Here is a 57,671-nt window from a genome sequence, read left to right as displayed (position 1 = left end):
CGCATCCGACGTCAACAACCTGGCCTATGCCACGCGCCTTGGGCTCTGGGGTCCGGAGACCGCGTTTGCCAATCGTGAGGCCTTCGTTGCCGATATTCGCGATGGCGGAATTGCAGCCATGGAACTGGTCGCGCGCGATCTCAAATCGCTCGGCCTCTACACGGCCCGGGCCCTTTCGTTCGCCGGTGTCGAGTATGAAATCCTCGAGCATTGCCTGACCGAGGATCAGATCGCGGTCTACGATGCCTATGCCGAGGCCTGGGCCATCATCCACGCTAACCTGCGCGAAGCGCTGGAGGCCACGCGCATCGTCGACGGCGAAACCGGCGGGACGCTCAACTCGGGTGCCAAGTCCGCAGCGCTGTCGATCTTCGAGGGGACCAAGCAGCGCTTCTTCGCGCAGCTGCTTCTGTCGATGAAGCTCCCCAGCTTGCTGCCCGCGATCGATACGGCGATCGCCGATGGGCATGCCGTTGTCGTGCAACTCGTCTCGACGGCAGAGGCCATGCTCGACCGGCGACTGGCCGACCTGTCTGACGAGGAACGCGAAGCTCTCGAGATCGACCTCTCCCCGCGGGAATACGTGATCGACTATCTCGCCAAGAGCTTCCCCGTTCGCCTGATGGCCGTGTTTACCGACGAAAATGGCAATCCTCGCTCCGAGCCGATGAGCGACGAACTCGGCGCGCCCGTGCTGTGCCGATCAGCACTCGCTGCGCGCGACCGGATGATCGAGCAGCTCTGCGCCTTGCCGCCGATCGCCACTGCGCTTGATGCCATCATCGAACGCTTCGGCGTCGACCAGGTTGCGGAAGTGACCGGCCGGACGCGCCGGCTCATCGTCGACCGCAGTGGTTGCCAGAAACTCCAATCCCGGTCGCCCCGCGCCAATGTCGCCGAGACCCAGGCCTTCATGGACGGCGCCAAGCGCATCCTGGTTTTCTCCGATGCCGGGGGAACCGGGCGCAGCTACCATGCCGATCTCGCAGCCAAGAACCAGGCCCGCCGCGTTCACTTGCTGCTCGAGCCGGGCTGGCGGGCTGACGCCGCAATCCAGGGGCTCGGGCGGACCAATCGCACCAATCAGGCATCGGCTCCGTTGTTCCGGCCCGTGACCACCGATGTGCGCGGCGAGCGGCGGTTTATTTCGACCATCGCCCGCCGCCTCGACAGCTTGGGCGCTCTGACGCGCGGGCAGCGCCAGACCGGTGGCCAGAACCTCTTCGATCCGGCCGACAATCTCGAAAGCATCTACGCCAAGGAGGCTCTCCACCGCTGGTTCGGCCTCTTGTTCACAGGCAAGCTCGAAGCCGTCAGCCTCGGGCGCTTTCAGGAACTGACGGGGCTGCGGATCGAAGCGCCTGATGGTTCGATGGTCGATGACCTGCCGTCGATCCAACGCTGGCTCAACCGCATCCTGGCGCTTCCCATTGCCCTGCAGAACGCGATCTTCGATGAGTTCATGGGACTGGTCGAAGCGCGCATCGATGCCGCCCGGCAGGCCGGCACACTCGATCTCGGCCTGGAGACCATCGCGGTTGAGGACTTCACGGTCCTGTCCGACACGCTGCTGCGCACCGATCCGGCATCGGGCGCGACTACCCATCTGCTGGAGCTGGAAATCGCCAGAGCCTTGAAGCCGCTTACGTTGAAGCGGCTCGAGGAGATCCACGGTCTCACCGGGCAGCGGCAGCGACCGGTTCGGAACGCCCGCTCTGGTCGGGTCGCCCTGCTGGTCCCCGCTCGCAGTATTCTTGCCGATGACGGCACGCGCGTGACTCGCTTCGAATTGCTGCGTCCGCTCAAGCGCAGCCACATCACCGAAGATCAGCTGGCGGAGAGCAGCTGGGACGATGTTTCCCTCGACGATTTTCAAAATTCCTGGGTGACCGAGGTCGAAGAAGCCCGTTCCAGCCACAAGCGGGAGCGCCTCTATCTCGCGACGGGCCTCCTGCTGCCGGTCTGGGACAAGCTCCCTTCGGATTTCGTGAGGGTGAGCCGCATCTCGGCAGCTGATGGCCGTTCGCTCCTCGGCCGCGAGGTTCCCGCCCATTGTGTGCCCGCACTGTGCCGAGCGCTGGGTCTGGAACGCGAGCAAACTCTTTCCGCCGATGAAATCGTGCAGACCGTTCTTGCTACTGGCCGGGCTATGGAATTTGCGGGACGCGAGCAGCTCATGGTCAAACGCAGCTTGGTCAATGGCTCACAGCGAATTGAGCTCACCGGTTGGAGCGTAGCCCGCCTCGACTGGTACAAGGCCCAAGGCTGCTTCACCGAGGTCATCCGCTACCAGACCCGGCTCTTCGTGCCGATCGAAGGCGCCGCAAGCGTGATTGCCAGACTGGCATCATCGGTATAGATCCTTGCCAAATGGCATTATCTGGAATATATGATGCCATATGGAGAACTGCCATGTTGGCTCTGCAACCCGTTGATACTGCCGTTACCGCCTTCCGGCCCGATCCGATTACGCAGGACGAGGCAGCTGCCATGTTCCGGGCAGTCCTCAATCTGTTCGGCAAATGGGAACTGACCGACGAGCAGGCGGCAACGCTGCTCGACATGCCGGTGCGCTCCTATCGCCGATGGAAGGCGGAAGGCCCCGGGCGCGTTTCGCGCGATGGGCGTGCGCGTCTGTCCAACCTCATGGGCATCCATAAGGCGCTCCGGATCATCTTCACGGAGGCTGCCCGCGGGTATGCCTGGATTAGGGCGGCCAATGATGCGTTCGGGGGCTCCAGCGCCCTCGATATGATGCTCGGAGGTGAACTCACTGACATCATGCGGGTGCGTCGCTACCTCGACGCTGAGCGCGGCGGCTGGTGAGCGAAGCAGCAGAAATCCCCGTTTCTAGAGTTGAGTGGAAGGGCGCTGTCAGGATCATCCGCAGCGCCTTTCCGCCGATCGACCTGTTCGAGGACATCGCCGATCCCGCGGACTGGCCGCTGCTGATTTCGGCCGAGCAGAAGACCAATCCTCGCATCATGGCGACGATTGGTAATATCGACCTCGTTCCGGTTGATCGACGCGTTGGCGGCAACGGCGCCTCCTATCTCATGGCGCCATTCACCCACATCAGCACCGACCGGCCAAGCCGCTTTACCGATGGCAGTTACGGTGTTCTCTACGTCGGGGATCGGTTCGAAACTGCGCTGTTCGAGACAATCCACCATCATGCCCGTTTCATGGCGCGAACCCGGGAAGCGCCGGGATGGACCTCGCAGTTCCGCGAAATCATCATGTCGGTCGATGCAGATCTGCATGATCTCCGAGCTCTGGCGGGTGAGCTGGTTCCGGAGCTCGATCCCGATAGCTATGCCGCATCTCAATCGCTAGCGCACCAACTAAGGGGCGCGGGATCGGACGGGATCGCCTTCCCAAGCGTCCGGCATCCGGGTGGAGAATGCGTTGCGCTCTTATACCCGGACTGCGCGTCAAATCCCCTGCAGGGGCGACACCTCGACTATCACTGGGACGGCGCGCGCGTTGATCTTGTGCGTGATGCCGGATCAGGAGCCGTTTTCCGAGTTGTCGATTTGCCCAGCATTGGCTGAGTGGCGATTGAATGATGAACCTTGGCGGCTCTCGACCAAAGGCGGCCGTTCAGATCAGCTAGGGCGAACCACTGCTCCTAACATTAGCTGCCTATGGAACGTTCCGACACGGACCGACAGTTATGCGCACTTATTCCGTTGCAAAGACAGCTGGGGCATCGTTGCGGCGGAAACTACGATGAAGACGAGTGATTACCTTTGCTGATCAGGCCAGCGCTTGCGTGGTCATCGGGAAGATCTTGGCCCTCTTGCGGAGGTTCAAGCCGCCTCGGCCTGCTGACTACCAAGATAGTCCTGCGGCGCTGCGCAGAAATCAGCATTGCTTGAGAGTGCGCGAAGCAATGCGACGCGCCAGTCATTCCGGCCGAACCGCGCGGCCAGATCGCCGGCGCACTTCACGAGATATTGACTGAAGAGTGCGGCTTCGAGCTCCCTAAACATGAGCATCGCGGTGCGCTGTTCGGAGAGAAATATGTTGATCTGACCGCGATAGCGCGCGTTGAGCTTCAGGCGGTCAAGCTGGAATTGAAGCTTTGCCGCCAGTCCGGCATCCAACTGCGTCGCGTCGATTTCGAAGCAAACCTCCAATGCGCCCGCCACGAAAGCTACGTCGGCTTTCAGGAAGTCGGCGTCCGGCAAGGCCTGAAAATAGGCGTGGATTAGTCCGGGGCCTTCGGCGGGGCCAAGGCCAGGCACGACGGTGCGCTTGGCATTGTTGCATGGGCTGCAGCTAGGCACGAGATTGCGCGGATAGATTGCGAGATCGCCGTAGACGCTGCGCGGAAGATAGTGATCGAGATCGCGCGGTTCCCCAAAGCCGCAATAGGGACACTGGTCGGTGGAAGCCAAAAGTCGCTCGCGCAGCCTTGCTAGCCGCCCTCCGATCTGGACCTGATCGTAGGCGGCCTGAAGGTATGGTCGCGCAGCATTCAGATCCGCGGGTGTCAGGGCCGCGTCCGGCTGGCCGAGCAACGCATCATAGAGCTCGTATACCGCGAGGATCGCCGCCCGCTCGACCGCAGAGAGGGGGTACACGGCATTGCCGTTCGCCAGCGTCAACGCGCTCGTCAGGGATTGGTCGAGATCACCCAAATCCTGGGGTGGCATAACCCACATATCAGCCCTTCCGCTCGGCTATGCGCGTCATCACGAATGCACGTGCCTGGAGACTCAGCCCGCGATCGAACAGTCTTTCGATCGTCTCTAGCGATAGGTTTGCATCAACCAGTCTCGATAAGGCGTGATGAAAGTCGGTCGCGTCTGCGGTCAGTCCGAAAACCTCGTTCGTAATCTCGCCGATGCTCTCGCCATAGGTTTCGATCCGCGAGGGAAAGATGCGGGTCTCGGCGCCGGAACGTCGGATTACTGAGATATGCCGTGCCAGCGTCTCCTGCACCACCACAGGCGAATGCGTGGCGATGACGGCAAACGCGTCATTGTGCCGCAGGATCAGCCGAACAGCGTGCATCAATGCCGCGAGCAGTGGGGGGTGAAGGTGGCTTTCCGGTTCATCGATCAGGACGATGGACTTAGGCTCGGTATGAGCCACGAGCGACGCGACGGCGTGCATCACGATCTTATGGCCTGTGCTCCATACCTTGAACCACGCTATGGCATGTTCGAGAACTGACGCAGCCGGGTCGGCGCCAAGGTCGAATAGCGATGTGTCCGATGCCAGGAGGCGGCAGACCTTCCCGAAGAGTTCCTGTTTCCCGCTATCTTTGATGCGGGTGACAATTCCCCCGAATTCATTCGCCAGCTTCTCGCTTGACTTGAGGATGATCATTTCCTGGCGATCGAGGTCGCGTTGCTCGATTGGTCCACCATCGACGTCACCAACACCCTCGGCCCGCCGCACCTCCGCCGGAATGTCGCGAAGGCCGCAATAGTGGTAGCGGCCAGTGCCACGCTCGAGATCCTCAACGATCTGGAGGCGCTCGCGGTGATCCACGCCCGGAATCTGGAATTCGTCGAAGGCGCTGTAGGCAATATTGATGATGCGGGTGAAGCCGATGCCAGGCGGGGCAATCGATCCTAACGTCGTCAGCTCCTCTCTCGCTCGCTCACGCTGGGATGCGTGCAGGACACGAGCCAGCCGAAACAGCAGTGTGCTCTTGCCGGAACCGTTGCGGCCAATGAGAACCGCAATTCGGTCTGGCAGGACATTGTCAGGCGCACCCCAGAAGGCCGCATCGTTTGGCGCCTTGAAATCTAACTGGAACGGATCGACCCAACCCTTCACATGGAACGACGCTTCAAGGCCGAGGCGCGCTACGCGATCATAGTCCCGCTGCAACAAGACACCGGCATCGCGCTGGAACGTCTTCCATTCGATATAGCGCAGGACAGAGGTGCCCCAACCTTTCTCACCGAAGAATGTCTCCGCATGGTCGGGAAAGGCCAGCGCGTCGCGCAAAAACGTCAGAATCTCTGACCTGAGTCCTTCAGGCAATCCAGCCAAGCGCTCGTAATAGTCGAGATCCTGCCCAAGAGAGACGAAGTCCTCACTGAGCGCAGCGAGCGGCCCGACCTCTAGCTGCAGACCATCTTTTTCCGTCTGACCACGCTTCAGAATTTTTAGCGTGCCGATCAGGCCGCTGAACTCCGGTATCGTAACAAAGAGGTGGTACTGCGTCATAAAGTTGAAGTCGTTCCAGCGATCCTGCTGCAGAGCTACGCCGCGAAACGAGGGCGGCGCGTCTTTGCTAGGGGGAAAGACTGAGAAATTCGTCATGACCGCGGCATCCTAGGGAACATCTATCTTTGAGCAAAGCGGTCTTCTGACGTTGTGTGTCAGCACCGGTTGGCCGTGCAGGCGAATTTCGGCCTGAGCGCTTCAGGCATAGCATTCGAGGCACGACGCACAGAACTGAGCGGATAAAGAAGGTCAGATGCGCCGGATTGCTCACCGACAGCCGACGGTCGGCAATCGCCCCAAAATGCGTCGCTCGGCGAACGAGCCTTGAACAGCAACTTACGCCAGAACCAGCCCTTCGCCTGCGCGAAACCGTCTGGCAGCAACGTGCCCTCATTACAGTCCTTAGGTGCTTCCGTTTCCAATCCTGAAAGCGGTCATTCGTTCGTGCCACATTCGCGCCTCATTGACGGGCGCAAGTTTGGCAGCAGATCGCGCCAAGTCTGCGGCGGCACCGGATAGCGATAGGCGCGGCATGCCATCAGCACGAGCGGCCAATGGCCGAGTCTAACGGCGGAAAGTTGATTGTAGTGCGTGTTGGTAGTCGCTTCGGTGATGACGAAATCGAGCGCATCTTGCGTGCCTTTTGTAACCGGTATGCCGGTCAACGCGGCGCCGTGATTATCACGGCCTAAATAGAGATTGTCCTCGCTGTCCTCGTCAGGGAGCCAGGTCTGGAAGGTGCAGTGGCCCAGCTGCTCCGCCTTGAATGCGGCTAGTTCGTCGTAGATGCTTTGCCGCCCGCGCGCCGCAGCGAAAATCGCAAGCAGCGGATAGAGGATGCTGCCCTCTGTCGCGCCCCTGCGATACTCATCGCTCTGCTCGGACGGATGGTCGACCAGGTCCCAATAGGAATGGCTAGTGGTCGGATAGCGGTCCTGTACGGTGAATGCGAACATTGTGCGCTTCGCCAGTTCTTCGACCCAGTTATCAATCGCACCCTGCGCACCAGGACGGCAGGCAAGCAGCGTGAAGGCAAGCGCGATGTCAATTCCCTGCCAGTCTCCGATCGGCGACAGCAGCGCGCGGTTGTTACCTACGATCGCCATCAACTTCTGGCACAGCCGATCGATGCGGTTAACAGTAGCCTCGGTCGTAACAGACAGTTCGGCGGGAAGGGTTTGGAGATATGCGCTGCTCAACACCACTGGGCCAGTCGTCGGACTAAGCTGCCATACCAGCCACAGCCCACGCAGCGCCAGCCGGCCGATGAGATCGAACAGCTTGAGGTTCACATCGATAGCGGCGTGCGAGCCTACTGCACTCGACACCGCATGGCGGGTGTCGGCATGGGGCAACACTTTGCCTTCGAAAAGCGTGTCCCAGATAGTGAATTGCAGCTCGACAAGCTCGTTGATGACGAGGCCTGCCGCGTCGGCTCCTCTACCGCCGCGCTGGATATCGGCCTTCAGCAAATGCCAAATCTCGAGCAGCGCGCGTTCGCTTGCCCGATAGGGCGCTTCGATATTGTCGGCTTCGCGCGCCCAGACGAACATGATCCACAGGCAGATGTTGATCAGCCGTGCCTGGCTTAGCCTCTGCGCAGGGGTTGTCCCAGGCGTATCCGCGAGTGCGCGGAGCAGACGCTGGAAATGATCGAGCGCGATATCCGGCTCCTCGACCATCGCCACGCTCTTGCGGAAATGGCTGCGCAAGGGCGCGGGGAGCAGGTCTTCGCGCAAAATGCCGTCGAAAATGACCTCCGCCAGCCGGTCGCCGTTCCACTCCTCGAAGCTGATCTTCTCGGTAGTGTAGCGGTTCATGTAGCCGGTCACTTCGGCGCGAACCTGCTCGTCGATCGCCCCGCCAAAGGTCAGGCAGATCGCGATCGGCAATGACGCATATTCGGGCGGGATGCGGCTGGTGATGTAATGGTCGAGGATTTCATCGAGTGAGGGGCGCAAGCTCTGCGGGCTTCCTGTATTCCAGTCGTTGCGGTCGAGATCACCCGATTTGACCGAAAAGAGATGCACCCGCTGGACATTGTCCCGGCCCATCCCAACCGCAGCGATATCGACGCCATATTGCCGCGTGCCACGTCCCGGCCGCGAATAGACAGTGAAACCAAGCTCGGTCAGCAGGTCGGGCAGCACCGCGTCGAGCTCACCGCGCTCCTTCAGCGACGCGAGATATTCGCGGATGACGAGCTTCATGGCACGGCCTTGCGCATGGCGCGGAAGACCCTCAATGTGTAATCGAGGTCGAACGGCTCAAGAATATCAAGACGTGGCGACTCGATGCTGTGGCTGAACGTTTGCAGCTTCATCTCGTTGCGCTGCGTTCTTCCGTCAGGGCCCTTGAAATAGCTGATCGAGCGGTTGCCGTAGAGCAGTACTGAACGGCTGACGATTGATAGGAACACCGACTTCTTTTCGGCCGCATTGTGCGCCTCCTGCATCGAGCGATGGTGGCGGTGCTGCTCGATCAGCCGCTCGCGTTCCGACGGACGCAGCTCCTTAATCCGGCCCGCTTTGCGAAGACCTTCGATATAGGCCTCTAGCCGCGTCAGCAGGTTGGCGATCGCCGCCTGTTCCGGTTCGGCCGCGGTCTTGGCCCGTTCGGTCAGACACTCGGCGAGCTCGCCGGAATAGTTGATCAGCAGCGGGTCGAATAGAATATCCAAAATCGCGTGTGTCGCCACCTCGCTCGCCCCTTTGAGGAGCCCGAGCAGCAGCGATGCGGCCGTGATTGAGTGGATGAACAGCCAGCCGACGGCGCGGTGCGCGAGTAGGATGCGGTCGGCATCGTCGAGCGCAAGCGCTGTATCACCGATGTCGACGATGAGCGGGGCGCCGCCATGATGGTCGCCTGCCAGCGCCAACGTGGCCGCACCGAGATTGCGCTCAGCTGACAGCAGCCAGCCCATCACCACTTGCGCCAGCTGGCCGGGGGGAAGCTGGCGCAGCGCAAAGGATGTGCCGTCCAGGGTCTCCATTGAAGTCAGCGCATCATGTGCGGCGATCAGCGGCGAAACAAGGGCAAGTGCCTCGTCGAGCCGCTTGTGGTTGATGAGCTTACTGGCGGCGGCATCGATGTTGGTAAGCGTGCCTTGGCTGGCCATCTGCACTTTGTGCATGATCGCGGTCAGACTCTCGACGATCTCCGGTCCCAGTTCCTCGCCATGGAACATCAGCTCGAGCGAAAGTTGGTGGATCGCCTGGTCGCCGACCTGCGCAATACTGGCATTGATTAGCGAGGCGGCCTGCGGCGCTATTTCTGGATGGGCCCGGGTGATCTCACAGATCGCGGTCAGGATGTGGCCGAGACTATTGTCGTCGGCGGTTGGTGCCGCAGCAGTCAGCGCGGCCACGGCGGTGTCGCGGGCTTCGGACGTGGCAAGCGCGAATGTACCGATTGCCTTGCCGGCGGCCGAGCGCGACGGCGCGTGCGGCCCCTCCAGATACGCGAGCGAGCGCGTCAGGGCGTCAGTCGGATCGCTCTTTGCAAGGGCCTGCAGCCCAATAAAGACATAGGCGCTGTCCTCGGGGGCGGCCGGGTCGACGGCGGCGAGCATCGCTTTCGCACGATCGCCCTGTTCTGCCCAGGTTCGGAACGCGCCATTTGGCATACCTGACGCTCCATCGTCGCCAGCGCGGGCGGTCAGTGCTTTCACCGCCGCCAACATCGTCGGCACCTCGGCTTCGAGACTGGGGATCAGGTCGGAATAGATGTGCATTACGGTGAAAAATTGATGCTGGTCGATCGGTGAACTGGCAATGTTTTTCGCGGGTTCGAGCACATCGATCGTGCCGTTATTGTGCAGTTCGGTTAGCGTCGCTCGAAACGCATCGCCGAGCTCGTCACGGCGGTGACGTCGCAGTCGCTCCACGAACAGCACGGGTAGCGTGCCCGTCTGGGCGTGCGCGACAATATCGTCCCGGTCGCTCAATCCGCCTCCAAGTTACCGGCGCAGTAGTGCTGACGCGCGCCAGTCCGCACCTTAGCAGAGATTACCGCTTGAATCTTAGCAGATTGCTTAGTTAACGATAGCTTGATCAGAGGTTTGCCCGAAAGCGTCCAGCCCCGCTACCGGCCCAGTTGCGGCCGAAGTGCAATTTCATCGAGGCAAATGCTGATCGTCGGCTATCGTCGGAACCTGCCGCTTGACCCGTCGCCGGGGAATGACCGGTGGGTCCCAAGAGCTCCCGGCTGCTGTCAACCGAGACTAAGTCATTCATCGCTTGGCGTGCAAGCGGCTCCTCATGATGAAAGCTGCCGCTTCCTCTTTGGCGAGTTACCAGTCAGCTTCGCCGTGTGCCTGATAGTTCTTGAAGGATAAACATTGCGTTGCGCGCCCGGTGGACGGCCCTCGGTTCTGTTGGTACGATGTGTCTGGGGGAGCAAATGTCCGACGACGCCGGGTTGTTTTTCGATAACCGATTCTTGGAACGCCATGCCGGGTCGATCATTCAAGATCCCGCCATCGCGATCGTCGAACTCGTCGCTAACGCATGGGACGCTTGGGCCACCCGGGTCGATATTGTTTGGCCCGAAGCTGGCAACGACCGCTTTTTCGAGATTGAAGACAACGGGAAGGGTATGTCGGAGGCTCAGTTCCGCTTGCGATGGCGGACGCTCGACTATGACCGTGTTCGCACACAGGGCAAGCAATCGCTGCCACCTCCCGAATTGGGCGAGCTCCAGCCACGCGAACCATATGGTCGCAACGGCAAGGGCCGTCATGCAGCGTTCCGGTTCGGCGAGGCATACAGGGTGCGCACGTGGCGCGACGGCATCGAAGTAACCTTCGAGGTTCGACGCAGTGCTACCCAGCCGTTTCTAATCGAGCGCATCTCTGTGCGGGAGGAAGTACCAGGCCACGGCACGGTTATCTCGTCGATCAACCCCACGCCGATGGGAATGAGCGCGGAGGCTGCTCGCGAAGTGATCGGAACGCGCTTCCTCGCAGATCCCAATTTCAATGTCACAATCAATGGCACGCGGATTACCTTCGATGACGTGCCCGAGCATCAGCTCAGTACGATTGATATCGACGTCCACGGCCACGGCGTCGCCCATCTCGTCATCATCGACACCCAAAAGGCCGATCGAACGACGCGGCATCACGGTATAGCGTGGCGGGTCAACAATCGCCTTGTTGGCAAGCCCGGCTGGACTGGGTTCGATCAAGAGCGACTGCTCGACGGTCGCAGCAGCGAAGCAAAACGCTTCATCTTCATCGCCCGGGCCGACTTCCTCGGAGACGATGTGCTGCCCGACTGGTCGGGCTTCTGGCCAAACAATGCTGGCTGGCGAGCGACACAAGCTGCGGTCCATACCAAAATCCGGGAGTATCTAAACGATGTGAATGCCGACCGGCGGCGCGACGCCAAGGAAACCGTCCGTGAAAATCTCGGCGCGAAGGTTTCGAAACTCCCCCCGGTCAGCCGCGATCGGTGGAATGAGTTCGTTGACCAAGTGGTCGATACCTGCCCAGGCATGAACCTTGAAACAATCGAGCAGGTTGCCGGCGTGCTCGCCAACCTCGAGCTCTCGACCTCCAAGTATGCACTGATTGCTAAGCTCCATGACATGAAGCCGGGCGACCTTGACGAGCTCTATGCAATCCTCGCCGACTGGACCGTGCGCACCGCTAAGCTCGCTCTCGATGAAATACAGACTCGGCTGAAGCTCATCGCTGAACTGGATGCAAAGCTCCAAGACGAAACGATGGACGAGGTTGCAGATTTGCAGCCGCTGTTCGAGCGCAGCTTGTGGGTGTTCGGGCCAGAGTTCGAAAGCCTCGAGTTCACCAGTAATCGCGGCATGACCACGGTCATCAACAAGATCTTCGGCAAGAAGCAGAAGGGATCGCTGCAGCGCCCAGATTTCGTCATGCTACCGGATGGCAGTGTCGGCTTCTACAGCCGCGACTCTCACGATCTCGGCGGCGAGGTCGACGGCATCGCGCGGTTGGTGATCACAGAGATCAAAAAGCCGGGTGTGGTCATAGGCGGCAAAGAAAAGAGTCAGCCATGGCGCTATGTGGAGGAGTTGCTCGATAAAGGACTCTTGACCGACGCCGCTACCGTCACGTGCTATGTTCTTGGCTCGCAGATCAAGAGCACTGAGGCAGGCATCGACACAAAATACGACGGACGCGTCACGATCATCCCGATGACCTATGCGACCTTCGTCAAACGCGCCGAGAAGCGGATGCTAGGCTTGCGCGAGAAACTGAAAGATGCGCCCTTCCTCCAGAGCCAAGGCATCGATCCTGATGCCTACCTGACGCCTCAACATCCGCGCCAAAGGGGCCTCTCGTTCGACGATCCCGTGTCGGCGGTACGCTGAAAGCGCGTCGGGGCACCGTCAGTCCGCCGCTAAACGCACGCAGATCACTGCCAACGAGCACCCCCCCGGTAACAGCAAATTTCGAGGCAGCCTGACGTTCATTAATTCATTCCGTAACGGCTGTTTTGTCCTAACAATCGTCATCCCTCGTTGCCGACCGGGCTGTGAAACTCGCAGCAATCAACCAAGAGGGGAGGGGGGCTTGCCCTGATTGAGCCATTTGGGCGTCGATAGTCGGCGTGCCGGGCTCACAATCAGGAGTGTGTCCCATGATCAAGTCGATCCCGCTGAACAAGCTCGTTCAGTCGCCCCGCAATGTACGCCGTCACAGCGATCCGGCAGCAGATGCTGAGCTGAAGGCTAGCATTGCCGCCCGCGGCCTGCTGCAGAACCTCATCGTCCGGCCCACTGCGAAGGGCAAGTTCGAGGTCGAAGCCGGGGAGCGTCGCCGGCGCGCAATGCTCGCGCTGGCCGAAGAGAAGCTGCTCGCCCGCGATTATGAAGTCACGTGCCTCGTGCTCGAGGACAGCGCTGAAGCGGCCGTCGAGACCAGCCTCGCGCAGAACTTCCACCGCCTCGCCATGAACCCCGCTGACGAAGCCCAGGCCTTCGCCGCGCTTGTGTCTGGGGGTGCGACTGTCGAAGAGGTTGCCCGCCGCTTCGGCCTGACTGTCCGTTTCGTCGAGGGACGTCTGCGTCTTGCGACGCTTGCGCCCGTCGTGTTCGAGGCGCTCGCGTCCGGGGAGATCACCCTCGATATTGCCAAAGCCTTCGGCGCCACCTCGGATCAGGACATCCAAACCCGCGTGTTCGAGCAGGTGTCATCGGGCTATTATGCGCCCAACCCTGATAGTGTCCGGCGTATGGTCCTGTCCGGGACAGTACGGGGCAGCGATCCGCGCGCGCGTCTCGTTGGTAGCGACGCCTACATTGCCGCGGGCGGCCGGATCGAGCGTGAGCTGTTCGACAACGACGACAGCGAATCCTGGGTCGATGTCGCACTGCTCGAGAGCCTCGCGGCGGCAAAGATGGAAGAGCAGGCCAAAGCCCTCGCCGCCGAGCAGGGTCTCGCCTGGGTCAAGCCGACGCTCGATCCCTATGCCAGCCACGATCTGGTCGAAGGGCTAGTCCGGCTTCCGGCCGAACCGGCGCCGATGACCGAAGCCGAATTGACGCGGCTCGACGAACTCGATGCCTCTTATGATGAACATGCGGCGATCCTCGAAGACGAGGACAGCGCCGAGGAGGCTGTGGCAGCCGCCGTAGCGGCGATCGAGGCGATCGAACGCGAGTGTCAGGACATTCGCGCTCGCCCTCCCGTCATCGCGCCCGAGCTCAGGGCCGAGGCAGGGATGATCCTGGTGCTCTCGCGCGATGGTACGCCGGTTCTCCAGCCGGTGTTTTACGGCGAGCGTCAGGCTGAACCTTCCGAAGGCGACAACGGGATCGAAGTAGTTGCAGGCGAAGATGGTTCGGAAAGGCGCCGGACCACCTTGTCGAAACGTCTGGTCGACGAACTCGCGATGCAGCGCCGCGATGTTCTGGCACTTCACATTGCATCCGATCCCGGGCTGGCGCTCGACATCATGGTCTTCACTCTGGCCGATTCCGATACCCACGACTGGCGGGCACGCCCTTCGACCACGCTACGCGCGCCTGTTCCGACAGGCCCGATCATCGGCTTCGAAGCCAAGGATGCTCCGGCGAGCAGCGGGCTGGCCGAGTTCCGCTCCAGTCTTGACGAAAGCTGGCGCGCTGGTGACGATGCGATCTCCCGCTTCGATCTGTTTCGGGCGCTGCCCGATGAAAGCCGAGCCGCATGGCTTGGCTTTGTCGTTGCCCGGTCGCTCGAGGCAAGCCTCAACATGTCCGGTGAGCGCCAGCTTCCGTTCCAGGACCATCTCGGCAGCCTGATCGGCATCGACATGGCGCAGTGGTGGCGCCCGACAGCAGCCAACTACTTCGACCGGGTATCGAAGCAGGTGATCCTCGACGCGCTGACCGATGTTGGCGGTCTCGAACTCTCTTCGCGCTTCGCCTCGGTCAAGAAGGGTGACCTCGCGATGAGCGCCGAGCGCGTCTTCGCCGGCACCTACATCACTGAGGTCGAAGTTCGTGAAAAGGCCCTGGCCTGGGTGCCTGAGGTCATGCGCTTCGGCTCCGCTGCGCCGGAGGCGGGCGAAGCCTACATCGACGCAAGCGACGCTGAGCTCGGTGTCGACGAGGAAACTCATACCCCCCGCGAGCTGGCCGCCTGACTTCCTCCTGACAGGCAAGGCCACTCGTACCTCGAGAAGCGGTCCTTCGGCTTACGCCGGAGGGCCGCTTCCTTCTTGGAAGCAGAGCAGAGGGGGCCCGTGAGCCTGTGGCACTGACCGGCGAACCTGTCGCCGACTGTCCAGATGCCTCAATCAGGAGAACCATCATGGCCTATCGCAAGGAGCAGGGCGGCGGCCTGTCGCCCGCCGCCCGTATCACCCAGGAAATCATCGCCCGTCTGGAAGCAGGCACGAAGCCGTGGATCAAGCCGTGGCGCGGTGTCCCGGTCTCCCGGCCCTTGCGGGCCTGCGGGATCCCGTACCGCGGGATGAACGTGTTCTGGCTCTGGATGGTCGCCGACATGTGCGGCTACGCCTCGCCATTCTGGATGACCTACAACCAGGCAAAATCGCTCGGAGCCCAGGTCCGCAAGGGCGAGAAGTCGACCATCGCAATCTTCTACAAGAGCTACACCAAGGAGGTGGAAGCCCCCGATACCGGCGAAAAGACCGACGAAGCCCGCCGGGTGCTGAAAGCCTATCCGGTCTTCAATGCTGATCAGGTGGAAGGTCTGCCCGAGCGCTTCCATCCAGCCGCGACGCTCGAACTGGTCGAGCCTGAAGGGCGGGAAGCCGAGCTCGACGCCTTCTTCGCCGCCATCCCGGTCAATCTGCGCCATCAGGGCTGCGAGGCCTATTACGAACCAAGTGCGGATCGCGTCACGATGCCGCCGGTCAGCCTGTTCAACGGGTTCGATCATTACTACGCCACGCTCGCCCACGAGCTGTCGCACTGGACAGGCCATGCCAGCCGTCTGGGACGTGATCTCAAGAACCGTTTCGGTACGGCTGCCTATGCCGCCGAGGAACTGGTCGCCGAACTCTCCAGCGCCATGCTGGGCGCCGAGCTGGGTCTGCCGGTCACACATCTCGACAGCCACGCGAGCTATATCGAACATTGGCTCAGGCTACTGAAAGACGATGACCGCGCGATCCTGACCGCTGCCGCCAAGGCCGAGGAAGCTTCGAGCCTGCTGCTGAAGCTCGGCGGGAAGATCATTCCCGAGCAATTTGGCGACGCGTCAGACGACGCTGCGCTTGCGGCCTGAGGGAGGATGTCATGGGCCGATCGGTCAGCTATCCCAGCGGCGCAATCGTCGCCTTCACGGTGCTCGAGGTCGAAAGCGACGATGACTGGGAATTCGAGTATGAATGGCTGCGTGACGATCTGTGCGAGCGGGCCGCCAAAGCCTTCCCGTCGCTGATCCCGTACGACGGCTGGCGCGGACGGGAGGACCGGATCCTAATGCGCAATGCCTATGCGGATTTCGGCGTGTCGTTCTATGGCGGGCTGGTTGCCGTCTGGATCGCCGAACGCGAAGACGGGGCCTATTGGGACGCCGATTGGCGCACGGCCCGGTCACCGCGGGCAAAGCGCTGGCTGTCCCAGATCGCATCCCGCTTCGATGCCATGTTTGGCGACTACGATTGCCTCGGGCACATGTCGAACGGCGAGGGGGTCTACACCAAGCGTGCAGCTTGAGATCCGCGAGTTGGTCATGCCCAGAGCGTTGGGTTGCCATCCCTGACTGAGCTTTGCCACCCGCTCATGGTCTGGCGCCATGCGAGAGAGGCCCTGGGCCAGCCGCCAGCCTTGCGCAACCCGGCTAGGCCGGGCCCGTGTTGGCCTTCGCCCTTCAGGCTCAAGGCCTGCCCGCGCCAGCCCGCCAAGCCGGGTTTCCCCTGACGGGTGCGCAATCCTGCCTGAAGCTGGCCCTGACGGGCTCTCGCTGGCGCAGCCATGAACGGATGCGCCGGCCTCACGCCAGTCAGGAGGATATTCCCATGCACACGTCATTTGCCGATCAACTCGCCGCGCTCGATCTGGCCGGCTTCTCCATCGGTCCTGCCCCCGTATCGACCAGCGATTTCCCGGTCCGCGAAGCTGTCGTCCAAACCCTCGAAGCGGTGTGGTCCGATCTTTTCGCCATGGTGTCCGGGACCGCTCTCGAAGCCGATGCCGAGGATCTTGGCTGGGCCTTCGTCAACATCTTCCACCGTTCTGCGACCCGCAAATCGACGGCCCTCGACCGGGCAACCGACGAGGTCCGCGCGCTGATTGCGACGGCCGACGGATCCGAGGTCCACACCCATGACCTTGAGACCCAGGTCGAGCGAGCTCAGTGCGCCGAAAGTGCGATGCTGGCGCTCGAAGAGATGCGCGAAGTCGCAGCAGCCCTGTACCTCAATGAGTTTGGTTCCTCCTGGAAGCCGGTCTCCAGTTCGCGCTTCAATCACAGCGCCATGATGACTTCTGCGCTCGTCGAAGGTCGCGATTTCCTGCGTGCTCGTGCCGAGGCCAAGCGCCGTGCAGCGGTGCCCGAAGGAACCCCGATCGTCTTCGCTGGCGGGCGCACCCGTCATGCCACCGAAGACGATGCACTGATCTTCGGCAACAACGTCTGGGCCACCCTCGACAAGGTCCGCGACCGTGTTCCCGACATGGTGCTCATCCATGGCGGCGACACCAAGGGCGTCGACCGCTTGGCATCGAGCTGGGCCGAACGTCGCGGTATCCCGCAGGTCACGTTCTCGCTCGACATGCGTCTCGGCGCCCGTGCCGGCTTCAAGCGCAACGAGCGGATGCTCTCGCTTGATCCGCGCTACGTCGTCGCCTTCCCGGGTAACGGCGTCCTTGAACGTCTGGTGATCGAAGCCAAGGCGCGGAGGATCACCATTGTCGATCGCCGCGGGCCGCTCGGCACGTCGCCGAAAGCGCCGCCCGGGTGAGCGGCTGCCCTGATTAGCCAATTGGGAAGGCCGCGCCGATTGCGATGTGTTGCGTTTATTTCGAATATTTCCCAGGTAGCATGTCGGCACGCCGGAGAGACCAGTGACATTGCCACGAAGCGCCTCGCCGTTGGGCAACAGACTACCATCGGCTGAAGACCGCCAGATCGCCAATCAGCTTCGTCAGATCTTGGCGGCGCACAAGGCGGGGGAAGCGCATCTGCAGGTGTTCGATCCGGCGACCAAGAGGCCGGTCGAATTCACCCTGACACCGGCGCTGTCCGACCTGTTCCTCGAGCTGCTGCGTTACATCGGCAGCGGCGACGCCGTTACCCTGCTCCCGATCCACGAGATGCTGACCACACAGCAGGCAGCAGATCTGCTGAATGTATCACGCCCATACCTCATCAAGCTGATCGAGAAGGGTGACATTGCCCATTCCATGGTGGGGCGGCACCGGCGTTTGATGGCCGAGGACCTCTTTGCCTTCAAATCGGCACGGGACAAGGCTCGTACCGAAGCCCTGAATGACCTCATCTCTGACAGCAAAGATCTGCACTGATCGACACCGTGTATGGTGCCACAGCCCATCACTGGGCGTTGCAGCTTTATCGTCGTCACTGTCACCGGATCCGTGTCCCAGGCGTCAACGCGTGGCATTTAAGCTGTCTGCGGCGTGATTGCTTCTGGCGGGGCAGCAGTGTCCCGGTGTCTGCCATCTTCAGGTAGACGCGTTCTGCCAGCTGCCGAATGAAGGCTGCACAGGGCGAGGGCAGGGGGGGCGCTCGAGTTGGCCAGAGGAAACGGCAGCTATGGGAGGCCTGTTCAAGGCATCCAGCTCCACCCGGCTTCGATGCAAACCTGTCCCTGAATCACCCCCCGTCGAGACGCGCAACCCCGATCAGGTCCGGCCGAGTTGCCGGTCACGTCATTCTGCGTGCCCGGCTGCCCGCACCACCCGAACCAGATCGGGGTTCCCCTCCGGTGCGCTTCGCCGCGGGGCGCTTCTGCTCGGGTTTTGCAGCCGGGATGGACCCGGAATGCTCGATCAGGAGAATACCCATGACCAATCTCGTTATCCTCGTTGGCCGCATCGCTCGCGACCCCGAAACCCGCACCACCCAAGGTGGAACCAGCATCACCTCGATCTCGGTTGTGACCGATCGTCCCGCCCGCAAGGAAGGCAAGACCTACAAGGACGAAAACGGCTACACCGCCAAGGACAGCGAATTCCACCGCGTGACCTGCTTCAACGGCCTCGGCGAAAACGTCGCCAAGTACTGCACCAAGGGCCAGATGGTCTCGGTCGAAGGGCGCATCCACTACACCCAGTGGGAAGACGAAAGCGGCACCAAGCGCTACGGCTGCGAGATCATCGCCGACAAGGTCGACTTCCTCACCAAGGGCCGCTCGGGCACCAACGAGGACGCCCCCGATATCGACGAGGACTGAGTGTCCTCACCTCCCGAAACGGCCCCGGTGGCACTTGCCATCGGGGCCTTTTCTTTTGTTGCCGTGCGATGCGGCGGCACGTGGCATCGAACCCCGTGCCGCTGCCCTGGTGACGCTTACGCGGGCGCAATCCGCTTCAGCGTTTCCTCGATGCCGAGCGTCATCGATGCACTCACGATCTGGCGAAGCTGCGCCGGATCGATGGTTTCTGCGCCGCAATCGATCAGCACTTTGCCGAGCTCGATCGCCACCTCTTGGCGAAGACGAACTTCCTCGCCGTCGAGCTGGGCACGCTGTTCACGCAGTTTCTTCAGCGCATCGCGTGCGCTGGTTTTGGACCTGGCCATATGGGGTTCCTTTTTGCTGGCCGTTGGTCCCCTCCGCCGCTGAGAATTGCACTGCTCGGGCAAGTAGGGAAGTGGTTTGTGGGGCGACCGACGCTTTCCCACACGACTGTTGGTGGGGGGCTCTCTCGCAGATAGGCCAAGTGTGATGCGGGCTTTGGGGCTGCGTCAAGGACGACGGGGCCCCACCATTTTTGCCGTGCGAGCACGACAAAAATCGTTGCCCCCATCGCCGCTTCGCGGCCGCTCACGCGGTCCCTGACCCAGCCCGTCACCCACATCCTCACAGCTCCTGATGCGACGCATCGAACATCAGGAGGAAAGATCATGTACGTTTCACACAGCACGGCCGATGACGGGTACCACGCAGACCAGGCAGCCTTCGTTGCCGCTCTCGATCAGGCCCATGCCCGGTCCTATCACAGCTACTTCACGCAGTACGTCCTGACCGATGGCGAGGCCGGGTACATCGCGGTCGATGAAGGCGATTACGATGCCTTGCCCAAGGCCTTGCTGGACCGTGTGATCGATACGGTGCCCGGCCGCCTCAGCGATGAATTCTGACCCGGAGGATCAAGGGGGGAAGTCCGCAAGGGCTTCCTCCCTTTGTTTTTTGCTCGGGTCCCGCAGCTTCGCGTTCGGGTAGATACGGCCGCCGATCGAGGCTCAGCCGGCGAGTTCCGACCTGTCGATTTCCTTGAGGCGTTCGGGCATCTCAAGCATCTTGATCGCTGCTGCCGAGATCGCCTCCGCAATCGTCGGATATGTCTCAGCCGAGCTTATCGAGACGCCGTAGGAATAGGTAATCGTCCCCTGAAAGCCGTTGCCTTTCGGTGTTGCGCTCAAGCTGATCTGCGCCATTGCCTGCCTCCCTTTCCGCTCGTTCGACTGCGTCAACATACGCTTCGGGCGCCATCCTGGATACGTGAATTGCAGGGCCGGCAATGCGCGGCGAATCCGGCAGGAAGGACATGGCAAACCGCATCATCCGTTACAGGTTCAAGGCCTGGTTTCTCATCGGGCAGTAGGGGAACAGGAAGCACACCCTACGCGACGGGTCGCAGCATCTATTGGCGCAAATCGGCATTATAAAACAGAGACATGGTGAGCGCGCTCTGAAAGTGGCAGCTTTCCATTCAGATTTGGACAGGTGTGAAACTGGCAATCAAATCTGATTGAAGCCCGGTCGGAATGGCGGAATTCCGCCATTCTCTATGTTCTTGACATGTTCTCATTTCTGAATTAGTTCTTCTCTCGCCTTTCGCAGTGCGTTCCGGGCTCCTCATCACAAGGAGTCCGTGCATGACACGGCCAAAATCTCTGCAAGTCCATGTCTCGTTCGAGCTTGCCGAGCGGGTTCGCATTGCGGCCGAGCGCCGCGATATCAGCATGAGCGAATGGATCCGCTCGCTGCTGCAGCAAGCCTGCGACGAGGACGATCTCAAAGTCGGCCTGAGTGCCTGGATGCAGCGGATGCACCGTCAGGCCCTCTTCACGGTGGTTGGCATCGATGCGCTGCTTTCGGGCCATTCAGACCCTGACCTGCGCGATCGTGCACGCGGGGCTTACGCCCGCAGGTGCGCAGAATTCGGCCTTGTGCAGACGCCCATCGAGGGAGGGTTCGATGAAGCGTAACCTCGACAATTTCACACGCGGCAGCCAGCTCCTCGGGCACTTCGGTTTCATGTTCGCTGCAGGCCTCAAAGGCCCGCTGATCATTGCCGCCGTGGTGATTTCATGGACCTCATGGTGGACACTGTCATCGGCGCTCACCGACTATGAGCTCTATCTCATCTGGATGCGCGTCTATGCCGCAGCCTACGGATTCATGGAGTTCAGTCCCGACAAGCTGGTGACCGTCAAGACATCCTTCGGCGGTACGATGCAGTTGCCGATCGGAATGCTCGGTTCCTTCCCTCCGGTGGTCCGGGCGTGGGACCACATGACCGACCTTGTCGCTAGCGCTGCCTGGCGTTCGGCCGTGTTTCTCATCCCCGCCTTTGCGCTGTTCTACGGGTTCGCCGCCCGCTTCGGCAGCAAGGCCAAAGATCGCAAATTCGTACGCGGCGCGCAGCTTGTTGACCTTCGTGAATTGGTCCGCCGCCTGCGCAGGCATAACCGCGAAAAGCGCAATCTCGAACGCACTGCCGCGATAGGCTGGAAGTGGTGGCTATGCCTGCCATGGGAACTCGCGAAAGCCTTTCCCTATCGGCCGGCCCACATCGCCGATGTCGTCTATCCATGGCGGCTTGAACCAAGCCACACCATGCTGATCGGCACCACCGGAACCGGCAAGACGGTCGCCATTTCGGCGATGATCGAAGAGGCCCGCGCCAAGGGCCAGAACTGTGTGGTCTTCGACCTGACCGGCGCCTTCATCGAGCAATTCTATGATGCCAAGCGGGACGTCATTCTGAACCCGCTCGATGCGCGCTGCCCGCAATGGAGCCTCTTCGACGAGTGCCGCACCGAAGCCGATTTCTGGACCGCGGCCGATGCGCTGGTTCCGCATGACGGAGGCGGCGACGCGCAGTTCTGGGTCCTCGGTGCCCGCGCGCTGTTCGTGAAGTTCTGTGTCGAACTTGTCGCGCAGGGCAGGGGATCGAATGCGGCGCTCGCGCAGGAATTGATGGCCGCAGACCTCTCCGATGTCCACGAACAGGTGAAGAATACGATGGCGGGTCCGATCACCGCACCTGAAGCCGCGCGGATGGCGGAATCGGTGCGCGCAGTGTTCAATGTCAACGCCAAGGCGCTCGAACTGCTGCCGACCGAAGGTCCGCGTTTCTCGGTGCGCGAATGGATCGAACAGTCGGCCGAGAAGCCTGCGGGACGAGGCTCGATCCTGTTCGTTTCTTCCCGCTATGTCGACATGAGCGTGACCTCGCAGCTCCTCACCTTGTGGCTCGATACGGCCATGAACACGCTCATGACTTCTGCGCGCACTAACGAGGTCACGTGCTGGTTCTTCATCGACGAGCTTGGCGCGCTGCATCGTCTTCCCGCGCTCGAAAAGGGGCTTCAGACCGCCCGCAATTTCGGCGGGGCGATCGTCCTGGGCCTCCACGCCTATGCCAAGCTCAAGGAGGTCTATGGTGAGAACATGGCCCCGACCCTCGCATCACTTGCCCGCACGAAACTGATCCTTTCAGTTGCCGACAAGGAGACCGCAACCTGGTGCAGCGACTTCATTGGCCATGAGGAAGTCATCGATACCGATGTGGGGTACTCCTACGGGGTGAACAATGCCCGCGACGCGGTCAGCCTCACCCGGCGCACGACGATCAGGCCGCTGCGAATGCCCGAAGAGCTGATGAACATGAAGAGCCTTGAGGGGTATCTCAAGTTCCCGGAAGGCTTCCCAGCAGCGCCCGTCAGGCTTCGTCCGATGAACCGCCCGAAGGTGGCCGACGCCTTCATCGTGCGGGGCCCCAATCGGCCTCTACCGCCCGCGCAGCTCGACGCTCCCATGCCCCCGCGACCGAAACCGGGAGGGCTACCCGGGGAGGTCGCGGCTGCACATTCTTCGTCCGGCGATGACGGGGGCGGTAAGTCGACCTTGCGGTTCGATTCCGCCCCCAAACAGGGCGAGCTGGCCTTCGATAAGGCGACTGGTGAAGCAGCGCAGCCCGATCGCGCAGTGGCTTCGGAGGCGGCGCGTCAGATGGGTACGGATGCGGCGGGCAAGCTTCCTGCCGGTAGCGCCAGCCCCACTGATCTGGAAAGCGCAAAGGGCGATCAGGCAACTCTCGGGAAGGGCAGGCACGGCCATCCCGCTGACCCATCCGGAGGCCTCGACAACCCGCACGGCAATGATCGTCCGACCCTCAAACCCGGCCCCAAGTCGGGTGCCAAGTCGAACGATCGTGCGATCAGGCAAAACCCGTCACCTGGTCGACAAAAGGCGAAGGACGGAGCCGAGCGAAGTGCTAATCCCCCAGCCAAATCTGGCGGCGCAAAGGTCACCGATCCCCCCTCCCGGAAAGGAGGCGCACCGGCGAGCCCGCCGAGATCCTCGGATGCCCGGAAGCTGCTGAACGAGGACGGAATCCCAGAGCGAAGCGAGCCACCCAAGGACACGCGCGACCTGGGCGATCTGGAGATCTGACAATGGCAGTACATGCTGCCTTGCAAGGGACTGATCCGTGCTGTCGGTAGCCAATGTCCGAACCGCGGGCGGTGCTGCCAGCTACTTTGCCGCCGACAATTACTACACCAGGGCCGATGCCGATCGGTCCGGGGCGTGGTTCGGCAAAGGCGCCGAAGAACTGGGTCTCTCGGGGGCGGTCGATGCCAAGACCTTCGAAGCCGTCCTCAAGGGATTCCTGCCCGATGGGAGCCGCGTTGGCAGCGACCACCGGGCACACCGGGCAGGCACCGATCTTACCTTCTCCATGCCCAAGAGCTGGTCGGTGCTTGCCCTCGTCGGCGGCGACAAGCGGATCATCGATGCCTATGCCGCGGCGGTCCGTGAGACGCTGGCCTGGGCGGAGAAGAACCTTGCCGAAACCCGCATGGAAGTGCGCGGCAGCGAGCGGGTCGTCAGGACCGGCAACCTTGTGGCTGCGGTCTTCCAGCATGACACCAACCGCAACCAGGAGCCCAATGCGCATTTCCATGCGGTCATCGCCAATGTCACCCAGGGGCCGGACGGCAAGTGGCGGGCGCTGCGCAATGACAAGCTCTGGGACCACAATACTCTCCTCAATGCCATGACCATGGCGCGCTTCCGGCTCAGCGTGGAAAAGCTCGGCTACGAGGTGGGCGAGTTCGGCAAGCACGGCAATTTCGAGGCCGTCGGCGTACCCAAGGAAGTGCGCGATGCCTTCAGCTCGCGCCGCGCCGAGGTTCTCGAAGCCGCCGCGCAGATGAACTCGGAGGGTCCGAGGGCGCTCGATGCCGCAACGCTGATGACGCGGGCGCAAAAGGAGCCCATCGAGGACCGCGCCGCCCTGACACAGCAATGGAAGGACACCGCTGAAAAGCTCGGGTTCGACCCGGCAATGGTCATCGCGCGAGCGAACGCACGCAGCGCCAAGGACCTCGGCAAAGTTCCCGGATTGGGATCATCAGTCCGCAAGGTGGTCGAGCAGGGCAAGCAGATCGCCCACGACTTCGCAGAGCGCCTCGGAATCGCGAAAGGCGACCCGCTGATACCCTCGCGGCTCGGCAACCGTAGTCCCGAGGAGGTCGCAGCCATCCATGGCGTCGCCTCGGCTATCCGCCATCTTGGCGAGCGCGAGGCAGCCTTCAGCAAGGTCGAGATCTATCGCACCGCGCTCGGCTTCGCCCTGCCCACAGCCTTTGCCGATATCGAGCGTCGGACCCTCCAACTCATCCGGCAGGGACACCTTCAGTCCGGCAGTGGCCCGGATCGCGACATGCTCAGCACCCCCGATGCGATCAGCCTCGAACAGCGCATCCTGGCGGGCGTCGAGGCCGGGCGCGGCGTTGCGCCCGCCATCGTTCCTGCCTTCGATGCCGGAACACGGCTGCAAGCCGTCTCGCACAAGAGATATGGCCTCCGCTTAAACAAGGGGCAGGAAGGGGCGGGCCGCCTGCTGCTGAGCTCGAACAACCGCATCGTCGCGATCCAGGGCGTAGCCGGCGCAGGCAAAAGCACGGTTCTGAAGCCGGTCGCCGATATCCTGCGCACGGAAGGCAAGACTGTGCTGGGTCTCGCCGTGCAGAACACGCTGGTACAGATGCTGGAGCGCGAAACCGGCATTCCTTCGATGACCGTCGCGCGCTTTCTCGGACAGCATCAGGACCTCCTCAAGGGCGAGGGCGGTGCGCGCCTCGAAGCAGCGCGCACGGCGATGAGCGGGACCGTTGTGGTGCTCGATGAGGCATCAATGGTCGGCAATGCCGATATGGAAAAGCTGGTGCGTCTGGCCAATTTGCTCAGGCTGGATCGGTTCGCCAGTATTGGCGACACAAAGCAGCTGGGCGCGGTCGATGCGGGCAAGCCCTTCGATGTCATGCAGCAGGCTGGCATCGAAGCCGCGCAGATGGACACCAATCTGCGCGCGCGCGACGAGGCGCTGCGCAGCGCCCAGCGCGCGGCCCAAAGCGGCCGGATCAGCGAGGCGCTCGCCCATCTGGGAGACAATGTTGTCGCCGCTGGCGAGAATGCGGCTGTCAATGCCGCAGCCGCATGGCTCTCGCTCGCACCCAAAGAACGAGAGGTGACGGCAATCCATGCATCCGGACGAGCCTTGCGCGGCGAGGTCAACGAAGCGGTCCAGACAGGCCTCAAGGCCAACGGCGAACTGGGTCCCGGTGCGATGAAACTTGAGGTGCTCTCGCGGATCAATCTCACGCGTGAGGAACTGCGCTATGCGAGGAGCTATGCCCCCGGCATGGTGCTAGAGGTCGATCGTCGGCAAAGGGGGCAGGGGCTTCAGAAGGGGCAGTATGAAGTCGTGGGGACCGATCCTTCGAGAGAGCGTGTGACCCTGCAAAACGAGCGCGGGCGGCAGTTCGAATTTCGTCCCGGACAGCTTCGCCCGCAGGGCGAGCAGGACCCAGTGAAGCTCTACGAACGCCGCGAGATCGAGATCCATGATGGCGACCGCATCCGCTGGACGGCGACCGATCACAGGCGCGGCCTGCTCAATGCTGACCAGGCGAGGATCATTTCGGTCGACGCCAAAGGCGTGTCGCTGGCGACCTCGGTTGGCGTGTTGCACCGCCTTGCTCCGACCGATCCGATGCTAAAGCAGCTCGATCTCGCCTATGCGCTCAACGCGCACATGGCGCAGGGGCTGACCTCGGATCGCGGTATCGCGGTTATGGACAGCCGCGAGAAGAACCTTGCCAACCAGCAGACCTTTCTTGTGACCATCACCCGGTTGCGGGACCGTCTGACCCTGTTTGTCGACAATGCTGGCAAGCTAGAGGCAGCGGTGGAGAACAATCCCGGCATGAAGCGCTCGGCGCTCGAGACGGTCGACCTTCTGCGGAATGCAGCTGCCACTGGCGCGGAGAACGGGAGGGCGTCCGAGGCTGAACGAAAGGCGCCCGAACTCGACCGCTCGATCTCCAAAAAGTTCGACATGGGTCTGTAGCGTGTTCTTGCCCTGTCACGCTTGCCCTCAGCGGCAGGCAGGACCCTTCTAGTAGCGGTCCCAGCGCAGCACCGTGCGGGTGCGGATCATCGCGCAGGACAGGTCTGCGCCGCTTGGCAGGCGGCACCAGGCCGCCGTGCGATTGCCTTCGGCCCGACCTTCAGAGCGACAGGTCAACATAGGCCCCCGGACCAGAACATGTCCGGTCGAAGAGGTCCCCCGCGCACCGCCCAACACCTGCACGAGCGCATCGCGTGCCTGGATCCCGGAACTGCGCGGACACGGATGATGGGCGCGGCAGGTGCCGTCCATTTCGCGCGCAGCAATGCCGGCAATCCGCAGGCGAGGACCTTCCGCACACCAGACTGGCCCATCACCGTCCCACACACGGGTGGGCGTGCATATGAAGGTTTGCACCGCGGCAATCACGGTTGCGGCCATCAGGCTAAGCACGTCGGTGCATCCTCAGCGCAGCGTCCGGCCGAACCAGAGAACACGGCCGACGATATTGAGCATGCGCTTCTCGAGGCCGCGCCAGCTGGGGTAGGTCGGGTTGTCGCTGAGGACCGATACCCGCTTGCCCTGCGGCTCGATTGCGATCCGTTTGACGCTCAGCATGTCGTCCATGCGCAGCACATAAATGCCGTCGCGCAGCCGTGCCTGACCGTCACCCAGATCGACCATGACCTCATCGCCATCGTGCAAGGTTGGTTCCATCGAGTCCCCGAGGACCCCGATGATCGAGAGGTTTGAAGCTTTGCTTGCTGTAAGGCGGCGCAGCCATTTCTCGTCGAACCCGAATTGCGCTGAGTTGCCTTCGGTTCCGGCGAGGGCACCATATCCCGCTGATGCTTCCACATCGAGAATGGGAATGTGCACGAGGTCGGCGTCAGGACCTGCGCGGCGTGCCGGGCCGCCGAGCACCTTTTCGTCCACCCCGAAGAAGCGGGCGAGGACCGAACGATCCTGGTCATCGAGCTGTTTCGGGCTGCCACGCCGGATGTATTGCTGGATGTAGGCAGCATTACGCCCCAGCAGCCGTGAGATCTCAGAGTAGTTGCAGCCGCGCTTCTGGATCAACTCGTCCAGCGCTCGTCGTGCATCGTCCATTCTGTTGCTCCTGGCGCGTTCATCTAGGAAAAACGATCCTAGGTGCTAGGAAAGCCTCCTATTAGGAACATAAATGGAACGCAAGAGGAAAGGGCGTCAGGGCGATAGGGCCAGTTGGGAGATCGTATTTCAGCCCTCACATACGCTGGGCGCAAAATCGCGGTAATCGATTTGCAGTCCGTCTAGCCTTTAAGGCTCTATAGTAACGGGAATTTCGTGTCTCAGGCGATGGACACTGCTTCTCCGAGCGGTAAGATAGGGCGTGGACCAACACCAAGAACCGCCAGACCCAAGGGTCTTCTGCTTTGTGCGTCCGAGGGAGAGCGAAGGCTTCGATCTTGCCGTTACGAAGCTAATGGCAATGCTGCAGGAGCGCGCGAGAGCAGCGTATGTCAGCCCCCATAACATAATGAGGATGACGCATGGGCAATCGATGGCTCCAATTCTGCGTGAGAATTCCGGTGATGTATCGATCCACCGAATTTCCTCAGAATGGCTTATTCCGTTCAAGGATCTCGTCGAGAACGATCTCACTCTGATCGGACGCTCACTTGTTCCAGTGAACGAGGACATGGCGAGGCAGTTTGCGCAGAACATTTATGGAGTAGTCGGCGCTGCCGCCGAGCAAGTCGGAAACGTCGTGGATGCACAAGCTGCCGGGTCGGTCGCGGCGTCGATGATAGAAATGATGGCGAAGATCGAGCTTGGCGTGGATCGGGACGGAAATGTCGTCATGCCGCAGATTCACGCTGGCTCTGAGGCGTTCGAGAAACTCGTAGACGCCATGGAAACCATGGACCCCGAACTCGCCGCAGAATTCGAAAGACTGAAGCACGAGAAGTCACAGCAAGCGCTTGACCGTGAAGCTGATCGCCGCGCGAAGTTCAAGGTCGCGGATCAATGAATGGCCGTGCGCTCATCGCCATAGGCTGCAACGCTTATGACCACCTGCCTCCGCTGTCAGGCGGTGAAGCGGATGCGAAAGACGTTTTCGGCACTCTTATGCTTCCAAATATTGGCGATTACGACCTTGCCCGGTCACGCGTCCTTCTCTCGCCCCGGCTCGACGAGGTGAGAGCAGTGCTGCGGGAGGTGCTATTCGACCTGGGGGCCCTCGATACGCTGACGCTCACCTTCGCTGGACATGGGACCGTGGCCGCCGGAAGCTTCTACATGGCCCTGCGCGACACCAGACCGCTGGGACTCTCAGCAACGGCGCTCCCATTGGCCGACGTGTTGCGCATGGTGGCGGAGGCAGCACCAAAGCAGACCTATATCTTCATTGACGCATGCGAGGCAGGAGGGCTGATCGCCGATCTCAACGTCATTCTGAAGCCCGAGGTGATGGGAGAGATAGGAACCCCGGGCGTTACGCTCGTTGCAACTGCTGCAGCGAAGCAGTCGGCAATCGAGCAAGCGGGGCGAGGGATCGGAACGAGCGCCCTTCTTGATTGCGTGCGGGGTGACGTTTTCCTTCAGGACATAACTCCCGCGCTTGATCTCACCGAGATCGGCCGAGCCATTTCTGACCGCGTGTCCAACACTGGCGGTCAGACGCCCGTCGTATGGGGATTGAACCTCTACGGACCTTCGAGCTTTTGCCGCAATCCTCATGCCGGCTCGAACGACGCGCCGTTACGAAGCGTGCTGGTCGGGTGGCCGGACGCAGGAAGTGTTGCAGTCATCCGAGCGGGTCTCCCGAAGTTATGGAAGCCGTTCGTTGACCTTCCGCATGACTGGGAGCCTCGCGCCTTGCTCGATGGGCTTGCTCCATTGCTGGCGGGCCTTGGCGGTGACGCGTTTGTGGCTGTTGGCTTGGTAAGCCGGATTGAAGAGGCATTCGCCAGCCGTGCCCGAGAGTCGAATGACCGGTTCCGGGAAATCGAAGTACGAGCAGCATTCGCGGCCTCGCTGCTGCCACGCTCGGACGATCCGATGGTTGAGGCCCATCTTCTGGCAGCTTGTGGCAGATTGGCGGGCATGGTGGAGACTGCCATCGCAGACGTCGTTTCTGCGCTCGACGGCTATCAGTACGCTCTTCTTAACGGGGGCTTGGAGGAACTGTATCAGCTGCCCATCCGGCTATCGAAGTTGCTGGGCTGGGCTGGATTTGTCGTGCATGCTTGCCTGATCACCGGTCAGGACATGGCCTCGGCGGCCGAGCGCCTCGAAGAGCTCTATCGGAGAATCTTGGGTACATATTCCCTGTCGCTTGTCGCTATGAACGATTGCCAGGCACCATACATTCTGACTGCGCTCACAGCTTCGAAACACGCGACATTGAACGATAGCGCTGAGCAACTTCTGGGATATATGTTTGCCTCCGCAATCGAATGCCGAGGTCGCGTCGCGAGAGTTGACATCGATCCCAGCAAGATTTTGTCCTACCTTATTTCCCGAATGGACTTGGCGGGCGAGCCGAACCTTGAGCTCGTTGCACAACCGACTGAGCTGGTGTCAGTCTTGCTGCGGGCATCGCGACTGTTCGACCTTCACGAAGAGTTCGATTTGTCGCTGAGCGCGCTCGATCATCTCGCCATCAGTGCATATCTCCCAGACGAATATCGTGGGTTTGCCGACGAGGTAATCTCGCGTGGTATCAACGTCGTACGTCATATCGGCCACGATATCTGGACGGTGGACGATCTCGAAACATCTTGGCCGGTTTTTCAGCAACCTGCTGGACCCGGCCAAGCTATGGCTGCGATTGTCGCTTCGCTACTGTTTCCCGATCGATCGCCATGGTTCGTGCTGCCGTCTCAAGCATAATCTGACGCATCTGTGTTCATGGCCTAGTCGCGATCGGACATGTGCGTCACGGGACTGAGTGAGGGCTGCGAGCTCGGCTTGAGCAGGGCGCTGAGCGCGGCGCCAACCAGCGCCGCCAAGTCGAGCAGCATCACAAAGCCGCTTCCGAGCACAGCGTCAGGCGAGTATCGGTCTGGCGAGAGGATGATGAGCGCGGAAATCACAAAGACGCCAATTGCCAGTGCCAGCAATGTAGTCGCCGTAGCGAACCGTAAGCCAAACCACCAACGACTCTGGGACTTCTGGACCTCGAAGGTCTCCCGCTCCTGCCGCAAGCGTTCCGCCTCGCGCTCATCAGTCATTCGAATTCGTCCAGTATCTCCCCTTCACGCCGGGCACGCGCAATGTCGCGCTCGGCAGCAGTGAGGATGGTTTCATAGACGGGCCACGCGGGGGAGAACCGCGACAGCTGCGACAACACCGCTTCGGCCTTCGCTTTCGCTTCTAGGTCGCGCGGCATGGGTTCGCCGCGCACACCGGACTTCACGCCGGAAAGCGCTGCTGCACAAAGGCTGTCACGCACATGCTCAAGTTCTGCCGGGTCAGCATGAGCAACTCGATCGAGCAGCCGCTCAACGAATGGCTGTTCGGCGAAAGCAAAGAAATGGTGTGAGTGGCGCACCAGACGGCCGATCAACCCGAGTTCGGTCGCAGAGGCTGTGTCGAGCCTGAGGTCGAAGAAGTCGATAACCGGACGGGCATCGATGTCGAACATGCAGGCAAACATTTCGACCGCGCGATAGATTGTATAGCCATCATCCGGCCCATGGCTGAGTAGCCAGCTCCACGCATAGGCGAGCACCTCAGTGACCTGCGGCGACTTATGAAAACCGAGCTTGCCATCGTGAAAACGGTAGCCGACCAAATCGATGTCGTTCTGATCGTTCGTAAGCGCACGATCTGCCCGATCAAGGAGAAACCGCGCAAAGGACAAGGGGAACTGCTCCGCTAGATGGCGAAACATTTCGCCCGCCCAGTGATCGTCTGGAAGAGTGGGGATGTCTCGTATCCGATTGAGGATCGTATCCACTTCCTCCTGGCCGAGCAGCATGAAAAGCTTGCGGTTGCGATTATGCAAAAGGTGCGCTGCAGTAGTAAGCACATGCTCACTGAGCCCGAAGGGCGCCAGCATCAGCAGCTCGAACGCAGCTTTGTGATCCACGGAGCTGTTCCATTGGACCGCATTCAGTCCGGCAACAACCACCGCTTCATGTGGGCTGGAAATGCTGTTCCGCAGGAGCGTAATGTCAGCTGGATCGAGCGCACGACGCAGACCACCGAGCGTCGATGCGGCGCTCTTCGCCAAGTGCGGATCGGCATCAGCCTCGGCTAGCGCAGACCCAACGATCACGCGACCGCGCTCGGGATCTCGATCGAGCAATTCGCGGATGCCAGAGAAGGCATAGGGTCGCCAGATCGAGTCCGACACATGACTATGTTCGACGAGGCATTCGGCCAATTCAAGATCGTCGTCGACCAGTTTGGCGACAAGCACGTGGGCAGCGCTCGGCTTGAGGCCAGCGTCGCTCAGCTCGCCCATTGCGTTTGCGACCGCAACGAGCACGGCATCGGCGCTTCCGTAAGTCCTCTTGAGTTCGAGAACGAGCGCGTCGAGCCACGGGTTCTCCGGTGACCATTCGTCAAAATCCACTTGTCCGCGAAAGGCGCGTTGCGCGCCTTCCACGAGAGCGGCCCGCAGCCGGAATTCCAGTGTGTCCGGCAGCGCTGCCAATATGGCACGTGACGCCTTCCGCAGATTGCCCTTCATGTATCGGGCATGCCACTCCACCGCCTGAGCGATCGTGATCATCGTCGCATTTGCGAGTGCGCCTGAAGCCACGCGTTCCTGCAAACGTGCCATTGTTGTCGTGAATTCCGCGTCATATTTCCGGCGCAAGTCAGCTTCTGGTGCCCAGCTTCCGAAACCCATCGGCAGCCTGACCATGTCGCTGACGAGATTGCCCGCGCGAACCGCGACGGCGCTATCGGGGTGGGACAGAAGCTCGATGACCGAGCCGATCACACGAGAGCGGAGCGGCCAGGCGAAGTCGTAGGAAAGAAAGTATCGGCTGAGCGAGATCGAACGACCATGATCGCGATTGGCCTCGACAACTCCCGAAAGCAGCGGCGCGAGAATATCAAGCGGCGAGTAATGATGCCTCCAGGCTTTGCCGCTGGCGATAAGTTCGAAGGCGAAGTTGGCGACCTTCTCTGAGAATTCGAACGACTTGTACTCGTCGAATTGGCATAGCTCTGCAAGCACTCGGATCGGATGATTTGGGTGCTGACCCAGTGGGCGCTTGTCGTCGCGTCCCATCTCCCAAAGAAGGCGGCAGACAGTTGGCAAATAGTCCGGAGCGTAGGCGATGTTGCGCAGGATCGGAGTTAGCTCGCGAGCAACATCGCCCTTGTGCAGATGGCGTTGGACATAGGCAAGCGCCTGCCGAGGTTGGTACATCGCGACCGCACGTACGGCACCGAAACGAGGGTCATAAGGGCCATCCACGTCGTCAAGTCGCGCCCAGGCGCGATCAAGCAGATTACTGTTAGCGGGATCTCCATCGTTGCGGCGCCAGTCCATGCGACCAAGATTGACCATAACCTGTTCGAGCTGCTCGCGACCGACTGATGCGATCACCTTTTCTGCAAAAGGTGTAAGCGTCCCATCATCCTCGACGCAGCTCTCATCGATCAGATAGTCCCCAAGTACATCGGGCATGAGCCTATAGGCAGCGCCGCGTTTGTAGACGACACCGCCTCTGATCAGAATTTTCAGGGCGCGCGTCGCCTGTGAGGCGGAAAACTCGGTCGTCGCCTCGAACAGCTCGCCAAGGCGGCGATCATTGAGATGGACCGGTTGCATGACCGCGATGAGTTCGAGCATCGCGCGCAGCAGTGCAGCGTCCGCCGGTTCTCCTACGCTGCCAGCGATGGCATCGGCGAATTTGCTCACCACCATTTCGCGCAACTCGGTGTGGTTGCGCGTTTGGGCCACGCTCAGGTTCCCCGTGGCGACCACCCGTGCAGCCATAGTCGCAATGAGCGGGTTGTCGGGGGCAATGCTCGCGACAGGTTCAGCATAGGCCGGATTGGCATCATTTTTCTTGAGCACCTCGGCAACAATTGCTTCGACTGACCTGAGAGGTAGGCGCCCAAGTTCAATTTCCACCGGGTGGGTAAATCCAAAACGCTGGAGGTCATTGCGCAGCCGCTGGAGTCCGTAGGGACGCGTCGCAAACAGGAGCCGTGCGCGATTTGCCGGATCGGCGGCATACTCAATAATGACAGCGAGCCCGTCGCGGTCGTGTGCATCGTCGACCACCAACAGTTTTTCGCCGCGACCGAGCGCCTCAAGGCTTTCGCGAGACGGATCGCGTGCTGCCGACAGGAAGTGTGTCGCGATAGATGGCGACGACTTGGTGAAACTGCTTAGCCCGGCCAACAGCAGCCTCGATTTGCCCATGCCGCCTGCGGCGACCAGCAATGTTACTGGCGCCCGATCTTCGATTGCCGAAAGCAGGGCCGCTAATGGTTCTTCTCTTCCCTGGAGCGTCCACTCATGATTGAAGTAGGCACCGGGCTTTGCGAAAGGCGCGAAAAACTGCGCGGCGGTCAGCCATGGACCGCTTTCGCGACGACCCAGCAAAGCCATGCGCTGGCCAGGAAAATAAGTGTCGACAATGCGGTCTTGATCGACCCCAGGAAGCGCGCGGATCATCCTGGACAGATCGTCCCTGTCCCAGAGTTGCCATCCCGGATGGGCGCGGAGAACAGCCGCCGCCTTGGGCGTTGCAACGCGACTTAGAGCAAGGATCTTGCGTTCGGCTTGGACTTCGACCGCGTCCACAGCCTTCTGGACCTTCTCGGGGCCAAACCGCTCGACCTGCTTGCACTGCACAACCCACTCTCGATCGTCATCAAACGTCACCCGGATGTCGATGCCTGACTGGTCGTGGCCACGGCTGCCCTCGATCCTCACTTGAGCATTCGGGTGTTGTGCTTGAAGCAGATCAGCTACGATTTGTTCAAATGTTTCGGGTGCGAGACTGTCAAATGGAAGGTGTGGCGCGCGGGGAGCTGCAGTCACAGCGTAGCCAGCGAGTTCGCGCAGGTCGGCCAAGTCGAGCTCGAGGGCGCTCGCAAGGTTCGCCAACTGATCAATCGATGGACGGTGCGTGCCCGCTTCCCAGCGACTTACCGACTGCTGACGCACGCCCAAAGCGCTGGCAAGGGCGCCCTGAGTGAGCATGATTGCCTTGCGCGCATCGACAATAGCCGCGGCCAGACGAGCGTATGGAGGGCTATTCGCAGCGTTCAACATCGCACACCTTTAGCGTGTGCGAATTTGGAACGCAAGCATCTCACACTTTGGAGGTGTGTCGTCTAGTGGGTATATCTCTTGTGCCACGGCCGCCCAGCCATGTTTTCCAAGATTTCTCGCTGCCGCTAGCTTTCTTAACCTCGGTCGCATTGCCTGAAGGTTGGGAAAACCATCATCCGGTCAATATGCTCCTGATCGTCACCCGGATCGGCCGAGACTACAGGGCCGGTCCGCGCAGCGAGTTGAGCAGATCACGCGAAGGGCATTGTCGAAGCCCTAGGAATGCTTTGAAGAATTACCTCGTCTACGTGACGAACCATTCCATCGAACCAGCGCGCGAGATCCCGATTGGTCGCTGCCTCATCACGCAGTCCTTTTGCACCGATTAGCCTGACTGCATTCAGTAAGGTGCTGCGAGCAAGCTGCGACCCGAGCCGAACGCCCTCAAAGACAATCTCCGATGTGGGAGAAACCGAACCGTGCACCAGCCTCGAACGGATATCATAGGCTCTTCGAACATCGACCTGCCAACGATCCCGACAGTGGACAGTCGGTTCTTCTAGGCAGAGCGCAGCAACTCGCGATGACACGAGGCTTGCGATGTCATCCTTCTCGTCGGTCATCACCATCCGTTCGAGGGCGGTTACATATTTTACGGCCTTGGCGCCCTGAGACGGTTCCCTCACGGCTTCACCATACCACTGCATTGCATCGAGTAGCCTTTCGCTGAGCGGACGATGCAATGCCGGATTGACAGCTTGTTCGAGGGCGATGCCAAGGTTTGCGATGATTTCCTGGGCGTCCGCTCCGGAGAAGAGGTCCATCCAATTGTCGTCGAAGCCGACGTTGCCCTGCCCGCCGTAGGAAACCATATAAGATAGGGCCCCGTCAGCTTTGACGGTGAAGCCGGCTCTGCGATCATTCGCCAGTCCGGGGCCACCTACCTGCATTTTTGTCGAGTGCCCCGCTCCAATCAGGACATGAAGGCAGTTAAGCGCAGCCAATGCAGCTCTGGCTGCTGTCGCCTCTGATATCTGCTCGTCACAGCCGATCACCGTCACTTTGGCGATCCATCCGAAATTGCGGAAGTATTCTATTGCCTGCGAAATCGTGCGCCGCGTCATCTGGTGACCAAGCCCACGGTTTGATCGGATCGATGCTGCGAGTGCGCTCCGGAACGTTGACTGGTTCAGGAATCTGATCGGTCCAATCTCAAATGAGGAAGGGCTCTGTGGTGCCATGAGATGGCAAGGAATAAAGTGTGTGAGATCCTCGCAGCTTCTGCCGCATCGCCTCGCTGTTTCCGACAAAGCCCGATCGACATTCATGATGTCGACAGGACGCTTTTCACGCAGGAACTTCCGAACGAGAATCTCGGCGAGGACCTTCCGCGCCGATGAAAGGGACACGCGCCGCTCCAAGTTGGCGCGCGCTAATGCTGTGCGCGTAAGAGACCCTAACCGGTCATATCCTGCGCGGCTGCAGAGCATTTTCCCGTTCGGCCAATTGTAGGTAGGGTGAGGGAGGTCGCAAAACGCGTCTTCACGGGGGAGCGAACTGAATTTCCCTTCCTTCACCAATTGGTTCAGGCGCGCGCATTCCTCAAAGATAAACGAAACGTCTGCGTGGAGTTCATTCTTCCTATTCGCCATAGCTCACGCCGCGTATCGCCCGTCCTTCAGCCGCCTTGCCATGCCGATGCCCGCGAGCGCGTCCAGCACCGGGCGGACGGTGGCGGCGCGTTTGCCCTTGAAGGCTCGAGCGACGTCTTGCGGGGCGAGGGGCGTGGCAGCGGCGGTGAGGATGGATTGGACGGCGCTGACCTGTTCGGGGAGCGAGCCGGGCCAGGGGATGACGTTGTCGGGCAGCACGGCGGCGCTTTCGCCGAGGTCGAGCGTCTGGGTGACGGGGGCCTTGTAGTCCGGCGCCTGATATTCGGGGCGCAGCCAGCGGATCAGGCCGCGGGCTTCCTCGGCGGCGCGCTCCTTGTTGAGGGCGACGAGGCGCGTGAGGATTTCCTCGTCGGAGAGGTCGGCGGGCCAGCCATAGGCTTCGGCTACCAGCGCATCGATGGCGTCGTGGTGCTGGCGGATCAGGGTGACGAGGCCGCGATCATGCATGTCGCGCTCGGCATCGGTCAGCGCGCGACCCTCGCGCAGGGCTTCGAGCACGTTGTAGAGCTTGGTGAGGGTCAGATCCTCATGGCTTTCGAGCACCCGCTTGCGCAGCGCATCGAGTGCCTCTGCCTCGGCGCGGATCTTGTCCTTGAGCGGTTCTGGAACGTCTGCGGGGAAGGGGAAGGGATCGAAGCATTCGCCTTTCAAATAGCGTGGGTCGTCGCCCACACCCAGTCGCCCACCATTCGCGAGTGCCCAAACGAGATGGATACGGCTGCTGAGAATGCCGAGAAAATAGTGGTCGTCTAATGCGATGCACACACACGTGCTATCAGCACGCGTCGACACAGGTTCGACGACAAATACTCGATGCTTGGCAGTGAGGGGAGTTACGATCTGGCTCGCCAGTCCTTTGAGGGCAGGCCGAAATGTGTTCCTTGCTTCGCCATAAACCCACCACTTCTCGCGAACGGATTTTCGCGCATTTACGTCGCGCTCTGGTTTCACGGAGTTCACAAGGTGCTGATAAATCGTGGGAGAGGCTCTCCTTAAGTCAGCCTCGCTCACGACTTCACAGACGTCGATGACACGCCGCTGAAGGCGCGTTTGCACGATTTCCCGAGCGCCGAGCAAAGAGAAAACAAAAGATTGCCGCTCTGCGTCACTGAGTTCCGAGATTAGCTCTTCTCCAACTACGAAGCCTTTCCCAGTCAGTTGAAATCCGACAGACGAGACGTCAGAGTTAGCTCGAAGTGTCTTTGCTTCTTGAAGGTCAACTTCCGTTCTGAGGCTGGGACTGATGAGCCCATGAGTTTCGGCGAACTCAACTTCGAATGCCCCTTCAGCTATGGGCCGTTCGATCAAAACTTCGAGTTTCCGTCCAGTTTGCTTGCCCGATGCAGCAACCGTGAACGCAACCCTTACGTCAGCACCGTCCGCTTCATCGATCCACGGGTGATTGGGGATGGCAAAAACGATTGAAACTCGACGTTTATCAGCCATGTGACTCGCCATGACCGTCCGAGAAAACGATTGAGTGATGCTTTTGGTGGTGATGAAGCCCAAGCGAACTGTTGAGGCGTTCGCCGTAGCGATTGCCGCCTTGTGCCACCAGAACATCACGAAGTCGGCGTTTTCGGGGACGATGTCGTACACCTGCCGAACTGCTTCGATATAGCCGACCGGATTCGTAGCCCTGACTGTCCTTGCTCCGTGAAATGGCGGGTTGCCGACAATGAAATCCGCCTTGGGCCACTTCGCCGCGCGTGGCTTCACATAGCGGTAGACCACCACCCGCGCCGTCTCGTCGGGCACCTTCTTGCCAGTGACGGGGTGCTCTTTCATCGTCTCGCCGTCCCACCGGGTGACGGGATTTCCATCCTCGTCCAGCTCCGCGACCTTCTCGTCCCACTCGATGAGGGCGTCGCGGTTCTCGATTGTCTTTACGTCGCGCAGGATCGGCTCGGGCGGGGTGCGATCCGCACCGTTCACCCGGAAATGCCATTGCAGGTAGCCGATCCACAGGACCAGCTGCGCAATTGCGGCGGCGCGCGGGTTGATCTCGATGCCGAGGAAGTTTTCGGGCGTGATGGTGTGGCCGGTGAGCTCGGCGACATACTGGTCGTCGCCCAGCTCGACCAGCAGATCGAGCACCTCGCCCTCCAGTTCCTTCATGCGCGCCATGGCGACATAAAGGAAGTTGCCGGTGCCGCAGGCGGGATCAAGGACCTTCGTCTGGGCAAGCCGGGAATGAAACGCCTCGACGAAGGCCTTGGCCTCGTCCGCCTTGCCCTCTTCGATCAGGGTGGCGGCTGCCCCGCGCACCCCGTCCCAATCGGCGCGCAGCGGTTCCATGATGGTGGGGCCGATCAGCCGCTCGACATAGGCGCGCGGGGTGTAATGGGCGCCGAGCTTGGCCCGCTCCTTGGGATTGAGCGCGCGTTCGAGCAGGGTGCCGAAGATTGCGGGTTCAACCTCGGTCCAGACGTGTTCGGCGGCCTGGATCAGCACCTCCAGCTCCTCGGCATCGAGGGGCAGGGCGGTGCGCTCCTTGAAGAGGTAGCCGTTGAACTTCCTGAGCGGCACGCCGAGCGCGGGCGAGAACTCGCCCTTGTCCATCGCCGCCCACAGCGCGGAAAGCTGGTGTTCGAGATGTTCCGGGTGGGCGCGCTGGTTCTTGAGGAGCTGGGTGAAGCTGCCCTCGGGGATCAGCTTGCTGTCCTCGGCGAACATCGTGAACAGCACCCGCATGAGGAAACCGCTGGTGGTCTCGGCATCGTAGCCACGCTTTTCTAGCCGGCGGGCGACGGTGGCGAGCAGATCGGCAATATCGCGGGTGACGCGGGCGGCGCGGGCGGTGGGATCGAGGCCCTTGGGATCGGTCCAGACGGCGCGCAGGCGATCGCGCACATCCTCGTCGCGCAGGTCCTCCAGCATGATCCGGTAGCGCGCCCGGTCGGGGAACTGTGCGTAGGCTTTGCCGGTGCCGGTGAAGTCGGCATAGACCTCGATGCAATAACCGATGTCAGCAACGAGCAGAAACGGCGGCCAGCCATGATCGATGGGGAGCGCCTTGGCGTAGCGTTCGGCCTGGCCCTTGGCCTGAACCATCGCTTTGGCCCATCCCGGCGTGCCGCGCCGGGCGGTGCCGCGGGCGACGCGGGTTTTGGCGGTCTGGCCGAAGATGTCGAGATCGTCCTCGCCCTTGTCGGCAGCAGCCCGGTCAGCTTCGCTGCCCTGCTTGGCTTCGAGGATGAAACAGCCGCGCTTGTAGCAGTCGATCCGGCCGAAGCTGGTTGTGCCGTCGCCATTGTCCTGAAAGACGCGGCGTTCAAAGACGTAGTCGTTGGTCGCGTCATCGGCCTTGGCACCCCGAGGCGGGTCGACACCTAGGAGATTGGCCAAGCCGTGGATGAAAGATTGCGTGTTGGCGAGTTCGGACCCACCCGTTTCGCGCCATTCGGCGATGAACACTTCGATTCTGTCCTGCCCCATTGCCATCAAGTGCTTGTAGTCACGAGAGCTAGAGGGCGGCAATCGGTAAACGAAGGTCCTCACTTGGCTGTGTAGGAACAATTCGGTTCACTTTGCCTCCCCAATCCGTAGTCGTCGTAAGGAGAAGAGAGAGCTCGGAGTTGACGGGCACGTATGGGTGCTGGTCGTTTTTGCCTAGCCCAACCCAAGTGTTTCCTCTATGTTCCAAGGAGAAGCGGGATGAATGCCATCATGACCAATTTCGACATCGATGCTGAGAAGGCTCGCGAAACCCGCAAGTGGGAGGGGTTGTCCGAGGTCGATCAGGCAATCCGCGACAATCGCCTCATGGAGTACCGGATCAAGAAGTCTTGGGCCGATCCTTGGAGCCGAAAGCTAACGGTTGGTGCAATTCTTGTGATTACCGTCGGCTTTGCCTATCTGGTGGGCACCTCGCTTCGGCTCTGGTGATCTCAGAAAGTTACCACTCCTTCACATCGTCTGCTGCTTCCGCACTCGCGCCCTTGGCGCCCTTGGTGACAGCGTCCAGGCGCGATCTTGAGCCGCCTGTCGTCTGGCGACCGCCAGCCTGAGCGCGCTGTACCTCATCCTTAATGGTACCGGTATCGACCTTAGGGACCTCAACTGGAGCTCCTCCGCCAATCTGTGCGCGCCCGCGCACTGAGCTTGGAGCAGTGACCGAAGGCCGAGAAACGGGCTGACTTGCGGGTAGCATAAGGCGATCTTCGATCCCGTCCCGAAGTTGCTCGGCGTAGCTTTCGATGAATTTGCCCTGCAGTGCTTGGCCTTCCAGGCTGAGCTGGAAAGCGATGTCGTCGAACCGCGCGGAGCCGTAGAAGTCGCGATTGCCCTCGATCTCGGCTAAACCCCAGTCTCTATAGGCTTGCGATAGGTTGAGGTTGCCGGCTGCGCTATCGCCTTCGAAGAATGACGCCTGGTTTTCGAGGCGATTGGCAAGCTCCTCAGCCTGTCGTGCTTCAACAGTGTAGCTTTGCGCCTCTGTCAGAGAGGCATTCAAGCCGCTTGCGGTGCTCGAGACTGATGAGCTTGACGAGGTGCTGACCGAGCGGACGAAGCCGTCGCGCGTGTTCGACCAGTTTCTGGTATCCGACATTTGAGACAGGCTCCCGAAGATCCGAGAACGGTCTTCCGAAGCAATGCCGATGTCACTGTCGGTCCAAGTCTTTGTACCTCCACCTTTCAATCCCACCTTAGCCGACGCCACTCCATTCGTCAGGCCAGCATTCGCACCGGCCTCGCCGCCAAGGAACCATGCAGTCGAGATATCATCAGCTGCCCTGCGCGATAGCCCGAACTGCCGCTGCAGGTTGGTTGAAGCTTGATCGACTTCGCTGAAAGCAGTCTGGATGCTGTCGGAGTTCGAGGTGCCGCTGGCGCTCTCGAAGGAATTGCCCTTGCTGAACTGGTCTCGGAGCTCGCGAAACCTGCTTACCGCGCTGCTTGTCGATTCCGCGGCAACGTTGGCGTAGGTCTCGCTGTTGGCACGAGCCTGCGACGCCATGGTCGACAGCCGCGACGTGAATTCCTGTCCGAGCGTCGGGGTGAAGGGAAAGCTCGAATTCGGGAGCTGATCGTAGCTTGCCTGCCCGAAGCTCGTGGTCACCGAGCCGCTATCGCTGACCGTGCGAGTCTGCGGCGCACCGTAGGTGAAGCTCGGCGCCACCGTCCCTTGCGCGAACTGGCGGGTTAGCACGCTCGAGTTTTCGAAGCTGGTGTTGCCGAGCGAGACGTTGCCGGTGCTCGCCTCTCGTGCCGCCTCTTCCGCCGCGTTCTGGCTCGGATTGAGGTAGCTCGTCGCATGGTGCGAGATTGCCAACGCTCCCTTGGCCACGCCGCCGGCGAGGAACGGGACCGAGGCGATGAGATATCCAGCCAGAAGTCCGATATCGCTGTTGACGTCGGCCATGCCGGTGAAGCTTGCGAGGCTGATGCCGTTCGCGCCCGTCGCCGCCGTCATGTCGGCCGCGCCTTTGACCATCAGCATCATATGGAGGATCACGAACAGCGGACCCCAGGCGGCAAGGTAGAAGAAGCCGGTTATGTAGCCCTTCAAGGCTATCGGTCCGGTCTTCGGCATCAGGAAGAGGGGGAAGAGTACGGGGAACAGGGCGTAGAACAGCACCGTGAGCACGATGTTGAGCAGCGGCACCCACTTCATGGCATTGCTGGCAATCGACCCATAGGTCCGCTCGGTCTGGATGTCGGCGCGGGTCTGGGCATAGACATCGACGTTACCGGCACCGCTGCTCGCCGACATCGAATGCATAGCCTGGCTCATCGCGTTGATGGTGAGCGTCTGCTTGAAGATATCCGTGGCGCTCGCCGAGACCCCGGTCAGGTACTGGTACGCAACCGGCAAATCGGCAAACAGCTTGGCCTTGGCAAGGGTCGTCGTCTGGTTGGGGTAGAGCTGACGTCCGAACACCATGCCCATGCTGTCGACGAGGTTCGCCCACTGGGCATTGAGCGCGCCATAAGCCTCGCGGCAGGTGACGATGTTGGCGGTCACCGCGCCTGTACCCGCATCACGGGTGAGAAAGCGCTGCGCGCGCGCCTGACTGCCCGGCGCGATCGTCGACCAGATGTCGCCGCTCTCGGCCAGTTCCTTCATCGAATAGCGGCCGAGCAGCACGTCGTAAAAGACGCATTGCCGGAAATGCTCATCGAGGTTGGCCGCGAATTCCGGGTCGGAGATGCGCAGCGAGCGCGTCGCATCATAGAGCCGCGCGCCGTAGATCATCCCGTTCTTCGAGTAGTTGAGATCACCGGGCAAGGCGAACACGACCTCGGCCGACCCTGTGAGGTAGTCGCCGACCTGGCTGGTGAAGCTCGCCATCAGCGCAAGGCCGAGCGGCACATTGCTGACAGTGGCTGGTGCAAGACCTGGGTTGATCCGGTCGGTGACGCGCACATCAAGCCGCGGCACCATCAGGCACGAATAGATCAGCGTTGCGCCAAGGAACCAGTTGATCCAGGCGCGCCAGTCCTGATTGAACGCCAGTGTGATCGCTGACAGGGCAAGGCCCATGACCATCACGACCTGAAGCAGGCTCTTGTAGCCGCCATTGCCGGTCCATGCCGCCACCGCCTGAAAGACGTTGACGAGGTAATCGCCGCCGCCAACCGTGAAAATCTCGACCATGGTGCTGCGCTCCTCGCGAGGCGGCCTTGCGGCTGGGTGTGGGGATTACTGGGAGAGCGCGCGCGACTGCACACCGCGCGACCAGTCGAGCGAAGCCGACATGCCGGGCGACATCGAGGCGGCGAGCACATTCTCGATGAAGGCGGTCTTCTCGATGATCTGCATGATCGCCCCGACCTTGAGGTGCGTGTTGGCCTGCCGGTCTGCCAGCGCCTGCCGCACGACATTGACCTGGCCTTGCCACATCGCGATCTTGGCTTCGTCGGCACCGATAAAGCTCGACATTGAGCGGCCGGATTCACTCACGATCCGGTCGAGCACCGCGAACAGCAGATCGACACTGGCGATCTCGGCGAGCGTCTCGCGGTCGTCAGTCGGCATGCCGCGACCATAGGCCGCCTGCACGGTCAGGATCTTGTAGAGCGGGATTGATGCGACCTGCAGCAGCTCCTTCTGCGCCTCGGTGATCGGGGTGTCTTCGCGGATCGCGTCCACCATCCCGGCGATGAGTGCCGCGACGCGTGGGCGCAGGGCCTTGGAAGCCGGCAGGCTCAATGGCTTGAAGCCGGGGTCGAGGCATTTGTCGGGCTCGTCGCAGTCGTAGATGAGCACATTGCTGCCGCCACCGGCACCCGGCGCGCCGTCGAGTAGCGAGGTGACGAGGGTCGAGGAGGCATCGCCAGCGATCGGCACGAACTTGCCTGGCTGATCGTCGGTGGGCGGGATGTAGATGATCGTGCCGAGCAGCGTCATCGCATATTCAGCGAGTTCTCGGTCGAAGTTGCCTCCGGGCGAGAAGAAGGCCGACTTCTTGAGGATCGTCCAGGTGTAGTTTCTGGCGACGCCCGGATTGACGTCGTCGTACTTGCCCGAACCCTGCGCCGTGGTGCTCGCCCGCTGGCCCCTGGTGCCGCAGCCATGCTTGGCTGCGGCATAGTCGGTGAAGATGCCTTCCGAGTTCCCGATCGCCTCGCAGATCGCCTTGTCAGCGAGGTCGCCCTTCGGCCATATCCCGCCCACCAGGCCCTGCGCCATTTCGCAGGAGTTGATGTTGAGGTTGTTCATGAGCTGCGCCTTTTGGGCAAACTCCTGCATGATTTTCGAGCACTCGGGGCAGACAGTGTCGATCGCGAGGCTGAAGGCGAACCCGACCGCGTTGTTGGCAACTGCCTTCATCATCGCCACGATCTCGCTGGCATTGATAAAGCTGAAGGAGCCGGCAAATATGTCGATGCCGCCGCAGCCGGCACGCGCGCGCGGCAATTGCAGGTTGGCAATGTTTGTCGTCTTCTGGGGGAAGCGCGTCCAGACATTGCCGAGGCTGTAGTAGCCTGCTGACTGACCCTCGAATGCAGTGGGGCCCGTGACGTTGGACGCCCCGCCGACATCATCGAGGAATGCGTCCATCGAGCTTCCGACATCGGCAGATGTGCTGGTGAGGGGGAGGGTGACGGCGAGCAGTGCGGCAAGAGCCTTGGCCTTCACCCCATGCCTTGGGGTGACGCGCTGATGTGACGGCTCGGGGCCGTTTGGTTGGCGCGAGGTTTCAGTAGTCACGGCCAGCTTCCTTCGATGTGAGGAGATAGATGCGGTCCTGAAGCTCATCGGCGCTCATCACGCCGTAGCCGATCGGGATGGGACGGTTCTTGAGCGCATCCCACAGCACAACCGCCGGGGTGATCTTCGGCTCGAGCCCGAGCCGCGTGCGCTGATTGGTCTCGACGGTGTATCCGGGGAAATGGCGCGACGGACCGCCATCGGTCGAGATCGCCCGCACCGTGATGCGCCAGCGCGATGACACGCCCTGAACGATCGGTGACATGACCTCACAGGCGCCGCAGCTCTGCGCGAAGAAGTAGAACAGCCCGTAGCGCTGCGAGAGCCGGGCCATCGCCGCATCGCGCTCCGCGCTGCGATCATCCTGCCACTGGCGCTTGCCGAGCGTCGAGACCGGGCGCTGCAGCGTGTAGTCGAGGTCGGGATCCTGCCAGATCGCGCGCTGCCAGACATCGCTGAACAGCGATGCCCGGTCGAGCTGCTCGCGCTGGAAACGGATATACGCGGTCACATTGGCCGGGGTGGGCTCGAGGATCGCCCTGGCCTTGAGCTCCCGCAAGGTTGCGGTCACAGCATCGAGCTGTTCGGTCGCACTTTCCGGTTGCTGCGGGTTTTCCGCCTGGGGCTTTTCGGGCTTGGGCCGGGCGCAGTAGAACCAGTAGCCGAGCTTGCGCTCCTGGCAGTAGAAGCTGTCCTGCTGCTCTCCGGTCTCCACGACTGGCGGTTCTGCGGCCCGCAGCGGCGTCGCCGCGGCGGCGGCAAGAAGGGCAATGCAAGTGGCGAGCGGCCGCAAGGCGGCCCTAGTTGCTGGCACGGGCATAGTAGTCCTCGATTTTCTGCTGGAGATCGCTGGCTGCCGTAAGATCGTCGGGAAGGCGAGCAGCCTCGGTGAACTCGGCATAGACCTCGCCGAAGTCCATCTGGCTGAGGTCGAGCCGGGAAAACTCGTCGAGCGTGAAGCCGCGGCATTGCTCGGTCTTGGGTTTGCCCCACGGCTTGTTCAGCTGCCTGCGCCCTTGCTCCTGCAGGATCCGCGAGAGCTTGGATTCAAAACAGCAATAGGCCTTCTTCTTGGTCAGGCAGACGCCGAGAAAGCTGTCCGAGCAATAGGTGCCGACGTACGCGCACAGGCCCTTGGCATCGCGCTCGTGCAGCAGCATTTCCTCGCGGCTGCAGCCAAGGCTCACAAGCAGCTGGATACCGGGGATCAGCGGAAAACCCTTGCCCTTGCAGCAATTGAGCACGCCGAAGACCTTGGAGGAGCAGGTGTTGCGGGTTCCCTTGAACAGGGTGAGCGTGTCGGGATCGAACTCGCGGCGGGCCTGGTCCATGGCATTGAGGGCAACAACGGCATCCTTGAACTCGTCGTTCGCCTCGCGCTCGATCGTCTCGCATGAGCCGTCGATGCAATAGACATCGCCGTCACAGATGAACTGGTTGGGGCTGCCGGGCTGATCGGGAACCGGGCAATCATAGACCCGCTCCCAGGTGCGACAGGGCTCGCCCGACAGGCATTCCTCGCCGACAAGTCTGCAGCCGGGCGTTGCTTCGAGTGCACTGCAATCCTGCGCTTCGACGAATTGAGCGCAGGTGAACTGCCGCTCCCACGCCCAGCAGGGCTGTGTCACGGCAACGCCATCGATGATCCGGGTGACCGGATCGCTGTCAGTGCAGGTTTCGCTGGTCTGGCGGCAGTTTCCGTCCGTTGCGAGACCTGAGCACTGCGCCTCGTCACGGTTGGTGCTCACGTTCCGCACGATGACGGTATCCTGGAGCGGGGCGCCCTGAACCGGGGCAGGGCAGGACATCACGCTGATCGGTGAGCCCGGTTCAGCACAGAACTCGCGGCCGCCGAAATTGGCCCACTGCAAGCACGGCCCGTCAATCCAGCCCGTCCGCTCGCAGCTCGCCGCATGAAACCGTGTGCAATCTTCCTCAAAGCCCGAACCGAATTCGCTGCACCAATAGATGTAGCGGGTCTCTGTCTCGACCGCGACGTTGAGCGGGATCGCACAACTGCGCGCCTCTTCGCTTGCCGTGTAGCCGACATTGCAGGTTGCCATGTAGCGCGCGCCCGTTCCGCCGCCAGGGGGCAGCGGGACGCAGCGGCCCTGCGAGCCGCTGACGCTCATGCCGCTGGTAAAGGCGAGCGGGTCGGCACTGATCTGCCCGCTGTGGGCAACAACAGCTTCGAGGTCCTCGGGCGTGAAGCGCGCGCGTCGCTCCATGGAATCGCGCATGGTGCGATAGCCGGTGTTGGCATTCGCCTGGCTTGCCGCGTCGCGCTCCATGCGCGCCGGATCATCGAAATAGAGGGCTTCGGACGGCGCGCTGCTGAAGTTCGGGATCCGGTCAGCATCGGGGCGCGTGGTCGCCGCGCTTTGTGCAGCACCAGCCTGCTCGCGCCCGAATGCCTTGCCCTCGGCCTTGGCCGCCTCGGTGGTGCTGGTGCCCTGAGGCGTAGTCTGGGCCTGTGCGGTGGGTGCAAGGCACGCGATGAGGACAGCGGGAATGATGAGGAGCCTGCGCATCATGGTCCGGTCCTTTCAAGGCGGCCAAGATATTGGGAAGCGATGCGCGCAGCCGGGCCTTGTCCCCGCGCGATGGTTTCGAGCGCGAAGGCCGGTTTCACATTGCCGCTGATGCGATCATGCGGCGGGACCGTCGTCTGGCAGTCGAACCCGTCGCACAGGTCAAAGTCGCTGCTCGCGACCACATAGGTCGGGACAGCGGTCACATTGAAGGCGCGGAACAGGCGGGGGTCGATCCCCACCTGTCCCAGCGCGTCCTGATCGAGCGCGAGCTTGCCGAGCGCCTCGGTGAAGGCCTTGGCGCTGCCCTGCGGAAACCCGCGCAGCGCGACGACCCCGCCAGCAGCATTCACGTCGCGGATCATCTGTTTGAGAGCAGTCGGCGGCATCGACAGCGACGCGAAGGCAATAAAGCGCGGCGCTTTGCCGAGTTCGCTGGTCGCCATTGTCCCGGCATCGACCACCATCCGATCGAAATCGAAGATGTCCTGCGAGGGTGGCTTTGCCGCCGCTCTTGCCGCCTTCGTGTAGTTCTGGCCATGCGCCTTAGCCGCCCGCGCATTGGCATCGGCCTCTTCCATAAGGGCCTTGGCCCGCTCCCGCGCAGTGGCAGCCAGCGCCTCTGTCTCGCCCGCATTGGTCTGAGCCCTCGCGCGAATGGCAGCGAGATCGAGCTCGGGCTCGATCGACTGTGCGGCGGCACCGGCAATAGCTGCGAGGCTTACGAGGCTCGCGAATACAGCAAGATGAAAGGGCTTCTTCATAGCGCGCAGCAATTCCGTTTGCGCCAGACCAGGTAGCCCATGTCCTCGCCAATGGCGGGATAGACCTGTCCTGCTGACATGAAGGTGGTGGAGGCCCCGATCGGCGCGCAGGCATAGCGGCCCTTGGTCTGCGGATTGGGGTTGGTGGCCTGGAAGCGGTATTGCTGCTTCCTCATCACCGGCATGAGGTACTTGCCGCACAGTCCCTTGCTGCCCATCGTGCCCCAGGCGACGAGCTGGCGGTGCAGCTTGTAGGAGAAGCGCGACAGGGCAAGGCGCGAGGCCTGGACATGGCCGATCGTCGCCGAGACATTGCCATTCAAGGGATACATCGTGCCCTGGCACCCGGCGCACCAGAACAGATCATCGCTTGGTAGCTTTGACGTCGCAGCGACGCAGTCGGCGGCGCAGGCGGCCAGTGCCAGCGGGTTGGCGAAGAGCACGCTTTCGGGATTGATGATCGCGGTGAGCTCGCTGTCCTGCCACAGCGGATCGATCTCGCTCACATAGAGAATGTCGACCGAGCCTGCCTCAAGGCACAGGAAATCGGCGACGAGCTCCATCCAGTAGATCAGCGGGTAGGCGTACCAGTGGACATGCCACTGCGAATGGTACTGGGTAGCGCCGCCCACCGCCGAAGGCCCGGCTATGGTCTTGAAGCCGATATCGAAGCCGGGATCGATCTTCATCCCGCCCAAATTGACGAAGCACCACGGCTTCATGCTGACATCGGCAAGTCGCACCGGCTCCCAGAAGCCCATCGCGATCCCGGGCCGGATACCGCACAGGCAGACCGGAAGATCCGGGTTGTCGGGGTCCGGACGGTTCGATGGCCAGATCTTGAGGCTGCCAACCGAGATTGGGAACAGGCACGACCAGCAGATGTCGGTGATAGGGTTCACGAACTTGCCCGTGCACTTGCCCGGACCTGCATCGGCGCGCGCCGGCGCGCCGAGGCCCAGCATCAGGAGCGCGCTGCAAATCCACGTCAGGAAACGATTTCTCCGGGTCATGATGGCTTGCGCTCCCGAGGTTTTAGAGGAACCTCGCTGACGCGCAGCACGCGGCCCTGCTGCTCGACCACGGCGGGTACCGTGTGGATACCGAAGTGCTTCACGAGCGTCCCGCCCTGGTCGAAATAGAAGCGGCGCTGGCGGGCTTTCATCAGTGCGAGAGGCGCGCCGCGCACCAGAATGAACTTGGCCGATGTGGTCCCATAGCGCTGGCTCGCCCAGACGATCTGCGCCGGGTCGTCGCCGTCGAGAAACACCAGCGAGCTGCGCAGGCGCACAGTGTCGAGCGGATTGACCCGCGTGCCGGCCGCAATGATGATGCGGCCCTTCTCGTCAGCGATGTCCCGGTCGGCGCTGATCGTCGGATCGAAGTCCCAGCTCCTGGCCGTCACGGCGTTGGTGATGCCCGCGACCGGCTCGGGACGATTGACCCGCGCGATCGTGCGTTGCTTCAATTGCTCATTGAGCCGCGCGGTATCGCCGCTCTTTTCAAGGTGGGTCAGCCGCGCTTCGATCTGGGTAAGGAGATCGGGCTCGATGACGGGCCAGAGCGTGCCGTGCTGGCCATAGTCGCGCGCGGCAGCAGGCACGCTGCAGGCAAGGCATAGCGCGGCGGAAGAGAGAAGCGCCTTCACAGGATCGGCCTCCCGACCCCGAGGATGCGTGATTTGCAGACCCATCCGATCGCCGCATAGCGGCTGTCGAAGCTGTCCTTGTGCGGCGTGGTGACGAAATAGCAGCCCTTCGGCACTGTTCCGGTTGGGCCCAGCGCGAGCGCCTCGCCGCGGCGGCTCACCGGTTTGGCCGTCGCCACGAGGTGTCCGTTGACGAAGAATGCGCGGTCCTTGCGGGTTACGTCATCGCCGGGCATGCCGCTCACCATCTTGCCGAAGGGCTTCGGCTCCTTGCCAAAATGCGCTTGGAGCAGCGGCGAAGGCGGCGGGACGAACAGGATGATGTCGCCGCGCTGCGGGACCGCGCCTTTTGTGGTCCAGAGTGCCCAATAGGGCAGGCTCGGGCTCGCATTGATCATCAGCGCATGGCCCTTGCCAAAGGCACCGAGCGCCGTGACCGCGAGCGCACCTGCGCCAAGGCCTGCAAGCAGCACAAGGCGGCGCGCGGTGGCCGAACGGGTGAGGATCTCAGGGCTGCGCATCGCGAACGCCTGCCACCCGCCGCGCCACATCGGCGCGGACACTTTCGGTAAGGTCGGGCGCACTGCCCGACACAACTGCTTCCGCGACCAGCACGGTCCGACCGTCGCGGCCCAGCGCCTCGACCGAGGCTTCGACCGCCTTCAGGTAGAGCTCGACGTTTTGCTTCGTCTCTTCGGGCGGTCGCCCGGCGCGCGCCTCGGCTTCGATGAAGTCGCCCATGATGCGGCTCAGCTGAACCGTCACCACTTCGCGCTTCTGCAGCGTAAGCAGCGCCTCGGTGGCCCAGACACCCCAGAGGGTCGAGCCGATCATGCTTGCTCCGAGCACGAGGGCAATCGGGTTGATTGCGGGCAGCCTGCCGCGCAGGCTCTTTGTTGCCAATATGTTCTTCACGACTTTTCTCCCGAAAGCTCGTTGTTCAGATCACGCAAAAAGCGCGGCAGGCGCCAGGCGATCAGGACCGTGGCCAGCCCGATCAGCACGACCTTGACCTCGCCAAGGAATGCGACCTGCCGGGCATGATCGGCTGCAAGGAAGCGCTCGGCGATGTTGGCGAGCTGCGCAAACAGCAGCCCAGCGTCCCCGCCGGACAGGGCAAGGAAGAACAGCAGCGGCACGCCCAGGGCCATGAGATAACTCGAGGCGATAAAGCCGCTGGCCTTCAGCGCGATGAAGCATAGGTCGCTGGCGCGCTGCCGCCACGTGCGTTTGGGCGAGGATGTCCCCGGTGCTGTGTCTGGCTGGGGGAGCTCCGGTGCTTGATGCGCCGGGTCGACGAGATGGAGTTCCATGCTTTCTTGGGTCCCTTGTGATGTTGTGAGGGCTATTGTTCAGGACCGGCCAAAGGCGATTTGCTCGATCGCGTCGGCCAGCTGATGCCCGCGCGCGACTTCGGCATCGATGGCCGCAAAGGTCTCGGGCGAGCTTGAGAACAGGGTGGCCGAGTACTCATCGAGCACCAGTCGGCCGATCGCTTCCACCTCGGGGCCCTTGATAAACACCTCGGAATAGTCGCTCCCCGAGCGCTTGAGGCTGCGGATCAGCGTCTCTGTCCGGTCATCCATGTCGAGGCGTTTGCTGGCCTTGAAGTCGGCGATGGTCTCGGGCTTCTGCTGGAGGATCAGCATCCAGTCGCTGTTCTCGAGCGCGGCCGTCGCCCCGTCGGACTTGTAATAGTCATTGAGGGACTGGGTCGCGGTCGCCAGCGCGCCGCCATATTTGCGGCAGGTGCGGGCATAGGTCTCGACGAACTCGCCCATCGACCCACCCTTCAGCATCGACCATGCCTCATCGATCAGCAGCAACTTGCGCACCTGGCGCGGGGTGCGGGTCATCGCCTGGCTGGTCATGAACATGATCGCCGAGAGCACCACGGCACGCAGTTCCTCGCGCGCCGAGAGGTCGGACATCTCGAAGACCGTGAAGTCGCTGTCGAGCGCAAGGCTCGCCTCGCCCTCGAAGAAAGCGCCGTAAGTCCCGCCCGCCATGTAGGGGGCAAGCGAGGTCGCAAGATCGCTCGCGATTTCATGACCGACGCTGGCAAGCGCTTCGCCGACGCTGGTAACGGTGGCGGCGCTGCCAGCCTCGTTCCACACCGTGTTGACCGCGCGGTCGATGAGCCCCCGCTCGATGTCGGTGAGCTTCGCCGAGTGGCGCGCCATCTGGCCGATGATCGCCTTCACCATCCCGAAGCAGTCGAGCCGGTAATCTTCGTCCTCGGCCGCGCGGTCGGCATCAATCATCGAGAAGGGGTTGAGGCAAAAGCCCGCCTTCATCGTGAATTCGACAAAGCGGCCGCCCTGGAGCTTGACCGAGTGCTCGAAGCTGCGGCCATCATCGATCACCACCACCTGCGCCCCCGCACCGCGTAGCGCGGCGCACATTTCCTGAAGCAGCACCGATTTGCCCGATCCCGACTTGCCGCAGATCGCGACATTGTGGTTACCTGCCTCGTTCTCGAAGGGGGACCAGAAGAAGGGTTGCCCGCGTCTGCCGATGAACAGCAGATGCGGATGCGCGCCGCCGAGATATTCGCCCTGCATTGGCGCCATGTTGGCGGCGGTGGTAGAGAGGACGGTCTTGAAGCGCTTGAGGCGCTCCATATCCGTCGCCAACCCGTCGGCCAGCGTCATCGGCATGGCAGCCAGTAAGCCCTGGATCTGCAGGAAGCGCTCGTCGGCAAGATCCCAGCCTGCCGCCTTGTAGATCGACTTGATAGCGCGCTCGTCGGCATCGCCGCGCCCGACCGGCGAAAAGGTCGTGAGGCCATAGAACACCCGAACGAGCCGGCGGCCTTCCTGCAGTTCGGCCTGCACATGCTGCCATTCCGCCGCCTGCTCGCCGATCCGCGGCAGGAAGCGCGCGCTGCGCGTCTCGGCAAGGCTGGTGGTGCGCATGAACTTGAAGCCTGCCTTTGCGACGGCCGCTTCCTGATCGGGATAGACGAGACACAGCATGGTCGCTGCGGGACAAGGAAACCGCAGCTTGTCGGTGAAGAGGTCGCCGATCAGCCGCGCGCATTCCCACGGAGCCCAGCGCGACGGCGTGTTGCGCACGCCGAAGTGGCGGACATCGAAGGCGTCGGGGTAGATCGTGCCGATCTCGGGCACGCCGTCGTGAAGCTTGCCGGTCGGCCGGAATCGCTCGGTGGCAAGCCGCATCCGGTCTTCCTGCACGATCAGTTCGATGTCGTGGCGGATTGCTTGCGCCGCGATTGCGTCGTGCGGATTATAGGCAAGGGCATCCTCCTGCGGCGCGGTGGTCGGGGAGGTAAGGTCATCGATGATCGCGATGAGGGCTTCGGGCCCGACCTCGACGACGCCAAGATTGAGGGATTTGAGCATGGCGACAAGACCGTCGCGGGTCTGCCGCAATTCCTCATTGCTGACCGCCTTCGAAGCGGGAACGCCAACCGATACGATCACCTGGTGGTGGCGGGCATGGAAGGGCGCATTGGCCGAGCCCGATTGCCACACCAGGCCATAGAGGCGCCTTGCGCGGTGGCGCGCAATCGCCTCATAGACCCCGCCCTGCAGATAGCGCGGCGCAAACCACGGCGCGATGATCCGGCTGATGCGCGGGGAAGCAAGGTGCAGCACCTGCAGGCACGCCCCTGGTGGAAGGCCTTCGGAGAAGAACTGCCCGAGGATCTCGCCCGTGCGCTCTTCGGCCCCGATCAGCGGCGTCACCGACAGCACAAACCCCTTGGAGCGTGCGTTGAGGTAGAGCCGGTTTGACGGATCATAGACCCGGTACGGCAGCCAGTCCGAGAGCTGATCAATCATCAGGGCAGGGCGCGCCGGTTCGGAATGCTCGGCATCGCCCAGAAGCCCTGCAAGGACCCGGTCCACGATCATGTTGAGGCGCTGGGCCATCAGTTTTGCTCCTTCTCGGGCGGTTCGTTGCTGGTGGCTGCGCCGCGCTTGGCCGCTTCGATTGCCTCGATGCTCGGGTAGTTGAGCGGCGCGCGGGTGTTGGAAAGCCGGGGGGCTGGGTCATGCGGTGACGCGGTCGCATGGAGCCCCCCGGCCACCGGTGCATCGGCACCGGTCGCAGTCTCGTCCGCCGGGGAGGGGGATACCGGCGGCGAGACCAACGGGAAGAGATCGGAGTGGTTGTCGGGCTGAATGAGGAGTTCGACATCAGGGGCGCTGCGATCCGACAGCAGCGCGCTGGCCTCGCCCATGCCGTCAGCCGTGAACAGATTGTCTTTCTGCGCAGCGGTTTGCGCCGTGGCCTGCACCGCTTTCAGCTGCCGCTTCAGTTGTCGCATCAGCGGTGGTGTGGCCTGATCGCCGGGCTTGCGGCGCAGCTCCGCCGCCCAGCGCGGGTTCTCGATGACGGCCCAGGCGACGGCCTCGTCGTGCAGCGTTCCCGCCTCATCGACCCGCGCCGGGAACACGATCCTGAGCGTGCGCTCGGATGTGCGTGACCGATCGCCCGCAGCGACGGCCATTGCCGGGCGCGTGGCGTGGAGCGGGTTCTTCTCAGTGGTCATGTCGTTCGTCGCGCGGGCATCAAGGACATGCGAGGGCGCGCAGTTGCCCTTGGGTGCCCGGCACTGGAACGATCCTTCGACATTGGTGCCAAAGGTCGCGCAGGCGCTCGCCATCAGGGCAAGACCGGCGCATGCGAGGAAACGGAAGGGGAGGCGCATGGGTCTATCCTTTTGTCTTGGGGGTGAGCGCCGGAGTGGAGGGACGCAGGAATTCGAGGAGCACGGCTGCCGGGCGGTAGCCCTCGAGCACTGCGCCGTCGGAAGGGCGAACGAGGACCGGCGTGCCGGTAAAGCCATTGGCCTTGGCGAAGGCCTCGTTGGCATCGAGACCGCTGGTGTCGCAGGGCTTGGGATTGACGAGCGCGCCGCCCGAATAGGCGAGCCGGAGCGAAAGTTCGGGGCGGGGGGCGCACAGCACGCGTTCGGCGTCGCGGCGGCTTTCGGCCCCGAAGATCGAGATCGGCCGTTCCTCGACGCGCGCGCCGATCGCTTTGAGCTCCTCTTCGAGCTTCTTGCAGTAGCCGCACTGGAAATCGGAAAAGACCACGACCTTGGGCCCGTTCACAGGGCCCCAGGTGACCGCGCCATTGGCCGGAAGACCCCCGAGCGATACTTTCCTGGGCGCAGTGCGCGCCGCAGCCTGGGAGGCTTTTTCGGTCGTGGCAGACCGGGGCGCACCCGCCGTCAGGAGGTCAGGGTTCAGTTCAAGCAGCCGGGCCGCCGTCAGATCCTGACGCGCCTCCATGTCATAGACCCGCCCGATCACGAGATAGCGCGCCGCCCGGTCGACGTAGAACAGCGTCGATTTGGAGGCGACTTCGCACAGGCCGCCGAGACCCTCGCAGGCGATCTGGTCGATCGGGGTCTTGGGCAGGCGCAGCTTGAGGGCGGCCCGTACGGTATCTGTATCCGGTGCCTTCATGGGCGAGGCGAGGCTGGCGACAGCCCAGCCTGTCGCCGCCGAAAGGGCGATCACCCCGGCGATTGCGGCTGCAGGCTTGATCCAGCGCATGCGCCGCTTGTGGGGGAGGGGGGTGGTTTCAATGCTCATTGGGAATTCCTCACGAAGACGCCGTCGAGAAACACGATCTCGACCGCGATGCCGGTCGGCATCTCGACGACGGGTTGGTATTGTTCGGCCCGCTCGATGAGGTAGCGGCTGACCGTATCGGCAGCCTCGCCCGCACCCTGACCGAGGCCGCCCGCCAGAATGTCGGTGGCCGAGAGCTGCTGGCGCTGCTGGCCCGTGCCGACCTGGCCGGCAAAGATCCCGTTGGCGTTGGCCGAGAACCCGCGTCCGAACCCGCCGACAATGCCGGCGAGCAGCGCCTGGCTGACCAGATTGCCTTCGCGGCTGACGACGCGTCCGCGCACACCGGACTTGCCGGCAAAGCTGATGAAGCCCTTGACCTCGCTCACCGCAACCCGGCCCCCGGGCTGGTCGCAGGTCATGCGGGCAAGCTTCACATAAACTTTCTCGGACGAGAGATCGCCGCGCGCGGCGCCATTGACGATGCAACCTTCGATCCGGGTGGTCAGGACCTTGCCATTCTGCATCACCGAGCGCGCTGGGCCCGTGATCCGCAGCACCACCGGGAGCGGATCGGTCTGGCTCGACACCCCTGCCGAGGCATCGACGCCCACGATCACACGCGCCGGCGCATAGGAATTGGGCGGCAGATAATCGGGCGAGTCCTCGACCACCACGGGCGGGGTCTCCGGGCGCGCCGTGCGCGGTCCAGCAGGGCCTGCCTTCTCCGAGGCAAAGCTCATCAGCTTGACCTCGCCAGGCGCAAAGGCGGGCCCGGCGTTCTCGGTCGTTGCACTGACTGACCGGGTGTTCGCTGCCGCACCGCCGCGGGCGTCGTAACCACCCGCCTGCGGGCCATAGGCCGGAGGCGGTGCAGCAGGGATAGGGGCGGGCGGCTGACTGGCAAGCCGGGTTCGGAGCTCGGCATTCTCCGCCGAGATCGCATCGATCGCTGCCTGACCGTCGGTGCGCATCGCCTGGTTTTCGGCCTTGAGCGCTGCGAGCTGCTCTTCGATCTCGCTGCGCGGCACGCTTGCATCGCGCAGCGCCTTCTGCTCGCGGGTCACCGCATCGATCCGGTTGCTGTAGGTCGCAACGAACTCGCGGTTGGCGAGATCGCGGTTGACGATGCCGGCCGTATCGATCGTCTGCGCGGCATCCGGATCACTGCCGGCGGTCTTGTCGTCGCCGCCAAGAATGAACCAGCTACCACCCACGAGGACGAGAGCGCCGATGGCGCCCATCAGGAGCTTCTGGCGACGCGCGGTGCGGGCGTTGAGCTCGGTGACCGGCGAGGGGACAGGGTGTTCCGAGTGCACGTCATGCGAGGCAGGTGCGGGTGCCGTATCGCTCATTGTTCGGACCCTCCGTTCGTGCCGACGATGAAGGCCGTCGTGCTGCTGCCAGGACCAAGCACAGGATTGACGATGGTCACTGCCAGCGTGTCGGCAGGGGCAATGTCGCGTTCGGCCAGCGTCACCTGCGTGGCGCCGCGATTGGCGATGCGGATGACCTTTCCGGCAAGGCTCGCGCCCCGGTAATCGGCGATCAGCTGGACCTCGAGATCGCCCACGCGTGCAGGCGGATTGGCAGACTGCCGGACCTCGAAGCCTTCGACAGCGCGGTCGTTGGCCATCGCCTGGATGAGGCGCACTGCGCTGGTTGAAAGCGGGGTCTCGCGCTCCCAATCCGCCGCCTTGCTCTGAGCAATGGCCGGGTTGGCGATGAAGACCTGGACCGCCGGGATCGGCTCGATCTTGCAGGCAAGCTTGTAGACATAGCCCTTGCGGGTGGTGGCAAAGAAGCTGATCGCCCGCGCCGCAAAGGTCTCGGGGACCGAGACGTAGACGTCGCCGCGCAGCGGCTCGTTGGTCACCGCGAAATCATTGTACGGCGTTCCGCTCGAGATCTTGGAGACGCTGGCGAACTGGTCGTCGATCAGCGCAAAGCGGGTGAGCTCGCGCGCCGAAACCGCGCATTCGATGCTCGAGCCGTCGGCGGCCTGCCGGAACTGGTCTGCTGCCTTGGCGCTGGTGGCGCAGAGAGCGAATAGCGCGGCCGAGCAGAGCGCTGCGTGGTGACTTCGACGTGGGGATTGGCAAGCCATCAATTGGCCTCCTTCATCTGTTTGTCGGTGGGAACCTGGGCAAACCCGGCGAGCGCCAAGCGCAGGCCGCGATAGGTCCAGTGGAAGCGGAACCGGCGATCATCGCTGGCGATGACCTGCGCGCCCACAAAGGTCTTGAGCGTGCCGGTCACTTCCGAGGTGAGCGCCTTGGGATCGACCGTCATCGAGCGGATCACGAAAGCCTGGGTGACGTCCGAGCCGCGCTGTTCGGCAACGATCCGGACGAGATCGGCCTTGAGCTGGCCGTGGCTTGCAGGATCGGCAAGCTTCAGGATCTCGGCCATCCAGTAGTCGAGCCCTTCCGGGCTGCGATTGAGCAGCACGAGCGCCGTATCGCGGGTGACGAGCTCGAGATAGTCCGCCTCGACCCCTGCACTGCTGACGGTCAGCGCGCTTGGTAGGGTCGGGAGCAGAACGACCTCGCGATCCCTTGTGGCGGCGAGGCCAGCGGTGATCACCAGCGCAATACCGAGGCCCGCGCTGGTCAGCGCAAAGAGGTTGCGCTGGCGCAGCAGCGTCTGCTG

The 57,671-nt window shown here is 62.2% G+C and carries 45 protein-coding genes (2 of these 45 cut by a window edge); 17 read left to right on the top strand and 28 right to left on the bottom strand.

What is annotated here, in order from left to right; all coding sequences use genetic code 11:
- The 3 genes in view from CBR61_RS14475 to CBR61_RS14465 are tightly spaced (at most 53 nt apart) and all read left to right on the top strand, a layout consistent with a single transcriptional unit that may run on beyond the window.
- On the top strand, window positions 1–2,359 hold the 3' portion of the coding sequence (locus tag CBR61_RS14475; protein WP_088915013.1) for a bifunctional class I SAM-dependent methyltransferase/DEAD/DEAH box helicase. The gene continues 1,883 nt to the left of window position 1, outside the view; the window shows 2,359 of its 4,242 coding nt (coding positions 1,884–4,242); the start codon falls outside the window, past its left edge; it ends in the stop codon at window positions 2,357–2,359.
- A 53-nt stretch (window positions 2,360–2,412) separates the two neighbouring features.
- A complete protein-coding gene (locus CBR61_RS14470) occupies window positions 2,413–2,826 on the top strand; it encodes an MbcA/ParS/Xre antitoxin family protein (RefSeq protein ID WP_088915012.1) in 414 nt (137 codons plus the stop codon).
- Window positions 2,823–3,554: an RES family NAD+ phosphorylase gene (locus CBR61_RS14465; RefSeq protein ID WP_088915011.1), complete on the top strand. Its 732-nt coding sequence runs from the start codon at window positions 2,823–2,825 to the stop codon at window positions 3,552–3,554. The genes CBR61_RS14470 and CBR61_RS14465 overlap by 4 nt, the downstream gene beginning before the upstream one ends.
- A 258-nt stretch (window positions 3,555–3,812) precedes the next feature.
- Here CBR61_RS14465 and CBR61_RS14460 read toward each other — a convergent pair whose 3' ends face one another.
- The 4 genes from CBR61_RS14460 to CBR61_RS14445 form a co-directional block, all read right to left on the bottom strand.
- Window positions 3,813–4,646: an HNH endonuclease gene (locus CBR61_RS14460; protein WP_157696626.1), complete on the bottom strand. Its 834-nt coding sequence runs from the start codon at window positions 4,644–4,646 to the stop codon at window positions 3,813–3,815.
- A gap of 25 nt (window positions 4,647–4,671) precedes the next feature.
- Window positions 4,672–6,288, bottom strand: coding sequence for an AAA family ATPase (locus tag CBR61_RS14455; protein ID WP_088915009.1), 1,617 nt, complete (start codon window positions 6,286–6,288; stop codon window positions 4,672–4,674).
- A gap of 338 nt (window positions 6,289–6,626) precedes the next feature.
- Window positions 6,627–8,402, bottom strand: a complete 1,776-nt coding sequence (locus CBR61_RS14450; RefSeq protein ID WP_088915008.1) for a chemotaxis protein — start codon at window positions 8,400–8,402, stop codon at window positions 6,627–6,629.
- The gene (locus tag CBR61_RS14445; RefSeq protein ID WP_157696625.1) at window positions 8,399–10,138 is read right to left on the bottom strand and encodes a hypothetical protein; all 1,740 of its coding nucleotides are present in this window, start codon (window positions 10,136–10,138) and stop codon (window positions 8,399–8,401) included. Before CBR61_RS14445 ends, CBR61_RS14450 begins: the two co-directional genes overlap by 4 nt.
- Window positions 10,139–10,593: 455 nt before the next feature.
- Between CBR61_RS14445 and CBR61_RS14440 the strand changes: the two genes are divergently transcribed.
- The 7 genes from CBR61_RS14440 to CBR61_RS14410 all read left to right on the top strand — a co-directional run bounded on the left by CBR61_RS14440 (window position 10,594) and on the right by CBR61_RS14410 (window position 19,043).
- Window positions 10,594–12,543 carry an ATP-binding protein gene (locus CBR61_RS14440; RefSeq protein WP_088915643.1) on the top strand — a complete coding sequence of 650 codons (1,950 nt, stop codon included), beginning with the start codon at window positions 10,594–10,596 and terminating at the stop codon, window positions 12,541–12,543.
- Between the two features lie 269 nt (window positions 12,544–12,812).
- Window positions 12,813–14,801, top strand: coding sequence for a ParB/RepB/Spo0J family partition protein (locus CBR61_RS14435; RefSeq protein WP_088915006.1), 1,989 nt, complete (start codon window positions 12,813–12,815; stop codon window positions 14,799–14,801).
- Between the two features lie 167 nt (window positions 14,802–14,968).
- Entirely contained in the window at window positions 14,969–15,910 is a 942-nt protein-coding gene (locus tag CBR61_RS14430; RefSeq protein WP_088915005.1) for an ArdC family protein, read from the top strand.
- Between the two features lie 11 nt (window positions 15,911–15,921).
- Window positions 15,922–16,344, top strand: coding sequence for a hypothetical protein (locus CBR61_RS14425; protein WP_088915004.1), 423 nt, complete (start codon window positions 15,922–15,924; stop codon window positions 16,342–16,344).
- A 302-nt stretch (window positions 16,345–16,646) separates the two neighbouring features.
- The gene (locus CBR61_RS14420) at window positions 16,647–17,591 is read left to right on the top strand and encodes a DUF2493 domain-containing protein (protein WP_088915003.1); all 945 of its coding nucleotides are present in this window, start codon (window positions 16,647–16,649) and stop codon (window positions 17,589–17,591) included.
- A 103-nt stretch (window positions 17,592–17,694) separates the two neighbouring features.
- Window positions 17,695–18,153 (top strand): helix-turn-helix domain-containing protein, encoded by a 459-nt coding sequence (locus CBR61_RS14415; RefSeq protein ID WP_088915002.1) that lies wholly within the window; start codon window positions 17,695–17,697, stop codon window positions 18,151–18,153.
- A gap of 500 nt (window positions 18,154–18,653) precedes the next feature.
- Window positions 18,654–19,043: a single-stranded DNA-binding protein gene (locus tag CBR61_RS14410; RefSeq protein WP_088915001.1), complete on the top strand. Its 390-nt coding sequence runs from the start codon at window positions 18,654–18,656 to the stop codon at window positions 19,041–19,043.
- A 116-nt stretch (window positions 19,044–19,159) separates the two neighbouring features.
- On the opposite strand, the gene CBR61_RS14405 is transcribed toward CBR61_RS14410, so the two are convergent.
- Complete coding sequence (locus CBR61_RS14405) at window positions 19,160–19,390, bottom strand: DUF6437 family protein (protein WP_088915000.1); 231 nt, start codon at window positions 19,388–19,390, stop codon at window positions 19,160–19,162.
- A gap of 324 nt (window positions 19,391–19,714) precedes the next feature.
- Between CBR61_RS14405 and CBR61_RS14400 the strand changes: the two genes are divergently transcribed.
- Complete coding sequence (locus CBR61_RS14400; protein WP_088914999.1) at window positions 19,715–19,951, top strand: hypothetical protein; 237 nt, start codon at window positions 19,715–19,717, stop codon at window positions 19,949–19,951.
- Between the two features lie 102 nt (window positions 19,952–20,053).
- On the opposite strand, the gene CBR61_RS14395 is transcribed toward CBR61_RS14400, so the two are convergent.
- Window positions 20,054–20,248 (bottom strand): hypothetical protein, encoded by a 195-nt coding sequence (locus CBR61_RS14395; protein WP_088914998.1) that lies wholly within the window; start codon window positions 20,246–20,248, stop codon window positions 20,054–20,056.
- Window positions 20,249–20,689: 441 nt separating this feature from the next.
- Between CBR61_RS14395 and CBR61_RS14390 the strand changes: the two genes are divergently transcribed.
- The 3 genes from CBR61_RS14390 to mobF are packed head-to-tail and all read left to right on the top strand — an operon-like array spanning window position 20,690 to window position 26,457.
- Entirely contained in the window at window positions 20,690–21,022 is a 333-nt protein-coding gene (locus CBR61_RS14390; protein ID WP_088914997.1) for a hypothetical protein, read from the top strand.
- The gene (locus tag CBR61_RS14385; RefSeq protein WP_088914996.1) at window positions 21,012–23,495 is read left to right on the top strand and encodes a type IV secretion system DNA-binding domain-containing protein; all 2,484 of its coding nucleotides are present in this window, start codon (window positions 21,012–21,014) and stop codon (window positions 23,493–23,495) included. Before CBR61_RS14390 ends, CBR61_RS14385 begins: the two co-directional genes overlap by 11 nt.
- 37 nt (window positions 23,496–23,532) lie before the next feature.
- Window positions 23,533–26,457 (top strand): MobF family relaxase, encoded by a 2,925-nt coding sequence (gene mobF, locus CBR61_RS14380; RefSeq protein WP_088914995.1) that lies wholly within the window; start codon window positions 23,533–23,535, stop codon window positions 26,455–26,457.
- Window positions 26,458–26,505: 48 nt separating this feature from the next.
- On the opposite strand, the gene CBR61_RS17170 is transcribed toward mobF, so the two are convergent.
- Both CBR61_RS17170 and CBR61_RS14370 read right to left on the bottom strand, forming a co-directional pair.
- Window positions 26,506–26,898, bottom strand: coding sequence for a hypothetical protein (locus CBR61_RS17170; RefSeq protein WP_088914994.1), 393 nt, complete (start codon window positions 26,896–26,898; stop codon window positions 26,506–26,508).
- Between the two features lie 24 nt (window positions 26,899–26,922).
- Window positions 26,923–27,567 carry a S24 family peptidase gene (locus tag CBR61_RS14370; protein ID WP_088914993.1) on the bottom strand — a complete coding sequence of 215 codons (645 nt, stop codon included), beginning with the start codon at window positions 27,565–27,567 and terminating at the stop codon, window positions 26,923–26,925.
- A 415-nt stretch (window positions 27,568–27,982) separates the two neighbouring features.
- On the opposite strand from CBR61_RS14370, the gene CBR61_RS14365 reads away from it, so the two are divergent.
- Together CBR61_RS14365 and CBR61_RS14360 are read left to right on the top strand one after the other, a co-directional pair.
- Window positions 27,983–28,471, top strand: coding sequence for a hypothetical protein (locus CBR61_RS14365; protein ID WP_157696624.1), 489 nt, complete (start codon window positions 27,983–27,985; stop codon window positions 28,469–28,471).
- Window positions 28,468–30,336, top strand: a complete 1,869-nt coding sequence (locus CBR61_RS14360; RefSeq protein ID WP_157696623.1) for a caspase family protein — start codon at window positions 28,468–28,470, stop codon at window positions 30,334–30,336. The genes CBR61_RS14365 and CBR61_RS14360 overlap by 4 nt, the downstream gene beginning before the upstream one ends.
- Before the next feature lie 23 nt (window positions 30,337–30,359).
- Here CBR61_RS14360 and CBR61_RS14355 read toward each other — a convergent pair whose 3' ends face one another.
- From CBR61_RS14355 to CBR61_RS14340, 4 genes are all read right to left on the bottom strand, one after another.
- Window positions 30,360–30,677 (bottom strand): hypothetical protein, encoded by a 318-nt coding sequence (locus tag CBR61_RS14355; protein WP_088914990.1) that lies wholly within the window; start codon window positions 30,675–30,677, stop codon window positions 30,360–30,362.
- Window positions 30,674–34,696 (bottom strand): restriction endonuclease, encoded by a 4,023-nt coding sequence (locus CBR61_RS14350; RefSeq protein ID WP_088914989.1) that lies wholly within the window; start codon window positions 34,694–34,696, stop codon window positions 30,674–30,676. The genes CBR61_RS14355 and CBR61_RS14350 overlap by 4 nt, the downstream gene beginning before the upstream one ends.
- A 251-nt stretch (window positions 34,697–34,947) precedes the next feature.
- On the bottom strand, window positions 34,948–35,820 hold the full coding sequence (locus tag CBR61_RS14345; RefSeq protein WP_157696622.1) for a HEPN domain-containing protein: 873 nt from the start codon (window positions 35,818–35,820) through the stop codon (window positions 34,948–34,950).
- A gap of 531 nt (window positions 35,821–36,351) precedes the next feature.
- Window positions 36,352–39,807 carry a class I SAM-dependent DNA methyltransferase gene (locus tag CBR61_RS14340; RefSeq protein ID WP_088915642.1) on the bottom strand — a complete coding sequence of 1,152 codons (3,456 nt, stop codon included), beginning with the start codon at window positions 39,805–39,807 and terminating at the stop codon, window positions 36,352–36,354.
- Window positions 39,808–40,026: 219 nt separating this feature from the next.
- Between CBR61_RS14340 and CBR61_RS14335 the strand changes: the two genes are divergently transcribed.
- The gene (locus CBR61_RS14335; protein WP_088914987.1) at window positions 40,027–40,257 is read left to right on the top strand and encodes a hypothetical protein; all 231 of its coding nucleotides are present in this window, start codon (window positions 40,027–40,029) and stop codon (window positions 40,255–40,257) included.
- A 10-nt stretch (window positions 40,258–40,267) separates the two neighbouring features.
- Here CBR61_RS14335 and CBR61_RS14330 read toward each other — a convergent pair whose 3' ends face one another.
- From CBR61_RS14330 to CBR61_RS14255, 16 genes are all read right to left on the bottom strand, one after another.
- Complete coding sequence (locus tag CBR61_RS14330) at window positions 40,268–42,970, bottom strand: conjugal transfer protein TraG N-terminal domain-containing protein (protein ID WP_088914986.1); 2,703 nt, start codon at window positions 42,968–42,970, stop codon at window positions 40,268–40,270.
- Between the two features lie 45 nt (window positions 42,971–43,015).
- Window positions 43,016–44,377 carry a conjugal transfer protein TraH gene (locus CBR61_RS14325; RefSeq protein WP_233996976.1) on the bottom strand — a complete coding sequence of 454 codons (1,362 nt, stop codon included), beginning with the start codon at window positions 44,375–44,377 and terminating at the stop codon, window positions 43,016–43,018.
- A 139-nt stretch (window positions 44,378–44,516) separates the two neighbouring features.
- Window positions 44,517–45,347: a conjugal transfer protein TraF gene (locus tag CBR61_RS14320; RefSeq protein ID WP_088914984.1), complete on the bottom strand. Its 831-nt coding sequence runs from the start codon at window positions 45,345–45,347 to the stop codon at window positions 44,517–44,519.
- Window positions 45,328–47,061: a conjugal transfer protein TraN gene (locus CBR61_RS14315; RefSeq protein ID WP_088914983.1), complete on the bottom strand. Its 1,734-nt coding sequence runs from the start codon at window positions 47,059–47,061 to the stop codon at window positions 45,328–45,330. The genes CBR61_RS14320 and CBR61_RS14315 overlap by 20 nt, the downstream gene beginning before the upstream one ends.
- Window positions 47,058–47,822, bottom strand: a complete 765-nt coding sequence (trbC, locus tag CBR61_RS14310; protein ID WP_088914982.1) for a type-F conjugative transfer system pilin assembly protein TrbC — start codon at window positions 47,820–47,822, stop codon at window positions 47,058–47,060. Before trbC ends, CBR61_RS14315 begins: the two co-directional genes overlap by 4 nt.
- Entirely contained in the window at window positions 47,819–48,835 is a 1,017-nt protein-coding gene (gene traU, locus CBR61_RS14305) for a conjugal transfer pilus assembly protein TraU (protein ID WP_199797439.1), read from the bottom strand. The genes trbC and traU overlap by 4 nt, the downstream gene beginning before the upstream one ends.
- On the bottom strand, window positions 48,832–49,470 hold the full coding sequence (gene traW, locus CBR61_RS14300; protein WP_199797438.1) for a type-F conjugative transfer system protein TraW: 639 nt from the start codon (window positions 49,468–49,470) through the stop codon (window positions 48,832–48,834). Before traW ends, traU begins: the two co-directional genes overlap by 4 nt.
- Window positions 49,467–49,991: a S26 family signal peptidase gene (locus CBR61_RS14295; protein ID WP_088915641.1), complete on the bottom strand. Its 525-nt coding sequence runs from the start codon at window positions 49,989–49,991 to the stop codon at window positions 49,467–49,469. The genes traW and CBR61_RS14295 overlap by 4 nt, the downstream gene beginning before the upstream one ends.
- Entirely contained in the window at window positions 49,978–50,373 is a 396-nt protein-coding gene (locus CBR61_RS14290) for a type-F conjugative transfer system protein TrbI (protein ID WP_233996748.1), read from the bottom strand. Before CBR61_RS14290 ends, CBR61_RS14295 begins: the two co-directional genes overlap by 14 nt.
- 8 nt (window positions 50,374–50,381) lie before the next feature.
- Window positions 50,382–50,783, bottom strand: coding sequence for a hypothetical protein (locus tag CBR61_RS14285; RefSeq protein ID WP_088914978.1), 402 nt, complete (start codon window positions 50,781–50,783; stop codon window positions 50,382–50,384).
- Between the two features lie 39 nt (window positions 50,784–50,822).
- Window positions 50,823–53,366, bottom strand: coding sequence for a type IV secretion system protein TraC (traC, locus tag CBR61_RS14280; protein WP_088914977.1), 2,544 nt, complete (start codon window positions 53,364–53,366; stop codon window positions 50,823–50,825).
- A complete protein-coding gene (locus CBR61_RS14275) occupies window positions 53,366–54,148 on the bottom strand; it encodes a conjugal transfer protein TraV (protein ID WP_088914976.1) in 783 nt (260 codons plus the stop codon). Before CBR61_RS14275 ends, traC begins: the two co-directional genes overlap by 1 nt.
- Window positions 54,149–54,152: 4 nt before the next feature.
- A complete protein-coding gene (locus CBR61_RS14270; RefSeq protein ID WP_088914975.1) occupies window positions 54,153–55,040 on the bottom strand; it encodes a DsbC family protein in 888 nt (295 codons plus the stop codon).
- Entirely contained in the window at window positions 55,037–56,374 is a 1,338-nt protein-coding gene (locus CBR61_RS14265) for a TrbI/VirB10 family protein (protein ID WP_088914974.1), read from the bottom strand. Before CBR61_RS14265 ends, CBR61_RS14270 begins: the two co-directional genes overlap by 4 nt.
- Window positions 56,371–57,126: a type-F conjugative transfer system secretin TraK gene (locus CBR61_RS14260; protein ID WP_088914973.1), complete on the bottom strand. Its 756-nt coding sequence runs from the start codon at window positions 57,124–57,126 to the stop codon at window positions 56,371–56,373. Before CBR61_RS14260 ends, CBR61_RS14265 begins: the two co-directional genes overlap by 4 nt.
- A protein-coding gene (locus CBR61_RS14255) for a type IV conjugative transfer system protein TraE (RefSeq protein WP_088914972.1) crosses the window boundary here: on the bottom strand, window positions 57,126–57,671 show its 3' portion. 27 nt of this gene lie beyond the right edge of the window; 546 of the gene's 573 nt are visible here — the last part of the coding sequence; the start codon falls outside the window, past its right edge; it ends in the stop codon at window positions 57,126–57,128. The genes CBR61_RS14260 and CBR61_RS14255 overlap by 1 nt, the downstream gene beginning before the upstream one ends.

Origin of the sequence: Porphyrobacter sp. CACIAM 03H1 (assembly GCF_002215495.1) — a bacterium.
GTDB lineage: Bacteria > Pseudomonadota > Alphaproteobacteria > Sphingomonadales > Sphingomonadaceae > Erythrobacter.
This window is presented reverse-complemented; position numbering and strand designations above follow the sequence as displayed.

Coding starts and splice junctions, on each gene's coding strand:
- CBR61_RS14470 (WP_088915012.1), top strand. CDS start 2,413: ATGTTGGCTCTGCAACCCGTTGATACTGCCGTTACCGCCTTCCGGCCC.
- CBR61_RS14455 (WP_088915009.1), bottom strand. CDS start 6,288: ATGACGAATTTCTCAGTCTTTCCCCCTAGCAAAGACGCGCCGCCCTCG.
- CBR61_RS14450 (WP_088915008.1), bottom strand. CDS start 8,402: ATGAAGCTCGTCATCCGCGAATATCTCGCGTCGCTGAAGGAGCGCGGT.
- CBR61_RS14440 (WP_088915643.1), top strand. CDS start 10,594: ATGTCCGACGACGCCGGGTTGTTTTTCGATAACCGATTCTTGGAACGC.
- CBR61_RS14435 (WP_088915006.1), top strand. CDS start 12,813: ATGATCAAGTCGATCCCGCTGAACAAGCTCGTTCAGTCGCCCCGCAAT.
- CBR61_RS14430 (WP_088915005.1), top strand. CDS start 14,969: ATGGCCTATCGCAAGGAGCAGGGCGGCGGCCTGTCGCCCGCCGCCCGT.
- CBR61_RS14425 (WP_088915004.1), top strand. CDS start 15,922: ATGGGCCGATCGGTCAGCTATCCCAGCGGCGCAATCGTCGCCTTCACG.
- CBR61_RS14420 (WP_088915003.1), top strand. CDS start 16,647: ATGCACACGTCATTTGCCGATCAACTCGCCGCGCTCGATCTGGCCGGC.
- CBR61_RS14410 (WP_088915001.1), top strand. CDS start 18,654: ATGACCAATCTCGTTATCCTCGTTGGCCGCATCGCTCGCGACCCCGAA.
- CBR61_RS14405 (WP_088915000.1), bottom strand. CDS start 19,390: ATGGCCAGGTCCAAAACCAGCGCACGCGATGCGCTGAAGAAACTGCGT.
- CBR61_RS14400 (WP_088914999.1), top strand. CDS start 19,715: ATGTACGTTTCACACAGCACGGCCGATGACGGGTACCACGCAGACCAG.
- CBR61_RS14395 (WP_088914998.1), bottom strand. CDS start 20,248: ATGGCGCAGATCAGCTTGAGCGCAACACCGAAAGGCAACGGCTTTCAG.
- CBR61_RS14390 (WP_088914997.1), top strand. CDS start 20,690: ATGACACGGCCAAAATCTCTGCAAGTCCATGTCTCGTTCGAGCTTGCC.
- CBR61_RS14385 (WP_088914996.1), top strand. CDS start 21,012: ATGAAGCGTAACCTCGACAATTTCACACGCGGCAGCCAGCTCCTCGGG.
- CBR61_RS17170 (WP_088914994.1), bottom strand. CDS start 26,898: ATGGCCGCAACCGTGATTGCCGCGGTGCAAACCTTCATATGCACGCCC.
- CBR61_RS14370 (WP_088914993.1), bottom strand. CDS start 27,567: ATGGACGATGCACGACGAGCGCTGGACGAGTTGATCCAGAAGCGCGGC.
- CBR61_RS14365 (WP_157696624.1), top strand. CDS start 27,983: ATGACGCATGGGCAATCGATGGCTCCAATTCTGCGTGAGAATTCCGGT.
- CBR61_RS14360 (WP_157696623.1), top strand. CDS start 28,468: ATGAATGGCCGTGCGCTCATCGCCATAGGCTGCAACGCTTATGACCAC.
- CBR61_RS14355 (WP_088914990.1), bottom strand. CDS start 30,677: ATGACTGATGAGCGCGAGGCGGAACGCTTGCGGCAGGAGCGGGAGACC.
- CBR61_RS14350 (WP_088914989.1), bottom strand. CDS start 34,696: ATGTTGAACGCTGCGAATAGCCCTCCATACGCTCGTCTGGCCGCGGCT.
- CBR61_RS14345 (WP_157696622.1), bottom strand. CDS start 35,820: ATGACGCGGCGCACGATTTCGCAGGCAATAGAATACTTCCGCAATTTC.
- CBR61_RS14340 (WP_088915642.1), bottom strand. CDS start 39,807: ATGGGGCAGGACAGAATCGAAGTGTTCATCGCCGAATGGCGCGAAACG.
- CBR61_RS14335 (WP_088914987.1), top strand. CDS start 40,027: ATGAATGCCATCATGACCAATTTCGACATCGATGCTGAGAAGGCTCGC.
- CBR61_RS14330 (WP_088914986.1), bottom strand. CDS start 42,970: ATGGTCGAGATTTTCACGGTTGGCGGCGGCGATTACCTCGTCAACGTC.
- CBR61_RS14325 (WP_233996976.1), bottom strand. CDS start 44,377: ATGGACGCATTCCTCGATGATGTCGGCGGGGCGTCCAACGTCACGGGC.
- CBR61_RS14320 (WP_088914984.1), bottom strand. CDS start 45,347: ATGCCCGTGCCAGCAACTAGGGCCGCCTTGCGGCCGCTCGCCACTTGC.
- CBR61_RS14315 (WP_088914983.1), bottom strand. CDS start 47,061: ATGATGCGCAGGCTCCTCATCATTCCCGCTGTCCTCATCGCGTGCCTT.
- trbC (WP_088914982.1), bottom strand. CDS start 47,822: ATGAAGAAGCCCTTTCATCTTGCTGTATTCGCGAGCCTCGTAAGCCTC.
- traU (WP_199797439.1), bottom strand. CDS start 48,835: ATGACCCGGAGAAATCGTTTCCTGACGTGGATTTGCAGCGCGCTCCTG.
- CBR61_RS14295 (WP_088915641.1), bottom strand. CDS start 49,991: ATGCGCAGCCCTGAGATCCTCACCCGTTCGGCCACCGCGCGCCGCCTT.
- CBR61_RS14285 (WP_088914978.1), bottom strand. CDS start 50,783: ATGGAACTCCATCTCGTCGACCCGGCGCATCAAGCACCGGAGCTCCCC.
- traC (WP_088914977.1), bottom strand. CDS start 53,366: ATGGCCCAGCGCCTCAACATGATCGTGGACCGGGTCCTTGCAGGGCTT.
- CBR61_RS14275 (WP_088914976.1), bottom strand. CDS start 54,148: ATGCGCCTCCCCTTCCGTTTCCTCGCATGCGCCGGTCTTGCCCTGATG.
- CBR61_RS14270 (WP_088914975.1), bottom strand. CDS start 55,040: ATGAGCATTGAAACCACCCCCCTCCCCCACAAGCGGCGCATGCGCTGG.
- CBR61_RS14265 (WP_088914974.1), bottom strand. CDS start 56,374: ATGAGCGATACGGCACCCGCACCTGCCTCGCATGACGTGCACTCGGAA.
- CBR61_RS14260 (WP_088914973.1), bottom strand. CDS start 57,126: ATGGCTTGCCAATCCCCACGTCGAAGTCACCACGCAGCGCTCTGCTCG.